This is a genomic window from Rahnella woolbedingensis (assembly GCF_003602095.1).
In the GTDB taxonomy this organism is placed as follows: domain Bacteria; phylum Pseudomonadota; class Gammaproteobacteria; order Enterobacterales; family Enterobacteriaceae; genus Rahnella; species Rahnella woolbedingensis.
Map to the genome: position 1 here is coordinate 57,672 of NZ_RAHH01000016.1, position 57,671 is coordinate 115,342.

General features: G+C 53.7%; 54 protein-coding genes and 2 tRNA genes (2 of these 56 cut by a window edge). 31 read left to right on the top strand and 25 right to left on the bottom strand.

Going from position 1 to position 57,671, the window contains the following annotated elements:
* A protein-coding gene (gene astB / locus D6C13_RS14640) for an N-succinylarginine dihydrolase (RefSeq protein WP_120133465.1) crosses the window boundary here: on the top strand, positions 1–1,183 show its 3' portion. 161 nt of this gene lie to the left of the window's left edge; only the last 1,183 of its 1,344 coding nucleotides appear in the window; its start codon lies off the left edge, out of view; its stop codon occupies positions 1,181–1,183.
* A gap of 18 nt (positions 1,184–1,201) precedes the next feature.
* On the top strand, positions 1,202–2,182 hold the full coding sequence (gene astE / locus D6C13_RS14645; RefSeq protein WP_120133466.1) for a succinylglutamate desuccinylase: 981 nt from the start codon (positions 1,202–1,204) through the stop codon (positions 2,180–2,182).
* Between the two features lie 126 nt (positions 2,183–2,308).
* Here astE and D6C13_RS14650 read toward each other — a convergent pair.
* Together D6C13_RS14650 and D6C13_RS14655 are read right to left on the bottom strand one after the other, a co-directional pair.
* A tRNA-Ser gene (locus tag D6C13_RS14650) sits at positions 2,309–2,398 on the bottom strand.
* A gap of 196 nt (positions 2,399–2,594) precedes the next feature.
* Positions 2,595–2,684 (bottom strand) — tRNA-Ser (locus D6C13_RS14655).
* 302 nt (positions 2,685–2,986) lie between these two features.
* On the opposite strand from D6C13_RS14655, the gene ghrA reads away from it, so the two are divergent.
* The 3 genes from ghrA (at position 2,987) to D6C13_RS14670 (ending at position 5,382) form a co-directional block, all read left to right on the top strand.
* Positions 2,987–3,928 (top strand): glyoxylate/hydroxypyruvate reductase GhrA, encoded by a 942-nt coding sequence (gene ghrA / locus D6C13_RS14660; protein ID WP_120133467.1) that lies wholly within the window; start codon positions 2,987–2,989, stop codon positions 3,926–3,928.
* Between the two features lie 67 nt (positions 3,929–3,995).
* The gene (locus D6C13_RS14665) at positions 3,996–4,736 is read left to right on the top strand and encodes a phosphatase (RefSeq protein WP_120133468.1); all 741 of its coding nucleotides are present in this window, start codon (positions 3,996–3,998) and stop codon (positions 4,734–4,736) included.
* A 61-nt stretch (positions 4,737–4,797) separates the two neighbouring features.
* A complete protein-coding gene (locus D6C13_RS14670; RefSeq protein ID WP_120133469.1) occupies positions 4,798–5,382 on the top strand; it encodes a TorD/DmsD family molecular chaperone in 585 nt (194 codons plus the stop codon).
* Positions 5,383–5,468: 86 nt separating this feature from the next.
* Here D6C13_RS14670 and D6C13_RS14675 read toward each other — a convergent pair whose 3' ends face one another.
* The 3 genes from D6C13_RS14675 to mdtH form a co-directional block, all read right to left on the bottom strand.
* Entirely contained in the window at positions 5,469–6,032 is a 564-nt protein-coding gene (locus tag D6C13_RS14675; RefSeq protein WP_120133470.1) for a lipoprotein, read from the bottom strand.
* 242 nt (positions 6,033–6,274) lie between these two features.
* The gene (gene grxB / locus D6C13_RS14680; RefSeq protein ID WP_120133471.1) at positions 6,275–6,922 is read right to left on the bottom strand and encodes a glutaredoxin 2; all 648 of its coding nucleotides are present in this window, start codon (positions 6,920–6,922) and stop codon (positions 6,275–6,277) included.
* 166 nt (positions 6,923–7,088) lie between these two features.
* Positions 7,089–8,294 (bottom strand): multidrug efflux MFS transporter MdtH, encoded by a 1,206-nt coding sequence (gene mdtH / locus D6C13_RS14685; protein WP_120133472.1) that lies wholly within the window; start codon positions 8,292–8,294, stop codon positions 7,089–7,091.
* 212 nt (positions 8,295–8,506) lie between these two features.
* On the opposite strand from mdtH, the gene rimJ reads away from it, so the two are divergent.
* The 4 genes from rimJ to murJ all read left to right on the top strand — a co-directional run bounded on the left by rimJ (position 8,507) and on the right by murJ (position 12,424).
* Positions 8,507–9,094, top strand: a complete 588-nt coding sequence (gene rimJ / locus D6C13_RS14690; RefSeq protein WP_013575017.1) for a ribosomal protein S5-alanine N-acetyltransferase — start codon at positions 8,507–8,509, stop codon at positions 9,092–9,094.
* 10 nt (positions 9,095–9,104) lie between these two features.
* Positions 9,105–9,758, top strand: coding sequence for a YceH family protein (locus D6C13_RS14695; protein WP_120133473.1), 654 nt, complete (start codon positions 9,105–9,107; stop codon positions 9,756–9,758).
* Between the two features lie 12 nt (positions 9,759–9,770).
* Positions 9,771–10,682 (top strand): Gfo/Idh/MocA family protein, encoded by a 912-nt coding sequence (locus D6C13_RS14700; protein ID WP_120133474.1) that lies wholly within the window; start codon positions 9,771–9,773, stop codon positions 10,680–10,682.
* Positions 10,683–10,888: 206 nt separating this feature from the next.
* Positions 10,889–12,424 (top strand): murein biosynthesis integral membrane protein MurJ, encoded by a 1,536-nt coding sequence (gene murJ / locus D6C13_RS14705; RefSeq protein WP_120133475.1) that lies wholly within the window; start codon positions 10,889–10,891, stop codon positions 12,422–12,424.
* A 66-nt stretch (positions 12,425–12,490) separates the two neighbouring features.
* Here murJ and argS read toward each other — a convergent pair whose 3' ends face one another.
* The gene (gene argS / locus D6C13_RS14710; RefSeq protein WP_120133476.1) at positions 12,491–14,224 is read right to left on the bottom strand and encodes an arginine--tRNA ligase; all 1,734 of its coding nucleotides are present in this window, start codon (positions 14,222–14,224) and stop codon (positions 12,491–12,493) included.
* A 218-nt stretch (positions 14,225–14,442) separates the two neighbouring features.
* On the opposite strand from argS, the gene D6C13_RS14715 reads away from it, so the two are divergent.
* Positions 14,443–15,012, top strand: a complete 570-nt coding sequence (locus tag D6C13_RS14715) for a VOC family protein (RefSeq protein ID WP_167458032.1) — start codon at positions 14,443–14,445, stop codon at positions 15,010–15,012.
* Here the strand turns inward: D6C13_RS14715 and D6C13_RS14720 are convergent.
* Positions 15,009–16,157 carry a MalY/PatB family protein gene (locus D6C13_RS14720; RefSeq protein ID WP_120133477.1) on the bottom strand — a complete coding sequence of 383 codons (1,149 nt, stop codon included), beginning with the start codon at positions 16,155–16,157 and terminating at the stop codon, positions 15,009–15,011. The two genes, D6C13_RS14715 and D6C13_RS14720, sit on opposite strands and share 4 nt — an antisense overlap.
* A gap of 113 nt (positions 16,158–16,270) precedes the next feature.
* Here D6C13_RS14720 and cutC point away from each other — a divergent pair, with 113 nt between their 5' ends.
* Entirely contained in the window at positions 16,271–17,029 is a 759-nt protein-coding gene (gene cutC, locus D6C13_RS14725) for a copper homeostasis protein CutC (protein ID WP_120133478.1), read from the top strand.
* Between the two features lie 166 nt (positions 17,030–17,195).
* On the top strand, positions 17,196–17,699 hold the full coding sequence (locus D6C13_RS14730; protein WP_120133479.1) for a lysozyme inhibitor LprI family protein: 504 nt from the start codon (positions 17,196–17,198) through the stop codon (positions 17,697–17,699).
* A gap of 310 nt (positions 17,700–18,009) precedes the next feature.
* Here D6C13_RS14730 and D6C13_RS14735 read toward each other — a convergent pair whose 3' ends face one another.
* The 6 genes from D6C13_RS14735 to D6C13_RS14760 form a co-directional block, all read right to left on the bottom strand.
* Positions 18,010–18,213 (bottom strand): hypothetical protein, encoded by a 204-nt coding sequence (locus tag D6C13_RS14735; RefSeq protein WP_120133480.1) that lies wholly within the window; start codon positions 18,211–18,213, stop codon positions 18,010–18,012.
* A 169-nt stretch (positions 18,214–18,382) separates the two neighbouring features.
* Positions 18,383–19,354 (bottom strand): tRNA 5-methoxyuridine(34)/uridine 5-oxyacetic acid(34) synthase CmoB, encoded by a 972-nt coding sequence (gene cmoB, locus D6C13_RS14740; protein ID WP_120133481.1) that lies wholly within the window; start codon positions 19,352–19,354, stop codon positions 18,383–18,385.
* Positions 19,351–20,094 (bottom strand): carboxy-S-adenosyl-L-methionine synthase CmoA, encoded by a 744-nt coding sequence (gene cmoA / locus D6C13_RS14745; protein ID WP_120133482.1) that lies wholly within the window; start codon positions 20,092–20,094, stop codon positions 19,351–19,353. Before cmoA ends, cmoB begins: the two co-directional genes overlap by 4 nt.
* Before the next feature lie 127 nt (positions 20,095–20,221).
* A complete protein-coding gene (locus tag D6C13_RS14750) occupies positions 20,222–20,617 on the bottom strand; it encodes an MAPEG family protein (RefSeq protein WP_120133483.1) in 396 nt (131 codons plus the stop codon).
* A gap of 108 nt (positions 20,618–20,725) precedes the next feature.
* Positions 20,726–21,544, bottom strand: a complete 819-nt coding sequence (locus D6C13_RS14755) for a DUF72 domain-containing protein (protein ID WP_120133484.1) — start codon at positions 21,542–21,544, stop codon at positions 20,726–20,728.
* A gap of 85 nt (positions 21,545–21,629) precedes the next feature.
* Entirely contained in the window at positions 21,630–22,205 is a 576-nt protein-coding gene (locus D6C13_RS14760; protein WP_120133485.1) for a hydrolase, read from the bottom strand.
* Positions 22,206–22,540: 335 nt separating this feature from the next.
* Between D6C13_RS14760 and aspS the strand changes: the two genes are divergently transcribed.
* The 6 genes from aspS to ruvB all read left to right on the top strand — a co-directional run bounded on the left by aspS (position 22,541) and on the right by ruvB (position 27,902).
* Entirely contained in the window at positions 22,541–24,337 is a 1,797-nt protein-coding gene (gene aspS / locus D6C13_RS14765; RefSeq protein WP_120133486.1) for an aspartate--tRNA ligase, read from the top strand.
* The gene (gene nudB, locus D6C13_RS14770; RefSeq protein WP_120133487.1) at positions 24,337–24,783 is read left to right on the top strand and encodes a dihydroneopterin triphosphate diphosphatase; all 447 of its coding nucleotides are present in this window, start codon (positions 24,337–24,339) and stop codon (positions 24,781–24,783) included. Before aspS ends, nudB begins: the two co-directional genes overlap by 1 nt.
* A 25-nt stretch (positions 24,784–24,808) precedes the next feature.
* Entirely contained in the window at positions 24,809–25,552 is a 744-nt protein-coding gene (locus D6C13_RS14775; protein ID WP_013575035.1) for a YebC/PmpR family DNA-binding transcriptional regulator, read from the top strand.
* Positions 25,553–25,662: 110 nt separating this feature from the next.
* On the top strand, positions 25,663–26,184 hold the full coding sequence (gene ruvC, locus D6C13_RS14780) for a crossover junction endodeoxyribonuclease RuvC (protein ID WP_120133488.1): 522 nt from the start codon (positions 25,663–25,665) through the stop codon (positions 26,182–26,184).
* An 87-nt stretch (positions 26,185–26,271) separates the two neighbouring features.
* Positions 26,272–26,886 (top strand): Holliday junction branch migration protein RuvA, encoded by a 615-nt coding sequence (ruvA, locus tag D6C13_RS14785; protein WP_120133519.1) that lies wholly within the window; start codon positions 26,272–26,274, stop codon positions 26,884–26,886.
* Between the two features lie 8 nt (positions 26,887–26,894).
* On the top strand, positions 26,895–27,902 hold the full coding sequence (gene ruvB, locus D6C13_RS14790) for a Holliday junction branch migration DNA helicase RuvB (RefSeq protein ID WP_120133489.1): 1,008 nt from the start codon (positions 26,895–26,897) through the stop codon (positions 27,900–27,902).
* Between the two features lie 64 nt (positions 27,903–27,966).
* Here the strand turns inward: ruvB and D6C13_RS14795 are convergent, their stop codons facing one another.
* Positions 27,967–30,345 carry a glycoside hydrolase family 3 N-terminal domain-containing protein gene (locus tag D6C13_RS14795; RefSeq protein ID WP_120133490.1) on the bottom strand — a complete coding sequence of 793 codons (2,379 nt, stop codon included), beginning with the start codon at positions 30,343–30,345 and terminating at the stop codon, positions 27,967–27,969.
* A gap of 261 nt (positions 30,346–30,606) precedes the next feature.
* On the opposite strand from D6C13_RS14795, the gene D6C13_RS14800 reads away from it, so the two are divergent.
* The 9 genes from D6C13_RS14800 to D6C13_RS14840 all read left to right on the top strand — a co-directional run bounded on the left by D6C13_RS14800 (position 30,607) and on the right by D6C13_RS14840 (position 40,966).
* On the top strand, positions 30,607–31,122 hold the full coding sequence (locus tag D6C13_RS14800; protein ID WP_120133491.1) for an RrF2 family transcriptional regulator: 516 nt from the start codon (positions 30,607–30,609) through the stop codon (positions 31,120–31,122).
* Between the two features lie 171 nt (positions 31,123–31,293).
* Positions 31,294–31,956, top strand: coding sequence for an FMN-dependent NADH-azoreductase (locus tag D6C13_RS14805; RefSeq protein WP_120133492.1), 663 nt, complete (start codon positions 31,294–31,296; stop codon positions 31,954–31,956).
* Positions 31,957–32,264: 308 nt separating this feature from the next.
* The gene (gene bglF, locus D6C13_RS14810) at positions 32,265–34,139 is read left to right on the top strand and encodes a PTS beta-glucoside transporter subunit IIABC (RefSeq protein WP_120133493.1); all 1,875 of its coding nucleotides are present in this window, start codon (positions 32,265–32,267) and stop codon (positions 34,137–34,139) included.
* Positions 34,140–34,161: 22 nt separating this feature from the next.
* Complete coding sequence (locus D6C13_RS14815) at positions 34,162–35,559, top strand: glycoside hydrolase family 1 protein (protein ID WP_120133494.1); 1,398 nt, start codon at positions 34,162–34,164, stop codon at positions 35,557–35,559.
* Positions 35,560–35,696: 137 nt separating this feature from the next.
* On the top strand, positions 35,697–37,103 hold the full coding sequence (locus tag D6C13_RS14820; RefSeq protein ID WP_167458033.1) for a carbohydrate porin: 1,407 nt from the start codon (positions 35,697–35,699) through the stop codon (positions 37,101–37,103).
* Positions 37,104–37,227: 124 nt separating this feature from the next.
* A complete protein-coding gene (gene licT / locus D6C13_RS14825; protein WP_120133495.1) occupies positions 37,228–38,076 on the top strand; it encodes a BglG family transcription antiterminator LicT in 849 nt (282 codons plus the stop codon).
* Between the two features lie 230 nt (positions 38,077–38,306).
* Positions 38,307–39,788, top strand: a complete 1,482-nt coding sequence (ansP, locus tag D6C13_RS14830; protein WP_120133496.1) for an L-asparagine permease — start codon at positions 38,307–38,309, stop codon at positions 39,786–39,788.
* A 159-nt stretch (positions 39,789–39,947) separates the two neighbouring features.
* A complete protein-coding gene (locus tag D6C13_RS14835; RefSeq protein ID WP_120133497.1) occupies positions 39,948–40,145 on the top strand; it encodes a hypothetical protein in 198 nt (65 codons plus the stop codon).
* The gene (locus D6C13_RS14840; protein ID WP_120133498.1) at positions 40,145–40,966 is read left to right on the top strand and encodes a hypothetical protein; all 822 of its coding nucleotides are present in this window, start codon (positions 40,145–40,147) and stop codon (positions 40,964–40,966) included. The genes D6C13_RS14835 and D6C13_RS14840 overlap by 1 nt, the downstream gene beginning before the upstream one ends.
* Before the next feature lie 5 nt (positions 40,967–40,971).
* Here D6C13_RS14840 and D6C13_RS14845 read toward each other — a convergent pair whose 3' ends face one another.
* Positions 40,972–41,661, bottom strand: a complete 690-nt coding sequence (locus D6C13_RS14845) for a fumarylacetoacetate hydrolase family protein (RefSeq protein ID WP_120133521.1) — start codon at positions 41,659–41,661, stop codon at positions 40,972–40,974.
* A gap of 92 nt (positions 41,662–41,753) precedes the next feature.
* Complete coding sequence (locus D6C13_RS14850) at positions 41,754–42,548, bottom strand: SDR family NAD(P)-dependent oxidoreductase (protein WP_120133499.1); 795 nt, start codon at positions 42,546–42,548, stop codon at positions 41,754–41,756.
* Between the two features lie 112 nt (positions 42,549–42,660).
* Here D6C13_RS14850 and D6C13_RS14855 point away from each other — a divergent pair, with 112 nt between their 5' ends.
* Positions 42,661–43,107 (top strand): winged helix-turn-helix transcriptional regulator, encoded by a 447-nt coding sequence (locus D6C13_RS14855; protein ID WP_120133500.1) that lies wholly within the window; start codon positions 42,661–42,663, stop codon positions 43,105–43,107.
* Positions 43,108–43,111: 4 nt separating this feature from the next.
* Here the strand turns inward: D6C13_RS14855 and D6C13_RS14860 are convergent, their stop codons facing one another.
* From D6C13_RS14860 to D6C13_RS14885, 6 genes are all read right to left on the bottom strand, one after another.
* The gene (locus D6C13_RS14860; RefSeq protein ID WP_120133501.1) at positions 43,112–44,044 is read right to left on the bottom strand and encodes a hypothetical protein; all 933 of its coding nucleotides are present in this window, start codon (positions 44,042–44,044) and stop codon (positions 43,112–43,114) included.
* 160 nt (positions 44,045–44,204) lie between these two features.
* Positions 44,205–46,232, bottom strand: a complete 2,028-nt coding sequence (locus D6C13_RS14865; RefSeq protein ID WP_120133502.1) for a CocE/NonD family hydrolase — start codon at positions 46,230–46,232, stop codon at positions 44,205–44,207.
* Complete coding sequence (locus tag D6C13_RS14870) at positions 46,229–47,872, bottom strand: ABC transporter ATP-binding protein (protein ID WP_120133503.1); 1,644 nt, start codon at positions 47,870–47,872, stop codon at positions 46,229–46,231. The genes D6C13_RS14865 and D6C13_RS14870 overlap by 4 nt, the downstream gene beginning before the upstream one ends.
* Complete coding sequence (locus D6C13_RS14875) at positions 47,869–48,696, bottom strand: ABC transporter permease (protein WP_120133504.1); 828 nt, start codon at positions 48,694–48,696, stop codon at positions 47,869–47,871. Before D6C13_RS14875 ends, D6C13_RS14870 begins: the two co-directional genes overlap by 4 nt.
* A gap of 12 nt (positions 48,697–48,708) precedes the next feature.
* Entirely contained in the window at positions 48,709–49,656 is a 948-nt protein-coding gene (locus D6C13_RS14880; RefSeq protein ID WP_120133505.1) for an ABC transporter permease, read from the bottom strand.
* The gene (locus tag D6C13_RS14885) at positions 49,656–51,239 is read right to left on the bottom strand and encodes an ABC transporter substrate-binding protein (protein ID WP_120133506.1); all 1,584 of its coding nucleotides are present in this window, start codon (positions 51,237–51,239) and stop codon (positions 49,656–49,658) included. Before D6C13_RS14885 ends, D6C13_RS14880 begins: the two co-directional genes overlap by 1 nt.
* A 218-nt stretch (positions 51,240–51,457) precedes the next feature.
* Here D6C13_RS14885 and D6C13_RS14890 point away from each other — a divergent pair, with 218 nt between their 5' ends.
* Positions 51,458–51,733 (top strand): CBU_0592 family membrane protein, encoded by a 276-nt coding sequence (locus D6C13_RS14890; protein ID WP_120133507.1) that lies wholly within the window; start codon positions 51,458–51,460, stop codon positions 51,731–51,733.
* A 165-nt stretch (positions 51,734–51,898) separates the two neighbouring features.
* On the opposite strand, the gene D6C13_RS14895 is transcribed toward D6C13_RS14890, so the two are convergent.
* Entirely contained in the window at positions 51,899–52,789 is an 891-nt protein-coding gene (locus tag D6C13_RS14895) for a LysR substrate-binding domain-containing protein (protein WP_120133508.1), read from the bottom strand.
* A 25-nt stretch (positions 52,790–52,814) separates the two neighbouring features.
* Positions 52,815–54,233: an aminotransferase-like domain-containing protein gene (locus tag D6C13_RS14900; RefSeq protein ID WP_120133509.1), complete on the bottom strand. Its 1,419-nt coding sequence runs from the start codon at positions 54,231–54,233 to the stop codon at positions 52,815–52,817.
* Positions 54,234–54,401: 168 nt separating this feature from the next.
* Here D6C13_RS14900 and D6C13_RS14905 point away from each other — a divergent pair, with 168 nt between their 5' ends.
* A complete protein-coding gene (locus D6C13_RS14905) occupies positions 54,402–54,674 on the top strand; it encodes a DUF1127 domain-containing protein (RefSeq protein ID WP_120133510.1) in 273 nt (90 codons plus the stop codon).
* A 204-nt stretch (positions 54,675–54,878) separates the two neighbouring features.
* Here D6C13_RS14905 and metG read toward each other — a convergent pair whose 3' ends face one another.
* Positions 54,879–56,951 carry a methionine--tRNA ligase gene (gene metG, locus D6C13_RS14910; RefSeq protein WP_279630068.1) on the bottom strand — a complete coding sequence of 691 codons (2,073 nt, stop codon included), beginning with the start codon at positions 56,949–56,951 and terminating at the stop codon, positions 54,879–54,881.
* Between the two features lie 110 nt (positions 56,952–57,061).
* Between metG and apbC the strand changes: the two genes are divergently transcribed.
* A protein-coding gene (gene apbC, locus D6C13_RS14915; RefSeq protein ID WP_120133512.1) for an iron-sulfur cluster carrier protein ApbC crosses the window boundary here: on the top strand, positions 57,062–57,671 show its 5' portion. Its footprint extends 503 nt past the window's final position; the window shows 610 of its 1,113 coding nt (coding positions 1–610); its start codon is at positions 57,062–57,064; its stop codon lies beyond the right edge, outside the window.

Below are 57,671 nucleotides of genomic sequence, written 5' to 3' on the forward strand. Positions count from 1 at the left end.
CCTGGGTTTTGCGCAGGGGATTTTGCCGCCGCATGAACGCCCGCATCTCAGCACTTTGCGCAAAATGGGTTTTGGTGGCAGTGATCGCGAAGTGCTGACCAAAGCGCAGGCGTATTCGCCGCGTTTGCTGTCGTCACTGAGTTCGGCGTCTTCCATGTGGGTGGCCAATGCCGCGACGGTTTCTCCCTCGGCGGACAGCGCGGACGGGCGCGTGCATTTCACCGTCGCCAACCTGAACAATAAATTTCACCGTGCGATTGAGGCGGAAACCACTTCTGCGATTTTGCGTGCGACATTCCATGCGGATAAATATTTTGCCCATCACGATGCGCTGCCGCAGGTGGCGGCGCTGGGTGACGAAGGAGCGGCCAATCACAACCGTCTGTGCGGTGCGTACGATAAACCCGGCGTGCAGGTGTTTGTTTATGGCCGTGACGGCCTGGTGACCGGAGATAACGAACCGGTACGTTACCCGGCGCGTCAGACCCGTTTAGCCAGTGACGCAATAGCCCGTTTGCACCAGCTTGATGAAAAGCGCACGGTGTTTATCCAGCAAAATCCGCACGCCATCGACAGCGGCGTTTTCCACAACGACGTGATTTCTGTCAGCAACGGTAACGTGCTTTTCCATCACGAACAGGCGTTTGTGAATTCCGCCAAAGCGCTGGATGAAATCCGCAGAAAAATGGCGGCGCTTGAGCTGGATTTTCAGCCAATTGAAGTGCCTCAGTCGAAAGTATCGCTCGATGATGCGGTCGCAACGTATCTGTTTAACAGCCAGTTACTGAGCAAAACGGATGGCAAAATGATGCTGGTGGTGCCGGAAGAATCACGTCAGCACATCGGGGTGTGGGCGTATTTATCGGCATTGAGAGACAGCGGCGGGCCGGTCGATCAGATTGAAGTATTTGATTTGCGCGAAAGTATGCGTAATGGCGGCGGCCCGGCGTGTCTGCGCCTGCGTGTGGCACTTAACCGTAACGAACTGAATGCGGTGAATGTGGCCTCGCTGATGAGTGACAGCCAGTTCACACGGCTTAATACCTGGGTGGATACGCATTATCGTGACCGGATGCAGGCGAAAGATCTGGCGGATCCGCAACTGCTGACCGAAGTGCGTACAGCACTCGATGAACTGACCAATATTCTCGGGCTGGGCGCGATTTATCCGTTCCAGCGCTGAACCTCAAAGGAGTGAGATATGTTTGATTTACTGGCGATGACACTTTCCGGCGAGGCCGTCACAGAACCCGCCGGACACACTGAAATGCTGGACTGGCAGTGGCGGGGTGAGGGTATTCTCGAACTGTCGCCGCGCCATCCCTGCGAAGCCGCGGTGGTGATTTCTGCCGGTATCCACGGCAATGAAACCGCGCCGATTGAGCTGCTGAATCAGCTGGTCAGCGAACTCCTTTCAGGGGAACGACAATTACGCGTCCGGCTGCTGGTATTGCTGGGTAATCCGCCCGCCATGCGCCTTAATAAGCGGTTTGCCGACGCGGATATGAACCGCATGTTTGGCGGGCGTCACGCGCGTTTTACGCCGAACGATGAAAGCCGCCGTGCACAGGAACTCGAACAGATGATGGCGCTGTTTTACCGCAGCGCGACAGCCGCAGGGACGACAGCGCGATACCACTATGATTTGCATACGGCGATCCGCGGATCAAAACATGTGCGCTTCGGGCTGTTGCCTTTGCAGGCACGCCCGAAAAGCGAGGCAATGCTCACCTGGCTCAATGCCGCCGGGCTGGATGCGCTGGTGCATCACCGTTCGCCGGGCGGGACTTTCACGCATTTCAGCAGCGACGTTTTTCAGGCCGACAGTTGCACGCTGGAACTGGGCAAGGCACTGCCGTTTGGCAGTAACGATCACACGCAGTTCACGGGTATCCGCCGCGCGCTGGAAACACTGGTCAGCGGTGAGCCATTGCCTGCCCGTGAAGCCGCCGCGCCGCTGCTGCATTACCGCGTGGTGCAGGATGTGATCCGGTCACAGGACGATTTCGAGCTGTTTGTCCCGGCGGATGCCCTGAATTTTACGGCGTTCAGCAAAGGTTTTGTTATCGCCCAGGAAAGCGGAAAAACCTACAAAGTGGAAGCAGACGAGGAAGTGGTGTTATTCCCGAATCCGAATGTCGCTTTGGGGTTGAGGGCAGGGCTGATGCTGGTGAAGATGTGATGAGTATTGGCGACAACATAAGCTGAGTTACTTTCAGGTAATGGTTTTATCGACAAAAACCACTCCTGCATGAACCGAACCAAAAGAAAAGGGTCCTGACTTTCATCAGGACCCTTTTCTTTAATATGGCGGTGAGGGAGGGGTTCGAACCCTCGATACGATTACTCGTATACACACTTTCCAGGCGTGCTCCTTCAGCCACTCAGACACCTCACCGTATTCGTTACAGCGCGAGCGTTGCAACGGGGCGCTACTATAGGGAGACAGCCGCGAAGGGTCAAGAAAATTATAGGCGTTTTGCCTCAGGCGCTCAGAGTCTGGTCAGCAGGGGGCATTACGCGGTTTTCCGGGTTTTTAAAGCGCCCAAAACAAAAAAGGTCCTGATTTTCATCAGAACCTTTTTTGTTTAATGTGGTGGAGAGAGAGGGGTTCGAACCCTCGATACGATTGCTCATATACACACTTTCCAGGCGTGCTCCTTCAGCCACTCAGACACCTCTCCAGTCGTCCGCTGCACCGCAGTGCTGCTGACCGGCGCTAATGTAGGGAAAAGTCGCCTCAGCGTCAACCCTCTTTTTGCAGGTTCTGTGCCGTTTAGACAAACTTAGAGCAATTTGATGATTTAAAGAGCAAATAATGCCGTAAGGATGAGCAGCCGGTATCGGGTTGCAGGACATGATGATTATTGCCGTCATAACGCGTCACTCAACACGCCCCGAACTCCGGGGCTTATTCTTTTTTGCGCCTCAGGCTTGCATCCCGATGATATTCAGGGAAATCTGTCTGTTCACAGGAGGTTTCCCGATGAACATTATTTTTTACCACCCTACATTTGATGCAAAGCCCTGGATTGACGGAATAACAAAAAGATTACCGCAGGCCAACGTACGTGTGTGGAATGCCAATGATCATGAACCGGCGGATTATGCGCTGGTCTGGCGTCCGCCGTACGCCATGCTCGCGCCGCGAACAATGCTCAAAGGCATTTTCGCGCTGGGGGCGGGCGTCGATGCGATCCTCACGCAGGAACAGCGTCAGCCGGGCACTTTGCCCGCCGGTGTGCCGTTGTTGCGCCTGGAAGATACCGGCATGGCTTTGCAGATGCAGGAATATGCGCTGGCCAGCGTGCTGCGTTATTTTCGCCGGATGGACGAATATCAGCTGTTCCAGCAACAGAAACAGTGGCGTCCGCTTGCGCCGCATTCACGCAGTGAATTCACCATCGGTATTCTGGGTGCCGGCGTGCTTGGCAGCAGCGTGGCGCAGGCGCTGGTGGATATGCAGTTTACCGTGCGCAGTTGGAGTCGCAGTGCCAAGTCGCAGGAAGGCGTGCAAAGTTTCTACGGCGACGACCAGCTGTCGGCGTTTGCCAGCGGCTGTAAGGTGCTGATCAACCTGTTACCGAATACGCCGCACACCGCCGGTATTCTCAATCATCAACTGTTCACAAATCTTTCGCATAATGCGTATCTGATTAACCTTGGCCGTGGCGGTCATCTGGTGGAAGGCGATTTGCTGCGTGCACTCGACAGCGGGCAGCTAGCGGCGGCCACGCTCGACGTCTTTGTTGAAGAGCCGTTGCCTGGCATGCACCCGTTCTGGTCGCATCCGCGCGTGAGCATTACGCCGCACGTCGCTGCGGATACGCTGCCGGAAGAAGCGATGGACAGCATTGTCAGCAATATTCTGGCAATAGAAGCGGGGCGGGAGCCAAAAGGGCGTGTCGATCTCGGTCGGGGTTACTGACGTTCATCTGCTAACATTATAAATGCTGCGGTTATTTCGCCGTGGCAGAATACTTCAAGGAGATACCATGCCGTACCCGGTTGATTTACATATGCATACCGTTGCCAGCACGCACGCCTACAGCACGTTACATGATTACATTGATGAAGCAGCAGAAAAGGGCATCAAGCTGTTCGCCATCACCGATCATGGCCCTGATATGGCCGATGCGCCGCATTACTGGCACTTTATGAATATGCGGGTCTGGCCGCGTCTGGTGAACGGAATTGGCATCCTGCGCGGCATTGAATCGAACATCAAAAACATTCATGGTGATATCGATTGTACCGGTCCGATGCTGAAAGAAATCGACGTAATTATTGCCGGTTTCCATGAGCCGGTCATGCCACCGGTTGATAAACAAACCCATACTGCCGCGGTAATTGCGGCGATGGCGGGCGGTGAAGTGCATATTATTTCTCACCCCGGCAACCCGAAATACCCGATTGATATTCCGGCCGTAGCGGCAGCTGCCGCCCAATATAACGTGGCGCTTGAGCTGAATAACTCCTCGTTTATTCATTCACGCGTGGGCAGCGAGGCCAATTGCCGCGCCATTGCGCTGGCAGTCAAAGAAGCCGGTGGCTGGCTGGCGCTGGGATCTGATTCGCATATCGCCTATTCGCTGGGTGGCTTTGAGCACTGCGAACGTATCCTGCGAGAAATTGATTTCCCGGAAGATCGTATTCTGAACGTCAGCCCGCGCCGTTTCCTCGATTTTCTCGAGGCACGTGGCCGCGCGCCCATTGCCGAATTAAGCGAACTGTGACATTGTCGCGACCAAATTGCGGGTGATTAACCCTTTTTAATTGTCTGATCAGGTTACTGTTATGAATGAATTTTCGATTGTCTGCCGCGTGCTGGGCACCTTGTTTTACCGCCAGCCGCAGGATCCGCTGCTGGTTCCGCTGTTTGGTCTGATTCAGGACGGCAAGCTGCGCGAACACTGGCCGCTGGAACAGGATGCATTGCTGGTTCGTTTGCAGGAAAGCGCGAATCCGGAAGCGCTGGCTGCCGAATTTAACCGTCTGTTTGTCGGCTCAGAATGCGCAGTTTCGCCATTGCGCAGTGATTATGTTGACGGCGCAAATGAGATGGATGTGCGCACATTCCTGCAACAGCGCGGTATGCCTTTGGGTGAAACCCCTGCTGACCATTTTGGCGGCATGTTGCTGGCGGCTTCCTGGCTGGAAGACCAGTCGCAGGAAGACGAAGTCGGCGCGCAAATCACGCTGTTTGATGAATTCCTGTTCCCGTGGTGTGGTAAATTCCTCGGTAAAGTCGAAGCTCACGCCACCAGCGGTTTCTACCGCACGCTGTCTGAAATCTGCCGTGAAGCCTTGCAGGCCATGCGCGACGAACTCGAAGAACAGCTGCCGCCAGAGTTGGATGACGCTGAAGAAGACGACCAGTAATCCTGATGACAGAACGTAAAAAAGCCCGGCGGTGAGCAATCACGCCGGGCTTTTTCATTACAGGTTTATATCGCAGACAGTTAACGTTAGTCGGTGAACGGAATAACCAGTTCGCCCGGTTTCACTTCTATGCCTTTCGCCAGTTTCTTAGCCATCGCCTCGCCTTTGCTGTGATCGCCATTGAGCACGTAAGCCGGACGCTGGTTGAAATAGGTGTTCAGCGAATTGTTCAGATAAGGCATCAGGCCTTTCATCACATTATCCATTTTTTCCGGCTTGATGGTGTAATCCACCACCTGCATATCACGCAGGAAAATGGCACCTTTCTCATGGTCATACGTCGGATGCGCTTTCAGTGTAAGGTGCATATCGGCTTTTTGCGGGCCGAACAATGAAGAGATATCAACATGCGCATCGCCGGTCAGGGTTACGACGCCCGGTTCTGCGCGGCCAATCTGGCTGCTGAGATTGGACAGAACCAGTTTTGCATCAACTAACCCCGGAACGCCGAGTTGCTTCTCGAAGTTGTTGTTTTTCTGCAGGTAATCGTTGACCTGTTGCTCGCTGATTGTGTATTGCGTCAGCTGATTACAACCGCTCAGTAAACTGGCGCACATCAGAATTGCGGCACCCAGAAATCGCTTTGTCATTCTTCCCTCATTACGTAAATGCTAGTTTGTCAGCATGACCGCTAAGCGGACAGGCTCCAATCAGACAACGCTGATTAGCCTAAGTGCCGGAGGAAGGGAAGAAAAGGGAAATAGAAAAATAAGCCCTAATAATTCCCGTTGCAGGAAGGCGGTAAACGAAGGAGTCCCGATGAGCCGACTAAAGTCAGTGATTCGGGTGACCGGGCGCCGCCAACGCATCTGCAACGGGAAGTATGACGGGCTTAGCTCGCGAGACGAGTAAAGAGGTTTACCTGCGTCTGCTTCGCCATATTGTCGCGATAAGCCTGTACACGCGAAGGCCAGTCAATGCCTTGTACAATCGACAGCGAACGCAGCAAAGGCCACAGATTAATATCATCTTCGGACAGCTCGCCGTTCACCGCGTTCGGCTCAACGATCAGCTTGTCGAGCGCGCGCAAATCCTGACTGATTTTCTTCACCAGACCTTCGGAATGCTGCAGGTGTTCCGCGAAACTGCCGCTGGCGGCCTGTTTTTTATCAGAGAAGTATTTACGCGCTTCCGGTGTGGAGAATTCTTCCAGCGGTGCGGCCGCAAAGCGCGGCAGCAGCAAACGTCCGGTGTATTCAGAAACATGACGCAGCCAGGTGGCAATCGACGCATTCAGCGGACCGGTCAGCAGCGGCTTACCGTCACTTTTATCAATGTAATGCACGATATCCATGCTTTCAGGCATGAAGCCGCCATCGGCTTTTTGCAGGATAGGGACCATCTTTTTGCCCACCATCGAAACCGGCGTTTTTTCGTCGTCATTGAGCAGTACTTTGATCTCAACCGGGATGTTCTTCAGACCGAAGATCATGCGTGCTTTCACACAGAAAGGGCAATGTTCGTAAACGTAAAGTCTCATAGTTCGTGGCTCCTGTTATCGCCGGCGGTGACCTGTAGGGTGCATGAAAACTGCCGGATGTAGGTTCGGATTTTATCTAACTATAAGATTCAGTATGGGTAATTTAGGGGTGGAGATCAAACCGCGTTCCTAAAAACGCGGTTTACATCAGAGGATTGAATGAAGATCAGCCGCCGCTGAGCATGGCCGGTTCGATGCGGCGCAGATTGAATTGCCAGTACAGGCCGGTAAGGGTGATAAAACCGACGACGGCGAGCAGAAACCACGGTAACTGAGGCAGTTGCAGCGCCCGGCCGGTGTCGTACATCCAGCCACCGCCGGTGTAACCAATCACGCCCCCCAGTGCCAGTCCGAGACGGCTGAAGCCCATGTAACTGCCGCGGGCACGGGCGTCCGCCAGTGATGCACTGAGCGTTTCACGCGCCGGTTCGGCAATAATTGAGCCGATATAGAAAAAGCCAATCAGCAGTAATAGCGGGTTGATCGAAGTGACCAGTCCGACCGGCAACAGGCTGAGCGTCATGACCAGCAATCCAAACATCAGACGCTGCTCGAGGCGGAACCGTTTTTCGCTCCAGCGGGCAATCGGATATAAAAACGTTAAAGACAGTACGGCTTCGATGGCATACATCCATTTCACTGCCGACGGACTACCTGCGACATCATTGACCGCGATAGGCAGCATCAGCATGACCTGTACGGTCAGCATGTAATAGCCGGTGAGCGTCAGGACATACGTCAGAAAACGACGGTCGCGGAGTACGCGCATCATGCCTTCGCGCATCGGTGTTCGCATAGTGGAAATACGGTAGGCGGGTAACAGCCAGGCATTACAGGCTGCGGCCAGACAAAAAATAGCGGCACCCGCCCAGCAGACATAGTGAAAATCGTATTGCAACAGCCAACTGCCAATCAGTGCGCCAATAACGGCACCGGCGCTGTCCTGCATCATCATCAGGGAGAAGAAGCGGCTGCGCTCATGCGGACGGGTCAGTTTGATGACCAGCGCAGTACGCGGTGGATCAAATAAGGTGCCGCCGAGGCCGGAGAGGATACACGAGCTGACTAAAATCCAGGCTTCATCGGCCATCGCCATGGTGGCAAAGCCGGCAGCACGTAATAACATGCCGGTGATAATCATCGGTTTTGCGCCAAACCGGTCAGCGATCGCTCCGCCAAAAATGCCTAATCCCTGTTGCGTAAGCTGGCGTACACCCAGCGCCAGACCCACAACCATCGCCGCCCAGCCAAGTTGATCAACAAATCGGATTGAGATCAACGGAAAAACGACGAAAAAGCCTAAAATAACCAGCGCGTTGTCTAATAACAGAAAATACTTACCCAAGCTCCGAGCTTGTGATACCAGAGACATGCTTCACCATGAGCGATTATTTGTATCCTGTCCGGCAGATACGTAAGGGAGAAAAGACGCTTCCAGTCTGAACCGGAAACTGGCATTTAGATAGGGCGCTATTGATAATATTTTTTTATCGTCAAGCCGCGTTCTGACTGGCAGAATTAGCGATGATCTGTCGTTTCCTATAAATTCTATTTATCGACCCATGCGGGATGTGGAGGGAAGGGATGTTTGGCTACAAATCTGCCGTGCCAAAGGTGCGGCTTACCACTGACCGGATGGTTCTGCGCCTGGTTCATGACCGTGATGCGCACCGGCTGGCTGAGTACTACGCCGAGAATCGTGCGTTTCTGAAACCCTGGGAACCGGTCAGGGATGAAAGCCATTGTTATCCCTCCGGATGGCAGGCGCGTCTCGGCCTGATTACCGAGATGCAAAAACAGGGCAGTGCGTATTACTTTATTCTGCTCGACCCCGATGAAAACCGGGTAATGGGCGTGGCGAATTTTAGCAACGTGCTGCGTGGCTCTTTCCACGCCTGCTTCCTTGGGTATTCGCTCGGTCAGGAATGGCAGGGCAAAGGCCTGATGCAGGAAGCGTTGCAAACCCTCATCCGCTATATGCAACGCCAGCAAAAGATGCACCGCATCATGGCGAATTACATGCCACACAATAAACGCAGTGGTCAGTTGCTTGAGCGTCTCGGGTTTGAACGTGAAGGCTACGCGAAAGACTATTTGCTGATCGACGGCAAATGGCAGGATCACGTACTGACGGCGTTAACCTGGCAAGAATGGACACCCCCGTCCCGATAAGGAGAGCAGTATGAAACACGAACTCAGCGCCCGGGAGGCCCGTGTCGTGGGCTGTATGCTTGAAAAACAGCTCACCACGCCAGAACAATATCCGATGACCCTCAACGGCCTGACCACGGCCTGCAATCAGAAAACCAACCGCGAGCCGGTGATGGAACTGAGCGAAAGCGAGGTGCAGCAAACGCTGGATTTACTGCTGCGCAAACACTTCATCCGCACCCTGAGCGGTTCGCGGACCATGAAATATGAGCACCGTTTCTGTAATTCCGAATTTGGTAATCTTAAATTTTCCCCGCAGGAAGTGGCGGTGGTCACCACGCTGTTGCTGCGTGGCGCACAGACGCCGGGTGAATTACGCACCCGCACTAACCGTCTGCATGATTTCTCTGACGTTGCCGAAGTGGAACAAACGCTGACTGAGCTGACGAACCGTGAAGACGGCCCGTTCTGCGTGCGTCTCGCCCGCGAGCCGGGCAAACGCGAAAGCCGCTATATGCATCTGTTCAGCGGTGAAGTCAGCAATGTGGCCAGTGCCGCTGAAGAACCGTTGTTCAGTGCCGCGCCGGAAAGTGCCGGTCTGGCGGCGCGCGTGGAAACGCTGGAAGCGGAAGTCGCTGAGCTGAAACAACGTCTGGAAAATCTTCTGCAACATCTGGCCGATTAAAAGGAGCGGATTGTGAGTAAATTACGTATTGGGGTTATCGGGCTGGGCGGAATTGCGCAAAAGGCCTACCTGCCCGTGCTGAGTCATGCGCAAAACTGGACGCTGGTGGGCGGGTTTTCCCCGAATCAGCAAAAAGCGCAGGCGGTTTGTGACTCTTACCGCATGGCCTGTTTTTCACGTATTGATGAACTGGCCAGTCAGTGTGATGCGGTTTTCGTTCACAGCAGCACCGCCAGCCATTTCGAGGTGGTCGGGCAATTGCTGGCGCAGGGCGTACACGTCTATGTGGATAAACCGCTGGCGGCAGAGCTTGATCAGGCAGAACAGCTGGTAGAACAGGCGCACAAGGCCGGCAAAGCGCTGATGGTCGGATTTAACCGCCGCTTCGCACCGTTATACCGGCAGCTGAAAGAGAATATGCAGGATGCGGCTTCGCTGCGCATGGATAAACACCGCACCAACAGCGTCGGGCCAAACAGTCTGCGTTTCACTTTGCTGGACGATTATCTGCACGTGGTCGATACCGCGCTGTGGCTGGCGGGCGGCAAAGCCACGCTGGAAAGCGGTCTGGTTCAGATTAACGAAGCAGACCAGATGCTCTATGGCGAACACCATTTCCTGTGTGGCGAAACACTGGTGACGACATCCATGCATCGCCGTGCAGGAACCTCGCGTGAAAGCGTTCAGGCAGTGACTGAAGGCGCGGTGTATCAGCTGGACAATATGCAAATCTGGCGTGAAGAGCAGCAGGATATTCTGACGCAACTGCCTGTACCAGGCTGGCAAAGCACGCTGGCGCAGCGCGGTTTTGTCGGGGCGATTGAACACTTTGTCGATTGCGTGAGTAACCAGACCGCGCCGGAAACCAGCGGTGAGCAGGCAATTTATGCGCAGGCGATGATCGAGAGAATTCTGAATTCTTAACATCAATCCGCAACAGACATGCCGCGCGGGATGGTGCGGTTAACAATCAATAACAACATAAAACAACTGCCGGTGGCTATTGCATGGCGGATGCGTAGACTAAGCGCATCTTTGAGCCATGCCGGTTCATCTTTCACGCCTGCTGATGCAGGCGTGGTTGTTTAACTGACTCATTTATCAGCTAACCGGTAAACAAGAAAAGTGACATGAATCTACTTAAATCTTTGGCAGCCGTCAGCTCCATGACGATGTTTTCACGTGTATTAGGTTTTGCCCGCGATGCGATTGTGGCACGCGTGTTTGGCGCCGGAATGGTCACCGACGCCTTTTTTGTGGCGTTTAAACTCCCCAATCTGTTGCGCCGCATTTTTGCCGAAGGCGCATTCTCTCAGGCTTTCGTGCCTATTCTGGCTGAGTACAAAGCGCAACAGGGTGAGGAAGCCACCCGCACCTTTATTGCTTACGTTTCCGGCTTACTGACGCTGGTTCTGGCGATTGTTACCGTGATCGGCATGATTGCCGCACCGTGGGTGATTTATATTACCGCGCCGGGTTTTGTCGATTCACCGGACAAATTTGCGCTCACCAGTTCTCTGCTGCGGATCACCTTCCCGTATATCTTGCTGATTTCACTGGCATCCCTGGTCGGGGCGATACTCAATACCTGGAACCGTTTCTCGATACCGGCGTTTGCGCCGACCTTCCTGAACGTCAGCATGATCGGTTTTGCGCTGTTTGCGGCCCCGTATTTCCATCCGCCGGTGCTGGCACTGGCCTGGGCGGTAGTCGCCGGTGGTGTGCTGCAACTCGGTTATCAGCTGCCGCATCTGAAGAAAATAGGCATGCTGGTGCTGCCACGCCTTAACCTGAAAGATGCCGGTGTATGGCGTGTGATGCGCCAGATGGGGCCGGCTATTTTGGGTGTCTCCGTCAGCCAGATTTCCCTGATCATCAACACGATTTTCGCCTCGTTTCTGGTGTCCGGTTCTGTTTCGTGGATGTATTACGCTGACCGCCTGATGGAGTTTCCTTCCGGTGTGCTGGGCGTGGCGCTGGGTACTATCCTGCTGCCGTCACTGGCACGCAGTTTCTCCAGCGGTAATCACGGCGAATATAACCGCCTGATGGACTGGGGACTGCGTCTGTGTTTCCTGCTGGCGCTGCCAAGTTCTGTCGCGCTGGGGATTCTGGCGAAACCGCTGACGGTCGCATTATTCCAGTACGGTAAATTCAGTGCGTTTGATGCCTCCATGACGCAACGTGCGCTGGTCGCCTATTCCGTCGGGCTGATGGGGTTAATCGTCGTGAAAGTGCTGGCTCCGGGCTTCTATTCCCGTCAGGACATCAAAACGCCGGTGAAAATCGCCATCATCACGTTACTGATGACGCAGGTGATGAACCTGGCCTTTATCGGGCCGCTAAAACACGCGGGGCTTTCCCTTTCGATTGGTCTGGCGGCTTGTCTGAATGCTTCGCTGCTGTACTGGCAACTGCGCAAGCAGGATATTTTCCAGCCGCAACCGGGCTGGAGAACGTTTCTGATCAAACTATTTGTGGCGGTGATTGCAATGGCCGCAGCACTGCTCGGCATGATGTATCTGATGCCAGCCTGGGACGTAGGCGGAATGGCTTATCGTCTGGCGCGTCTGGCTGCTGTCGTGGCCGTGGGCATAGTGGCGTACTTTGCAGTGCTCGGCCTGCTGGGATTCCGGGTAAAAGAATTTTCCCGCCGTTTGGATTGATGATGTGAATTTCAGAAACACAAAAGGGCGCCTCAGCACCCTTTTTTAATATCCTGAAACCGCGAATTACATACGTTCTACGGTTTCGATACCCAGGGTATCCAGACCGGTTTTCAGCGTGCGCTGGGTCAGCAGTGCCAGTTTCAGGCGGCTGTTGCGACTGGTTTCGTCTTCTGCATTCAGGATAGGGCAATGCTCGTAGAAGCTGGAGAACAGGCCAGCCACGTCGTACAGATACGCACACATGGTGTGTGGCGTGCCTTCGCGGGCGACGACGGTCAGCACTTCTTCGAATTGCAGCAGGCGGGTTGCCAGCGCGGCTTCGCGCTCTTCGCTCAGCACAACCGGCTGGGTCAGGCTGTTCACGTCGATTTCCGCACGTTTGAAGATAGAAGCCACACGGGTATAAGCATATTGCATGTACGGCGCGGTGTTGCCTTCGAACGCCAGCATGTTGTCCCAGTCGAAGACGTAATCGGTGGTGCGGCTTTTTGATAAGTCAGCGTATTTGATTGCGCCGATACCGACGGCATTCACCAGCTTTTCCAGTTCTGCAGCGTCTTTCATTTCCGGATTTTTTTCGGTGATGAGCTTACGCGCGCGATCGATCGCTTCATCCAGCAGGTCGGACAGTTTCACCGTGCCGCCTGAGCGGGTTTTGAACGGCTTGCCGTCTTTACCCAGCATCATGCCGAACATGTGGTGTTCCAGCGTCACGGAATCAGGCACATAACCGGCTTTACGCGCGATAGTCCATGCCTGCATCAGGTGCTGGTGCTGACGGGAATCGATGTAATACAACACGCGGTCGGCACCGAGTGTTTCGTAGCGATATTTCGCGCAGGCAATATCGGTGGTGGTATACAGGTAACCGCCATCTTTTTTACGGATGATCACACCCATCGGGTCGCCATCTTTATTTTTATATTCATCGAGATAAACGACAACTGCGCCTTCACTGTCGACTGCCAGACCTTTGGCCTGCAGGTCGGAAACGATGCCCGGCAGCATGCTGTTGTACAGGCTTTCACCCATCACATCATCTTCTGTCAGGGTCACGTTCAGGCGGTTATAGGTCAGCTGATTTTGCTTCATGGTCACGTCGACCAGTTTGCGCCACATTTGCAGGCAGTATTCGTCGCCGCCTTGCAGCTTCACTACGTAGCCACGTGCGCGTTCGGCGAAGGCTTCGTCTTCGTCGTAGTTTTTCTTGGCAGCACGGTAGAACTCTTCCAGATCCGCCAGATTCATTTCAGCTGCATTTTCGTTCTGCACTTTTTCCAGATACGCAATCAGCATCCCGAACTGGGTTCCCCAGTCGCCGACATGGTTGGCGCGGATGACTTTATGACCAAGGAATTCATTGGTACGTACGGCCGCGTCGCCGATGATGGTGGAACGGATATGGCCGACGTGCATTTCTTTTGCCACGTTTGGCGCGGAATAATCGATGACGATGGTTTGCGGTTCAACCGGTGCGATGCCCAGCTTTTCGTCGTTCAGCGCGCTGTCAACGTGCGCGCCAACAAACGCCGGATCGAGGAAAATGTTAATGAATCCCGGACCGGCGATTTCCACTTTATTCGCGATACCGTTCAGGTCTAACAGTTCAACCACTTTCTCTGCCAGTTGTCGCGGTGGCATACCGAGTTTTTTTGCCACGGACATAACGCCATTTGCCTGATAGTCGCCGAACTGTGCTTTGGCGGACTGACGGACTTGCGCTTCGCTGTCGGCGGATGCGCCTGCTGCGATCAGCGCCTGGCTGACTTTTTCTGAAAGAAGTGACTGAATATTCACCGAAGTACCTTTATTTAGGAATGTGGTTGTTTGCTGTTCATCCCAATGCGGACGAACCTAAAATGATGCGTGTTTATATCATATTAGCCCCGCGACGTCAGTATCGCCGCACGCCGGAGGGCGAGGAAAGCGTGATTCTGCGGCGCGTCTCTGGCAACCGGATGAAAGGCTGTGTAAATTACCCGACCCTGAAGATATGCAAACTGAAAAGAGATAGGATGCCTGCCATGAATCAAGTGCCTGAGTTACAGGATTTAGTCGAAGATTTGCCGCGTTTTGCCAGCGTATTGACGGCATTCGCCGCAAAATTACAGCTCAGTCTCGGTGAGTTTCATGCAGATCACATCTCAGTGCGCTGTCATCAGAATACGACAGCGGACCGGTGGCGCTCCGGGCTGGAAAAGTGCGGGCAACTGCTCAATGAAACGCTGATTAACGGCAGAACAATTTGCCTGTTTACTCTCAATGAGCCGCTGGTTGTCGGGCCGCTGAGCATCGATTTGGTTGAGCTGCCGTATCCGGGAGATAAGCGCTATCCGCATGAAGGCTGGGAGCACATTGAGATTGTTTTACCGGGCGCTGAAGACGAATTGTCGGCGCGGGCGCTGGCATTGATAGCCGACGAAGCGCTGCTGACGCCAGGTATTAAGCTTAAGCAAAGTGCACCCAAAGGCGAGAATGAGCGGCTGCCTAACCCGACGCTGGCGATTACCGACGGGTCAGTGACCATCAAATTCCATCCGCACAGCCTGCGCGATATCGTCGCCAGTGAAAAGGCTGAAGGTTAACGTTCGAGCGCGTGTAATGCGGTTTCCATACGGTCCATTGCCTTTTCAAGCAATGCCCGCTGGCATCCGAAATTGATGCGCACAAAACCGGGGGCACCAAATGCAGCGCCGCCGGAAAATCCGACGCCAGCTTCCACAAAGAACCGGTACGGATCCTGCACTGGCAATGCACTGGCATCAATCCAGCCGAGATACGTACCCTCAGGTGGCAGCATGCGTAAGCCTGGCATGGCGTTGATTCTGGCAGTGATCAGCTCGCGGTTGCCGCGTAAATAGTCGAGTTGTGCGCTCAGCCATTCTTCTCCATCACGGTAAGCGGCGGTGGCAGCGACATAGGCCAGAATATTAACGTGCGGAACAATGCCTTCGCTGGTCTCGAGAAACTTTTTACGCAACTGCGGATTAGGGATGATTGCCATTGAAGCGCCCAGACCGGCCAGATTGAAGGTTTTCGACGGCGCCAGCAGGGTAATGGAGCGCTGTTCTGCATCGGAATTGAGCGACGCAAACGGGATATGTTGCAGACCCGGTTCCAGAATCAGGTCGCAGTGAATTTCATCAGAGCACACCACTAAATTGTGGCGTCTGGCGAACGCCTGTTGTTCCAGCAATTCTTCGCGCTTATAGACCGTTCCACCCGGATTATACGGGTTGCACAGCATCAGCAATTTTTCGCTGCCATCAAGCTGGCTTTCGGCAGCGGCGAAATCAGCCACCCTGCGCTGTTGCTGCTCTTTCACGGGAATGGAGTTGAACTGACGCCCCTCAGACTGCGCCGCCTGCATAAACGGCGGGTAAATGGGCATCGGCATCAGGCTGGTTTCGTGCTGAGCCACGTTAGCGCGCACGGCGACGTTCAGGCCGCAAACCAGTCCTGGCAGCCAGACTATCCACTCAGGCTGAATTGCCCAGCTGTAACGATCCGCCATACGGCTGACCACTAATTCAGTCAGTTCCGGGGGGGTGGATCCGTAACCAAACACGCCTTCTGCAACGCGTTGCTGTAATTCTTTAATGACTTGCGGCGGGGAAGTGAAGTCGGTATCAGCGACCCAAAGCGGAATGACATCCTGATTATTGTATTTATTCCACTTAACGCTATCACTGTGACTGCGGTCTACCCATAAATCAAAATTGAGTGTCATAGTTAGCTTTCCTAAGCAAGCAGATTGGGAGGGGATGCTCATCTCAAAGCCTACGCGACATGGCCGGTTACAGACAAGTGTTGTAGCATAATGCCGTTATCAGGAGAGATCACATGACTAAATTAGAAGTGTGTTGTTACAGCGTGGACTGTGCGTTGACAGCAGAACAGGCCGGAGCGGATCGCGTCGAATTATGCGCGAGTCAGGCTGATGGCGGCATTACGCCGAGTTACGGTACCCTCAAACTGGCGAGGGAAAAAGTGACAATCCCGGTACATCCGATTGTACGCCCGAGGGGTGGTGACTTTTGCTATAGCCAGAGCGAATTTGATGTGCTGAAAAGTGATATCGCCTGCATTCGTGATCTCGGATTTCCGGGGCTGGTGGTCGGTATGCTGGATGCGGAAGGGCATATTGATATGCCAAGAATGTGGGAAGTCATGGCGCTGTGTGGCGATATGGCCGTGACGTTCCATCGCGCGTTCGATATGTGTCTGAACCCGAAGATTGCACTAGAGCAGTTGACTCAGTTAGGGGTGGCGCGCATTCTGACTTCCGGCCAGCAACAAAATGCGGAAGTGGGTTTACCGATGCTTCGGGAACTCAACCAGCTGACGCGTGGTCCAATCATTATGGCGGGCGCGGGTGTGCGTCTGACGAATCTGCAAAAGTTTGTGGATATCGGGCTGACCGAATTACACAGCTCCGCAGGACGTCAGGTGCCTTCTTCGATGCGTTACCGCAAAGCCGGTGTCACGATGAGTTCTGACACAGATTTTGATGAATTCAGTCGTTATTGCGTGGACGGCGATATTGTTGCCGCAATGAAAAGCACATTGCAGTTCGACGATGAAATATCCCGCACGGCGTAATAACCCAATGATTTAACCGGGTCTCACGACCCTTATTGCGTCGCCCTGCGCAAGTACCAGGCCCCGTCATTTTGGCGGGGCTTTTTTTGTGTTCTGAATCTGCTTTTTTTGTGTGAATGAGTCGGATAATCTGTCTCTTCATCAAATTGTCACCACCGGAAGGGACATGAAAAAGTTATTTATTACTCTCACGCTGCTGGGATTGTCGCATTCATCATTTGCTGCTGATAAACAACCCAGCAGCGTTCTGGATAATGGTGTTGAGACGTTTGCCATTGATTGTGCTGGCAACCCTCAGCAAACAACACTGGATATAAACGCCTGTTATGCGGAAAAAATCGACAAGCTGAATTGGGTAAAACAAACGTATCTTGATACGGCAAGGAAAAGCATCGAACCCACGGCTAAAGACCCGGATCCGGATCCTGATGCGGCGGAAATGCTGAAAGTGTTTGAGGAAGAAACTCAGGCGTGGGATGCGTTTGAAGATAAAGCGTCAACGGCGACTTACACCGCATATCAAGGTGGAACTATCAGAGGAGCCATGTCGATGTCGCGGAGAATGGAACTTATTGAGCTACGTATTAAAGATATCTGGAGCAACTGGCTGCAATATCAGGATTCCACGCCTGCGGTTTTACCAGAACCAAAATTTAAAGAAGGCGATTAATGAAGTTTTGTGGTCATGAAAAAGCGCCTGAGTGGCGCTTTTTCAGAAGGGTCCTCATTCAGCCCCAGGTCAGCAGCGCCACGCCAAGCATTCCCGCTTTTACGACCAGACACATAACAAAAAGACCCAAAACGATGACGGCGCGGTCCATGAGGAAACGAATTCTTCTGCGCATTGATTTCTCCGCGAAATAATCGCGTACTGATAAATTGGTTGGCCGAATTTATACACGAAATACTATCAATCAATCCAATGTTATAACGTCAAAACGCGAAGCTTTACAAAGGGCTGTGACAGGCGGGTAAAACTGCTACTTTTCGTAGAAGTTTTTTATTCTGATCGCGACGTCAATATTAGCCCAGTGTAATTCGTCTTCTTTGTGCAGACTGCTGCTGCCATCTTCCCAGGAGACGAAATAGGACACGGTGCCTGTTTGTGATTCGAAGGTATTCATGACGTTACCTTTGATATCTCCGGATCTGTGTTTAACGATGCTGCCCTTAGGGAATTTCATACTTCCTCCCAAAACGTTAACGACGATCTCTGTCAGAACAAACAGATAGCCTCAACAAAGATTAGACCTTTTTACGGCGCGATGTACAGGGCTGCGTGGCTGAAAGTGGGGATAAAGTGTGAGATTTAACGTCCGCCAGACGGGGAGATTGTCTGGCGGAAGGGGGATGTTATGGCTTGCGGGCAATAAGCAGGGCGCGACGCGGCGCCGGATAGCCTTCGATAGTTTTGGTCGGGTCATTGGGATCGAGGAATTCAGCCAGAGATTCGCTGGTCATCCAGTCGGTGCGACGTTGTTCTTCAAGCGTGGTAACGCTGACATCGGCAATGCGCACATCGACAAATCCACATTTGATCAGCCAGTTTTTCAGCGCCGCTGCGGAAGGGATGAAATAGATATTCCCCATCTGCGCGTAACGGTCACCCGGCACCAGCACCTGCTCGCTGTCGCCTTCAATCACTAAGGTTTCCAGCACCAGCTCGCCATCGCTGACCAGCTGATTTTTCAGTTGCAGAAGGTGATCCAGCGGCGAACGACGATGGTACAAAACGCCCATCGAGAAGACAGTATCAAATGCGTTCAGCTCCGGTAACTGCTCGATGCCCAGCGGCAAGAGATGCGCACGCTGATCGCCGCCCAGCAATTTACGCACGGCCTCGAACTGGCACAGAAACAGTTGCATTGGATCGATACCCACCGCCAAATGCGCACCTGCACCGATCATGCGCCACATGTGGTATCCGCTGCCGCAACCGACATCGAGAATGGTACGGCCAGCCAGGGAAGAGATGTGCGGCAGAACGCGATCCCATTTCCAGTCTGAACGCCATTCGGTATTAATTTCAACGTCGTACAGCGAGAATGGCCCTTTGCGCCACGGCATCATATTGCGCAGCAGGTTTTCAATACCTTCGCGCTGACCGGCAGGCAAAGGTATTTCCATACTGGCGCTGACGCTGTGCAGCAAATCCAGTCGTTCGGGCTGCAACAGCGGCAGACGATCGACGGAGTTAAACCACAGTTTGAATTTGCCGTGCAGGGATTCTTTCTGCCAGGCGGTCAGCTGCGATGGCAGGGTATTAAGCCACGGACTCAGCGGCCCTTTGGCGATAACGCGATAAAAATCACCGAAATCAATCATTCTGCTGCTCCGGCTTTCAGCGCAATCAGTGAGCCAAAGTTAAAGCACTGGAACCAGACTTCCGTATGCTGGAAACCGGCCTGATGCAGGCGGGCTTTATGCGTTTCAACGGAATCGGTCAGCATGACGTTTTCCAACATGCTGCGTTTCTGGCTGATTTCGAGTTCGCTGTAGCCGTTCGCACGTTTGAAATCGTGATGCATATTGAACAGCAACTCGCCGACATCTTTATCTTCAAAACTGAATTTCTCAGACAGCACCAGCGCCGCACCCGGACGCATGCCCTGACAGACTTGATTCAGCAAGCGCTGACGGTCATCCGGCTCAAGGAACTGTAACGTAAAGTTGAGCACCACCATCGAGGCATTTTTCAGCTCGATATCCAGAATATCGGATTCAATCACGGTGACCGGCGTTTCTGCGCGGAAAGCATCAATATGGCGGCGGCAGCGTTCCACCATGGCGGGGGAGTTATCGACAGCAATGATTTCGCAGCCCTGAACCTTGATGTTGCGACGCATGGAAAGCGTAGCAGCACCCAGCGAGCAGCCCAGATCATAAACGTTAGAGTCGGGCTGAACGAAGCGCTCGGCGAGCATGCCAATCATTGAAATAATGTTGGAATAGCCCGGAACAGAGCGTTGGATCATGTCAGGGAAAACTTCAGCAACGCGTTCGTCGAACGTCCAGTCGCCCAGCTTATCTATTGGTGCAGAAAACAGCGTATCGTGGTTTGCCATAGCGGTGAGTCAGGCCAAAAAGAGTGTGGGTAAAAAAGTTGAGGGCAGATTTTAGCAGATACTGGCGCAGGCAGATACCTGCGCGCTCGGGTGTTGATGCAAAACAGCGGCTAAAAAGCGGGGCAGGTCAGTCAAAGTTCAGAAATTGTGACCACGGCAAATAGATAATATTGACTACCACCATCAGCACCAGTGAGATATACGTCGCGGCCATGCCGTTACGGCGCCAGAGAAATTCACGGTTTTTCAGCCCGTAATAATGGAACAACCGGCCGAGGATCAGCAGGATACCGCAGGCGTGGACTGTCCAGATCGCGGCACCGTTCATTTCCATAAACAGCAGCAGTAAACAGCCGATCGGCAGATATTCTACGGCGTTGCCGTGTACGCGGATGGCAGTTTGTAATTCGTAGGATCCTCCGTCACCGGTGGCAATGCGGTATTGCATCCGCAGGCGGACAACATCGAAAGAGAGTTTGATCAAAAGTATGGCAGCAAGCACGACGTATAACGCGCTAATCATGATGACTTCCTTGGTTAATCCCTGTTTTCAGGCGGAAAAATTTCCTTCCGCTACGCGCCTATAATAACGGGCTGCCGTATCACTGTCGTCATGAAATCATGAAAATTCTCAGAACAGGGTGTCCTGTTCCGGCCAGTCAGGCGCGGGCTGGACAGACGGCATTCGCCGGTGCAAATCCTGCCACAGGCTGCGTGCCTGCTGCGGGGCGTCGGTGCAGTCAGGTGTGTGGATAAACAAATAGGGCGCTAATCCCTGAGTTTGCCAGTCGTCGAGTTTTGTAATCCACTGGCTGAACAGCGGGCGGTTGGCCTCCAGACTGTCGCCACCGATAAAACGCACAATCGGGCGCGATGACGTCACCACTGCGTGCAGCGGCAGCACCGGTTTTTTACGTTTAGCTTCGAGCACTGCTTCGGTGGTGGATTTTGAGCTGTGAACAGGACGGCTGTCGAGAATGGCGCGGTTTATCCCGCGCTGATGTAAGCCCTGATTCAGTGCGCGTTCTTCTTCACCTTTATTGAAAAAATCCTGATGGCGCACTTCGACGCCGTAATCGAAACCGGCGGGCAGGGCATCCAGAAATTGCCATAAGCGGTCGAGATGAGCGGGTGCGAACGTGGCTGGCAGTTGCAGCCAGAACTGGCCGATGCGTTCACCGAGCGGTTCGAGCGTACGGTAAAACAGGTCGACGTTTTCCTGACAGTTTGCCAGCGCGGCTTTATGGCTGATATCGGAAGGGAATTTGAAACAAAAGCGAAAAGATTCCGGCGTCATATCCCGCCAGCGCATCACCACTTCCTGTTTAGGCAGCGCGTAAAAGGTGGTATTGCCCTCGACACAATTGAAGTACCGCGCGTAATCGGCCAGATCACGCAAACCGATTTTTGCCCAGGCGTTGTGGTGCCATTGCGGTAAACCAATATACATAGCGCTGCTCCCTGTTTTCTGAGCCGGACTCCAAATAAAACGCCGCCTCGGCGGGCGGCGTTCAGGCAAGAAAATCAGGGTAACGTTACTCTGGCAGAGCGGCAAGCACTTCGGCAGTTGAACGTACGCGACTGATACGCGGGAAGATAAACTGCACGCTGGACTGGTGATGGTCATTGTTATGCGCGCTGCACGCATCTTCAGCGATCACCAGTTCATAGCCGTGTTCCCAGGCATTGCGTGCGGTGGATTCTACGCCGATGTTGGTGGAAATACCGGCCAGCACGATGCTTTTGATACCGCGGCGGCGCAGTTGCAGATCAAGATCTGTGCCGTAGAACGCGCCCCACTGGCGCTTAACGACCAGCAGATCGCTGTCTGTCACGCCCAGCTGTTCCGGGAATTCCCACCAGCTTGCTGGCAAACCGCCTTCCGGTGCAGCCGCAGGGATATCAACAGGTTGTTTCAGCGCTTCGTCGAAAGAATCAGACCAGCCCACGCGAACCATGACGACCGGCGCGCCCAGTTTACGGAAACGGGTTGTCAGTTCAGTGGCGTTATCCAGCACTTGCTGCGCGGTGTGCGGGCCGCCAGCGAACGGTAAAATCCCTTTCTGTAAGTCGATCAGCACCAGTGCGGTGGTTTTTGGGTCAAGTTTCATGTGTAGCTCCCGGTTTTCAATATGGATAATGAGAGAAAGGAATCATTTACGTCGTGTACAAAGGGGATTGCGCGAGTCTATTCTAACGGGAAGACCGTAATGAGATAATTTTGTTAAATTATGTGTAGCTTGCAACACGAAAGAATTTCCGCCTCAGTGTTGATCTGTTCGCACTTATCCTTCGCCGGAAATTCCTTTATAATAGCCGCCTTTTTTCGATCTGAATAAAACCCATTCGACACGCTGCTGAGTTTTGCGGCGAGCGACCAGAGTCAATAACCGTTTCTGTGCCTGTGCGCCATGAGGCCGGGTAGTGGGATCAAAAGGATACCGTTATGCGTACTGTATATTGTGGAAAACTAAATGCGTCCAATGTGGGCCAGGAAGTAACATTGTGTGGCTGGGTTAACCGTCGCCGCGATTTGGGTGGTTTGATTTTCATCGATATGCGTGACCGCGAAGGCATCGTTCAGGTTTTCTTCGACCCGGATCAGGCAGAAGCCTACAAACTGGCGTCTGAATTGCGTAACGAGTTCTGCATCCAGCTGACCGGTACCGTGCGTGCGCGTCCTGAAAGCCAGTTCAACAAAGACATGGCGACCGGGGAAGTGGAAGTGTTCGCCAGCAATCTGAACATCATCAACCGTTCAGAATCATTGCCGCTGGACTCCAACCACGTCAACACCGAAGAAGCGCGTCTGAAATACCGCTATCTGGATTTGCGTCGCCCTGAAATGGCTAACCGACTGAAAGCGCGTGCAAAAATCACCAGCCTCGTGCGTCGTTTCATGGACAGCCATGACTTCCTCGACATCGAAACCCCGATGCTCACCAAAGCCACGCCGGAAGGTGCGCGTGACTATCTGGTGCCAAGCCGTGTGCACAAAGGCAAATTCTACGCCTTGCCGCAGTCTCCTCAGCTGTTCAAACAGCTGCTGATGATGTCCGGTTTTGATCGTTACTATCAGATTGTTAAATGCTTCCGTGACGAAGATTTACGTGCTGACCGTCAGCCAGAATTCACCCAGATCGACGTGGAAACCTCCTTCATGAGCGCTGAACAAGTGCGTGAAGTGATGGAAAAACTGGCCCGCGAACTGTGGCAGGAAATCAAAGGTGTGGACTTGGGCGATTTCCCGATCATGACCTTTGCAGAAGCGATGCGTCGTTTCGGTTCCGATAAACCAGACCTGCGTAACCCGATGGAAATGGTCGACGTAGCGGACCTGATGAAAAACATCGAGTTCAAAGTGTTTGCTGATCCGGCCAACGATCCGAAAGGCCGCGTGGCTGCGCTGCGCGTGCCGGGCGGTGCTTCCCTGAGCCGTAAACAAATCGACGAATACGCGAAATTCATCGAAATCTACGGCGCGAAAGGCCTGGCTTACATCAAAGTGAATGAAGTGGCGAAAGGTCTGGAAGGTATCCAGAGCCCGGTCGCGAAATTCCTGAACGAAGAACTGTTGTCTGCGTTGATCGAACGTACCGGCGCACAAGATGGCGACATGATCTTCTTCGGCGCAGCCAGCGCGAAGATTGTCACTGACGCGATTGGTGCACTTCGCCTGAAAGTTGGCCGTGACCTGAAAATCACCAAAGAAGACATGTGGGCTCCGCTGTGGGTTATTGACTTCCCGATGTTTGAAGACACCGACGAAGGCGGTCTGAGCGCCATGCACCACCCGTTTACTGCGCCAAAACAAATGAGCGCACAAGAGCTGGCGGCAAATCCGGTTTCTGCTATCGCCAACGCGTACGACATGGTCATCAACGGCTACGAAGTCGGCGGCGGTTCGGTGCGTATTCACCGCAGCGAAATGCAGCAGACCGTGTTCAATATTCTGGGGATTAACGAACACGAACAGCGCGAGAAATTCGGCTTCCTGCTCGACGCCCTGAAATACGGTACACCTCCGCACGCGGGTCTGGCATTTGGTCTGGATCGTCTGGTGATGTTGCTGACCGGTACGGACAACATCCGTGACGTCATCGCGTTCCCGAAAACCACGGCCGCTGCGTGTCTGATGACCGAAGCGCCAAGCTTTGCAAATCCGGCTTCACTGCTGGAGCTGGGCATTGCGGTGGTGGCGAAAAAAGAAGTGACGCCAGACACAAATACAGAGAATAACTAATGAGCTATAAGCGTCCTGAGTCGATACTGTGCGTCATCTACGCCAGAAATACCGGCCGGGTGCTGATGCTTCAACGAAAGGATGACCCGAATTTTTGGCAGTCGGTAACCGGCAGTCTGGAAGGCGGGGAATCCCCGAATCAAACCACGCAGCGGGAAGTCATGGAAGAGGTCGGTATCGACATTGCAGGTGAAAACCTGACTCTTCAGGACTGCCACCGCTGCGAGGATTTTGAAATATTTGCGCATTTGCGCCATCGCTATGCTCCCGGCGTGACGCGTAACAAAGAACACTGGTTCTGTCTGGCGTTACCCGATGAGCGTGATGTGGAACTCACCGAACATCATGCATACCGGTGGCTCGATAAACCCGCAGCGGCAGCGCTGACGGTGTCTCCGAGTAACCAGCAGGCGATTGAAGAATTTGTAAACTATTCGGTCTGTTAAGACTTAAGACTTTTTGGAGATATTTATGGCAGGTCACAGTAAGTGGGCCAACACTAAGCACCGCAAAGCGGCGCAAGATTCTAAACGCGGCAAAATTTTCACTAAAATCATTCGCGAGCTGGTCACAGCGGCACGTCTGGGTGGCGGCGATGCGGGTTCTAACCCACGTCTGCGCGCAGCAATTGATAAAGCGCTGTCAAACAACATGACCCGCGATACCCTCAACCGTGCCATCGCACGTGGTGTGGGCGGTGACGAAGACACCAACATGGAAACCATCATTTATGAAGGTTACGGCCCGGGTGGCTCCGCCATCATGGTTGAATGCCTGAGTGATAACCGCAACCGTACCGTGGCAGAAGTGCGTCATGCCTTCACCAAAACCGGTGGCAACCTGGGTACCGACGGTTCCGTGGCTTATCTGTTCTCCAAAAAAGGCGTGATTACTTTCGCTCCTGGTCTGGATGAGGATGTGCTGATGGAAGCCGCGCTGGAAGCGGGCGCAGAAGACATCATTTCTTACGATGACGGCGCTATCGATGTATTCACAGCCTGGGAAAATCTGGGTGAAGTGAAAGATGCGCTGGAAGCGGCCGGTTACAAAGCCGATTCCGCAGAAGTCACCATGATCCCATCGACCAAAGCCGACATGGATGCAGAAACTGCACCTAAACTGTTGCGCCTGATCGATATGCTGGAAGATTGTGACGATGTGCAGGAGGTTTACCACAACGGTGAAATCTCCGACGAGATCGCAGAAACTCTGTAATCTCAGTGCCGCCGGTGGTCACCACCGGCCGGCTATCCTGTTGTCCCACAGCAGTTTATACTCTCCCCAACTTTCCAAAAAAAAACGACAACACAAGGCGTTGACTGGCTATGGCTATTATTCTGGGGATCGACCCCGGTTCGCGTATTACCGGCTATGGCATTATCCGCCAGACAGGGCGTCAGCTCAGCTATCTCGGCAGCGGCTGTATCCGCACCGTTGTGGATGATATGCCGGGGCGTCTGAAACTGATTTATGCCGGTGTGTCGGAAATCATTACCCAATTTCAGCCCGATTTTTTTGCCATCGAATCAGTGTTTATGGCGAAGAATGCTGACTCGGCTTTAAAGCTCGGACAGGCACGCGGCGCGGCGATTGTCGCTGCTGTAAATCAGGATTTGCCGGTGTTCGAATATGCGGCGAGACAGGTCAAACAGACCGTTGTAGGCACCGGCGCGGCTGAAAAAACGCAGGTTCAGCATATGGTGCGCTCTATACTGAAATTACCTGCCAATCCGCAGGCCGATGCCGCCGATGCGCTGGCGATTGCGATCACGCATTGCCACATGAGCCAGAACGCAATTCGACTCAGCTCAGACAAGTTACAGATGGCGCGCGGACGTATGCGATAGACGCCGCAACTCTATTAAGCTGGATATTCATCCAGCCTTTTTTATGATATAAACATCGCTGCTTTTGACCTGATAAGGAAAATGAACGTGATAGGCAGATTACGAGGCATTATTCTGGAAAAACAGCCCCCTTTGGTGCTGCTTGAAACCAACGGCGTGGGCTATGAAGTGCATATGCCGATGACCTGTTTTTACGAATTGCCGGAGCTGGGTCAGGAAGCTGTCATCTTCACGCAATTTATCGTCCGTGAAGATGCCCAGTTGCTCTACGGATTCAACGATAAACAAGAGCGCGCGCTGTTCCGGGAACTGATTAAAGTCAACGGCGTGGGGCCAAAGCTGGCACTGGCAATTCTGTCAGGCATGTCGGCACAGCAGTTTGTCAGTGCGGTAGAAAAGGAAGAAATCACCGCATTAATTAAGTTACCTGGCGTCGGTAAGAAAACCGCAGAACGCCTGGTCGTCGAAATGAAAGACCGCTTTAAAGGATTAAACGGTGATCTATTTAACAATCATACTGATATCACGCTACCTGCATCGGCGTCGAAAGCTAAAGAATCTGACGCTGAAGGCGAAGCCGTCGCAGCGCTGATATCCCTCGGATATAAACCGCCGGAAGCCAGCCGCATGATCAGCAAAGTGGCGAAGCCGGGTGCAGAATCTGAAACGTTGATTAGAGAAGCGCTGCGCGCAGCGCTGTGAGGTAAACGATGATTGAAGCTGACCGCCTGATTTCTTCCGAAGTCTTTAGTGAAGAAGAAGTCATTGACCGTGCGATCCGCCCGAAACTGCTCAGCGAATACGTTGGGCAGCCACACGTGCGCTCGCAGATGGAAATCTTTATTCAGGCGGCTAAGCAACGTAAAGATGCGCTCGATCACCTGTTGATTTTCGGACCTCCGGGGCTGGGTAAAACCACGCTGGCTAACATTGTGGCGAACGAAATGGGCGTGAATCTGCGCACCACTTCAGGACCCGTGCTGGAAAAGGCCGGTGATCTGGCTGCAATGCTGACCAATCTTGAGCCGCACGACGTGCTGTTCATCGATGAAATCCACCGTCTGTCGCCGGTGGTTGAAGAAATTCTGTATCCGGCGATGGAAGATTATCAGCTGGATATCATGATTGGCGAAGGTCCTGCCGCGCGATCTATCAAACTTGATTTGCCTCCGTTTACCCTGATTGGCGCCACCACCCGCGCCGGTTCCTTAACGTCGCCGCTGCGTGACCGTTTCGGTATCGTGCAGCGTCTGGAGTTCTATCAGGTCGCAGATTTGCAGCACATCGTCGGGCGCAGTGCGACCTGTCTCGGGCTGGAATTGTCGGAAGAGGGCGCACATCAGATTGCCCGCCGTTCACGTGGTACACCGCGTATTGCCAACCGCTTATTACGGCGCGTGCGTGACTTTGCGGAAGTGAAAGGTGACGGCACTATTAATGGCGATGTGGCAAACGGCGCGCTGGATATGCTGGATGTCGATGCCGAAGGTTTCGATTATATGGACCGCAAACTGCTGCTGGCGATTATCGACAAGTTCACAGGCGGGCCGGTGGGGCTGGATAACTTAGCCGCGGCGATTGGTGAAGAGCGCGAGACGATTGAAGACGTCATCGAACCGTTCCTGATCCAGCAGGGCTTTATTCAGCGCACACCGCGCGGTCGCATGGCGACTAATCATGCGTACAAGCACTTCGGGATAACCAGAGAATCTGAATAACCGGTTTGCAGTGCATAAAAGAACGGACGCCCTGTGCGTCCGTTTTGCATTTCGTTATCCGAAATTACTGGCTCACTTCACAACGGCTGAGCATCCGCCAGTCACGCGGTAACTCACGCACTTCACCCGCCAGAATCACTTTGCCGGTGGCATGAATATCCGCGCTTGATGATCCCACCTGCACCTCGGCAAAACCGGGCTCGACGATGCGCTTACCCGCGTGACCGGTGAAATTGAGCATATCAGTCGGAATGCTGAAGCTGAGCGTCGCGGTTTGTCCGGCTTCCAGTTCAACGCGCTCAAAAGCTTTCAGCTCCTGCACCGGACGCACCACCGTTGCCACGCAGTCACGCAGATAAACCTGCACCACTTCGCTGCCTGCCTGAGAACCGGTATTGGTGATTTTAATTTGTACCGAAATATCCCCGTTGTCGATGGCGACCGGGTGCTGATTCAGTTGCAAATCGTGATAGCGGAACGTGGTGCCGCTCAGTCCGTAGCCAAACGGGTATCTGGCACCAAAGTGGAACGCAATCGGCGTGCCGCCACTTTTCAGTTTGTGGTTGTAATAATACGGCATAGCACCGGCGCTTTTCGGCACGGAAACCACCAGCCTTCCGGACGGTGCCTCTTTGCCGCTGATAATGTCGACAATTGCCCGCCCGCCTTCCTGACCGGGCGCAAACGCCATCAGGAACCCGGCGATTTTTTCCTCCAGTCCGCCAAGAGAATACGGGCGGCCGCCGGTCATCACCACAATGGTCGGCTTACCGGTCGCGACAATCTCCTCCAGCATCTGCTGCTGAACCCCCGGCAGTTGCAGGCTGTCCGTATCAGAGCCTTCGCCGACGGTGCCGCTCTGGAATAATCCCGCCAGATCGCCGACAAACACCAGCGCGACATCACTTTCCTGTGCCAGTTTTACGGCCTGCGGGATAAGCGCAGTGTTCAGTGACACGGGTGAACTTTGCATCGGTGTCGCGGCATCACCCGGAAAGACCGGTGCGCCCGCCGTGCGCTTTTCGAGAATATGACAGCCTTTGGCATAACGAATATTTTGTTCGCCGTAAGCTGCACGCAAGGCCTGTAACGGCGTGGTGACCTGTTCCGTCTGGGCTTCCATTTCGCTGATGATCAGATGCACCGGAAAACTGTAACCGCTGAGCAAGGCCAGCGGATCGTCTGCCGTCGGGCCGATGACTGCAATTTTCTGACCGGATTTCGGCTTCAGCGGCAGGATGCCGCTATTTTCCAGCAGGGTGATGGAACGCACAGCGGCTTTCCAGGCCAGTTCACGCGTGGCGGGTTGTTGCAATTGTGGCTGCGGCTCAATGGCGTAAGGCTGTTCAAACAGGCCAAGGCGAAATTTCTCTGTCAGCACGCGCGTAACAATCTCATCAATTTTCGCCATGCCGATAAGACCCCGCGAAACTGCATCGGCCAGATGTTGCGCGCAATCGCCTTTCGGTAATTCGATATCCAGTCCGGCATTGAACGACAGCGCTGCGGATTCGGCGTCATCATGGCTGACACCATGATGCTGATGCAGCAGGCTGACACCGCCGTAATCGGCAACAATCAGGCCATCGAATCCCCACTGCTCGCGCAATATTTCGGTCAGCAGGAAGTGGTCACTGTGACACGGCTGGCCGTCAATATCGTGATAAGCCGGCATCACTGAACCGGCATTCGCCAGTTTTACCGCCATCTCAAACGGCAGCAGGAAAGTGTCATTCAGCTCGCGAAAACCCAGATGTACCGGCGCATGATTGCGGGCTCCTTCGCTGAATGAATGTCCGACATAATGTTTCAGCGTGGCCAGCAGATCCCGTTTTTCGCCCTGCAAACCGCGCACATACGCGCTCGCCATGACACCGACCAGATACGGGTCTTCACCAAACGTTTCTTCGGTACGTCCCCAACGGACATCACGGGAAACGTCCAGCACCGGCGCCAGGCCCTGATGGCAACCGACGCTTTGTGCTTCCTCGCGGATAGCGCCAGCAATCTGCTCCATCAGTTGCGGATCCCACGTCGAGGCATAGCTCAGGGAAGAGGGGAACAGCGTCGCATCTTTGCATAATAAACCCACCAGACATTCTTCATGGAACATCGCAGGAATACCCAGGCGCGTTTCTTCCACCAGCATTTTTTGCAGCCGGTTCAGCGCGCGCACGCCTTCTGCCGGGCTGACCACGTGCGTTCCCAGAGGTCGTGTGATTTGTCCTGCACCCAGCGCCAGTTGCTCCTCCAGCGCCAAAGTTTGTTTATGTCCGGCAAAATCATCGCTCAGATCGGACCGTTCTCTGTGTTTACCGTTACTGTCGAGGATCAGCCAGAACGCGTGCATCTGCGCGTATTTTTCGGCGGGCGTCATACGGGCAAGCAAGTCGGCGACGCGGGTCGCGACGGGCTGTGAGGCATCCTGATACAGGTGAGTCATCTTACATCTCCTTGTTTTATCAGACGGGAACGCAGGAATAACGCGCGGGAAAACGAAATATAAACAGAAGTATTGAGAATGGACTGCAGGTAAACAATTGAGGAAACGAATATGCATTTTACGTTTTTTAATTTTGTTTCCGGTTTGTGAGCAGGATCAGATTGAGGCATATCCGGCCTGAAACCTGCTTTTAGTGTTATTTGGCAGGTATCTGGTGTTTAATTAGGTGTCATCTGGTCTTAGTTAGGAGCACAACTTCGTATGTCTCATATCAGCGCCGGCGTCGAATACGCCCTGCATTGCCTGCTGTTTATCGCCGATCCGCAGGGAAAGGTAACGGATGCCAGCGTGCGCGATTTGTCAGAACTTCAGGGTGTTCCGTTCGATTATGTCGCTAAGTTGTTCACCAAACTGCATAAAGCAAAGCTTATCATCGCGACAGAAGGTGCGAAGGGTGGCATCCGTCTGGCGAGGCCACCGCAGGAAATCAGCGTGCTGGAAGTGGTAGATGCCATCGACGGGCGCAAAAAGCTTTTCGACTGCAAGGAAATCCGTAACCGTTGCGCGGTGTTCGAAGAAAATCCGCCGTCATGGGCGAGTTCTGGCCTTTGTGCCATACATGCGCTGATGATTGAAGCTGATGACAAAATGCGTGAAGTGCTCGCAGCACAAACGCTGGCCGGGCTGGCCTCACAGTTTGGCCGTAAAGCGCCGTCTGAGTTCGGTCAGCAAGTCATCCGCTGGCTGGGAGACAAAGGTTCCCGTCGTATCCTCTGATTAATTTCTTCTGATTTTTTCTCACTGGCACTTGCCAGCGGGGTATCTGTGGGCGTATTTTTAACTACGACAAAAATTATCCTAGTTATCCGGTGCTGGTCATAACAGCTTTAGTTAAAAGACAGCTTTAGTTAAAAGCACCGGAGATTATCCACGGCAAAAGGAAAAAACATGAAAATTCTACACGTTGATGCAAGTTCTAAATTTCACCAGTGGTCTAATTCCCGTGCGCTGGGGCGCTATTTCATTGAGCAGCTGCAACACAAAGGCGTTGAACTCGAGATTGATTATCTGGATGTCACTGAAGATGTGCAGCCGCACATTTCAGCAGAATTTGTACAGGCTACGTATACCCCGCAAGCCCAGCGTACTGACCGTATGCGCGAAGTGCTGGCAGAGTCTGATGCGCTGTGTCAGCGCGTGATGGCAGCGGATGCGCTGGTTTGCGCCATGCCGATGTATAACTGGACAATTCCTTCTACGTTCAAAACATTCATCGACAACATTATCCGTACCAATGTCACTTACAGTCTTCATGAAGACGGCAGTATTACTGGGAATCTGGGCGATAAGAAAGTGCTGTTTGTGACCACGCGCGGCGCAGATCTCGGGGAAGGCAGTCCGTTCGCTAACATGGATGCGATGACGCCGGTGCTGAGAAACACTTTTGGATTTATCGGCGTGGAAAATCCGTGGTTTGTGGACGCACAGCCTCTGCAATTCTCTGACGAAGCGGCGCGCGAAGCCGGGCTGAAAAAAGCACGCGAAGAGCTGGATGCAGTCTCCGAAGAGTGGGCAATGAGTCTGGTTTCTGCGGATGTCATCGTTGCCTGATATACGGTAAACCGCTTAACTGACGCTCAGGTACGGGCGTCGGTGAGCGCAAAATCTGAAGCCGATCACAATTTCATCATCCGGCGGATATTACGACTTGTTTCTGGCCGCGATTCGCCAGAGAATTCATTTCGAAAAGCAGGATTGTTACTGTCTGACAGGCAAAACCTAAACTTCTCGTTTTTTCGCATATCGCGAAGAAGCCGGAAGTTTAGGTTTTTTTTTGGCCTGAATTCAGGGGCCGGCCGCCCCTTTGAAATACAACGGCAATGTCGTGCACGACGCCATTACTCTGATGAGATAACACCATGGAATACAGTACATTAGCCGATGAAATTCTCCGCGGTGTGGGCGGAAAGGAAAACGTAGTCAGCGTGGTTCACTGCGCGACCCGTTTGCGTTTCAAACTGAGAAATACCAGTAAAGCGGATGCCGTCGGACTGAAAGAAAATCCCGGCGTAATCATGGTCGTGGAAAGCGGCGGCCAGTTTCAGGTGGTGATCGGCAACCACGTTGGTGCGGTGTATGAAGCGCTGGTCAAAGGCAGTGCGCTTTCTGACAGCGGCGACGATGACACCGGTGAAAAGGGCAGTTTGTTTGCCCGTGCGATTGACGTTATTTCAGGTATTTTTACGCCTTTCATCGGCATCATGGCCGCATCGGGGATCCTGAAAGGTTTTCTGGCGCTGGCACTGGCTCTTGGCTGGTTAAACCCCGAAAGCGGCACCTATAAAGTCTGGTTCGCGGCCAGCGATGCGATGTTCTACTTCTTCCCGCTGGTGATCGGTTTTACCGCCGGTAAAAAATTCGGCGGTAATCCGTTCGTCACCATGATGATTGGTGGCGCAATGGTGCATCCGCTGATGATTGCCGCTTTCGAGGCACAGCAACCGGGCGCGCAGGGCGAGCATTTCTTCGGTATTCCGCTGGTGTTTATCAATTATGCATCATCGGTTATTCCGGTAATTCTGGCCGCATGGGTTTCCTGCTGGCTGGAAAAACGGGCGATGAAAATATTGCCTTCTGCACTGCGTAATTTCATCACGCCGCTTATCTGCCTGATGGTGGTGGTGCCGCTGACCTTCCTGATTATCGGGCCTGTTGCAACCTGGGCCAGTCAGCAACTGGCTAATGGCTACCAGTTTGTGTATCACATCAGTCCGACGATTGCCGGTGCCTTCATGGGCGCACTGTGGCAGGTGTGTGTGATTTTCGGTCTGCACTGGGGACTGGTGCCGCTGATGATCAACAACTTCAGTATTCTCGGTCACGACACCATGATGCCGCTGTTATTACCGGCGGTGATGGGGCAGGTCGGGGCGGTCATTGGCGTGATGCTGCGTGCCAAAGATGCCCGCACTAAAGCGCTGGCGGGTTCAGCCATCAGTGCGGGGATTTTCGGCATCACAGAACCGGCAGTTTACGGCATCAACCTGCCGCGCCGCCGTCCGTTTATCTTCGGTTGCGCCGGTGGTGCAATGGGGGCCGCGATCCTCGGGCATTTCCAGACCACGGCGTATTCCTTCGGTTTCGCCAATATCTTTACCTTCACGCAGATTATTCCGCCGACAGGCTTTGATAAAACCGTCACGGCTGCGATTGCCGGGACGCTGATTGCGCTGGTATTTGCTGCGCTGGCTACTTATTTCTTCGGCATGAAAGAAGAAACCGCAGCGCCGGAAGTCACCGAAAAGGCCAAAGAGGATGCTGCACAGGCGCCCCGCGGGAAGACACTGATTGCCAGCCCGATGACCGGTGCTTGTATCGCACTCGACCAGGTTAAAGATCCGACTTTCGCCAGTGGTTTACTGGGCAAAGGCGTGGCGATTTTTCCGACCACCGGCCGCGTGGTTTCGCCGGTCAACGGCACCATCGCCTCGCTGTTTAAAACCCATCACGCCATCGGAATTGAATCTGACGACGGTGCAGAAATTCTGATCCACGTCGGCATCGATACGGTGAAGCTGGACGGCAAATTCTTTACGCCACACGTCGCGGTCGACGCGGTGGTGAAACAGGGCGATTTGTTGCTGGAATTCGATATGCAGGCCATTTCCGATGCCGGTTACGACCTGACGACGCCGGTGCTGGTTACCAACAGTGATGACTACCTTGATGTCATCCCGGCAGCCGTCGGTCAGGACGCCAGCGAACAAACGCCATTACTCACTTTATTACGATAACGACCCGAGCCAGGAGGTTCACATGAACAAGCAATTCCCAGACGGTTTCTTATGGGGCGGCGCAGTCGCAGCCAATCAGGTCGAAGGCGCATACCTGACGGATGGTAAAGGATTATCGACGTCTGACCTGCAACCGCAAGGCGTGTTTGGTCCGGTGCAGGAACGTGTTGAAGGCGATTTCGGCGTGAAAGATGTGGCGATCGATTTCTATCATCGCTATCCGGAAGATATGAAATTATTCGCCGAGATGGGCTTTACCGTACTGCGCACTTCAATTGCCTGGACGCGTATTTTTCCGCAGGGCGATGAATTACAGCCCAACGAAGCCGGTCTGGCATTTTACGACCGCCTGTTTGATGAAATGGCAAAATACGGTATCACACCGCTGGTGACGCTTTCTCACTACGAAATGCCGTACGGTATCGTGAAAAAACACGGTGGCTGGGGCAGCCGTGACACCATCGGTTTCTTTGAAAATTATGCCCGTACAGTGTTCACCCGCTACAAAGATAAGGTGAAACACTGGCTGACGTTCAACGAAATTAACATGTCGCTGCACGCGCCGTTTACCGGTGTCGGGTTGCCGGAAGACAGCAGCAGGCAGGAAATTTATCAGGCGATCCATCATCAGCTGGTGGCCAGCGCCAAAGCGGTCAAAGCCTGCCATGAAATTATTCCGGATGGCAAAATCGGTAATATGCTGCTCGGCGGAATGCTGTATCCGCTGACCTGTAAACCGGCCGATATGATGGAAACATTGCAACAAAACCGCGACTGGTTATTCTTTGGCGATGTGCAGGTTCGCGGTGCTTATCCGCCTTATATGAAGCGTTTCTTTAAAGATCGCGGCATGGAAATTAATATTACCGCAGAAGATAAAGCGGCACTGAAAGAAACCGTCGATTTTATTTCATTCAGTTATTATATGACCGGTTGTGTGACTACTGATGAAGAGCAAAATATTAAAGCGCGTGCCAATATATTAAATATGGTGCCGAACCCGCATCTGCAAAGTTCCGAATGGGGCTGGCAGATTGACCCTGTCGGTTTGCGTTTCTTAATGAATGAACTTTATGACCGTTACCAGAAACCATTATTTATTGTGGAAAATGGATTAGGTGCTCGCGATAAAGTCGAAGCCGACGGCAGCATCAACGACGATTATCGTATTGAGTACATCAACGACCATCTGGTGCAGGTACGCGAAGCCATTGAAGATGGCGTGGAAGTCCTGGGCTACACCAGCTGGGGGCCTATCGATCTGGTCAGCGCTTCAAAAGCCGAATTCTCCAAACGCTACGGATATATCTATGTTGACCGTGATGACCAGGGAAATGGCACGCTGGAGCGCCGTCGTAAGAAAAGTTTCTTCTGGTATAAAGACGTCATTGGTTCCAACGGTGCAGCATTAAATTCCTGATTGGTTATTTTATTTTTATAACAAACACGTTCTAAATAAAAAATAACCTCTGCGGCTTATTATTTTATAAGCCGCAGTCTCGCCATGTATTCCCAGATAATAATGATGATCTAAAATAATAAAGCGGAAATATAAAGATGAAACATTATCAGGATTCTGTTACACCTACCTGTAACGTAATAAATAATAACCGACTGCTAAAAGGCAGTGTTCTGGCTTTGTGTTTTTTAATCGTGGGCATTCATTCAGCGCATGCAGCGGACAACTGGAATGGTACTGTTTTAGGCTTTGAAGCGCCCGGCGAAGGCATGCTCGGCGATATGATGGGTATCCGGCAGATTATCGAAGATCACGGATTTCATTATCAGCTCGGCTATCTGAGTGAATCCTCTTATAACGCGGGTGGCGGTTATAACCATGATAAACATCTGGCGTATATCGATCAGTTCTCGCTGACGTTTACCCAGGATCTGGAGATGTACACCGGCATTCCAGACGCCGCCATCGAAGGAAATATTGTTAACCGTAACCATAACGACAACCTGACGTCAGAACGTACGCAGGATCCACGCGTTGGCTTTAATGATGTCGCGCAGGAAAGCTGGGGCGGGCAGTCGATTACCCGTCTGGGCTGGCTGACGTTTGGCCGCAGTTTCGATGACCGCAAACTGCACTGGCGCATCGGTATGATGAACAAGAATCAGGATTTTGATCAGATTATCCCGTGCGATTTTCAGATGCTCAGCCAGTGCGGCGGCAAATCGGCTAACTCGATGACCTGGTATAACTGGAATAAACATTACTGGGGCACCACGTTTCAGTACAAGCTGACGCCGGAACTGACGCTGAAAACCGGCATTATGGAACAAAACCCGGATGCGTCTGACAGGAAATACGCGTGGAGCGGTTCGCTTAAAGGCGCGCGTGGCATTCTGCTGCCGATGGAAGCGGAACTGAAAACCAAAGTGAACGGCTTACCGGGAATTTATAACTTCGGTTTGCTATACACCAACTCGCCGCAAACTGATTTATCGGAAGGGAAAACCCAGAGCATCGGCGCTACGGATCCGCAAGGTTACCAAAAACACAGCAGCACCTGGCTTATGTATACCGGTTTCAATCAGCAGGTAACCCAGCGCGGGGACGATCCGAACCGTGGGATGAGCGTGTCCTACAGCCTCGGGCTTGGCGATCAGCGCAGCAATGCCATTCATTACACGCAGGCGGCGACCATGCGCTATCGCGGGCTGTTTGATGCGCGCCCCGACGACTGGCTGGGTTTTGGTATGACGTACATTAAAATGAGTAACCATTACCGCCAGAATCAGGAAAACCTGAACACGATTTATCAGGTGGATGATTATGGCAATCCGCTGTATACGCCGCTGTCCGGGCATTCGGTGAACGCTGATCTTTATTATCAGGTTAAAGTCCGCTCCTGGCTGATTCTGCAACCGGATTTGCAATACTGGTACCGGCCGGGTGGGGTGAAGGAAACGCAGGACGCCTGGGTGACCGGACTTAAGGCCATCGTCACGTTCTGAGTGCAAAATTTACGTCTGACTGAGGATCGGATCTGGTAAAATTATCCGGCACAACCGCAGACTGCGGCAGACAAAACCTGATCATCCCTGCGGACGATCGGGTTTTTCTTTTCAGGGAATAACAATGAAAATCGCCAAAATACTTAATAATAACGTGGTGGTTGTCGTCAACAGTCAGCAGCGGGAACAGGTCGTCATGGGCCGCGGGCTGGCGTTTATGAAGAAAACCGGAGACGAACTCGATGAAAGTAAAATCGAGAAAATCTTCGAATTACAGAGTGACGAACTGGTCGCGCATCTGACCGAACTGCTTTCGCATATTCCGATGGAAGTGATGACAACCTGCGACCAGATCATCACGCTGGCGCGCGGGCGGCTTGGGAAATTGCAGGAAAACTTATACATCGCGCTCACTGACCACTGTAATTTCGCCATCGAACGGCAGAAGAAGGGCGTGCCGATCAGCAATGCTTTGCTTTGGGAAACCCGTCGTCTGTACCCGAAAGAATATGCACTCGGGCTGGAAGCGCTGGAAATTATTCATTCGCGCCTCGGCGTGCGGTTACCGGTGGACGAAGCCGGTTTTATCGCCCTGCATCTGGTGAATGCTCAGCTCAATGGCGAGATGCCGGAGGTGCAGCGAATCACCCGCGTGATGCAGGAAATCCTCAATCTGGTGAAATATCAGCTGCGCATTGAATATGACGAAGAATCGCTGAGCTATCAGCGCTTTGTCACCCATCTGAAATTTTTCGCCCAGCGCATGCTCAGCCGCACCGTGGTGGCTGATGACGACATGACGTTGCATGTGGCCGTGAAAGACAACTATCCGCAAGCCTGGCAATGCTCGGAAAAAATCGGTGATTACCTGTCTGCCCAATATCAGCGGGAACTGACGACAGAAGAGATCATGTATCTGTCGATCAATATCGAGCGGGTCAGAAAAGAGTGCCTGCCGAAAGACTCCCCGTAGCGCACGCAAACGCAAAATTCGTTGTGCGAAATATGACTGCTCACAATTTTTTATGACGGTTTTTTTTGCCACCGTTAATGAGAACAGGTAGCATTCTTCGCCGTTATTGCACCAAAACAGTTCCGGCTAAAAAAACTACAGTGGGTAAACCCCATAAACGTTGAGGCTTGCAATCGTTTGCTTGCAGCACCCGACGTCAGGTGAAGGTTATTTTTGGAGAACAAGATCGAATGAAGTCTCATAAGAAATCGGCAGAGGCGAAGCACGCGGCGAAAAGACGCTGGCTGGACTCACACGAACACGGGTATCACAAAAGTATGGGCAATCGTCAGGTACAGATGATTGCCATTGGTGGTTCTATCGGCACCGGTCTGTTTCTCGGCGCGGGCGCGCGTTTACAGATGGCTGGCCCGGCGCTGGCAATCGTGTATGCGGTGTGCGGTATTTTCTCATTCTTTATTTTACGTGCGTTGGGCGAACTGGTTTTACACCGTCCGACCAGCGGCAGTTTCGTATCCTATGCCCGTGAGTTCCTGGGCGAAAAAGCCTCTTACGTTGCAGGCTGGATGTATTTCCTTAACTGGGCGATGACCGGCATTGTCGATATCACCGCAGTGGCTCTTTACATGCACTACTGGGGAACCTTCGGTGATGTTCCGCAATGGATGTTTGCGCTGGGCGCGCTGGCGATTGTTGCCACGATGAACATGATCGGCGTGAAGTGGTTCGCTGAAATGGAATTCTGGTTTGCGCTGATCAAAGTCGCCGCAATTGCCTTGTTCCTGATTGTGGGTGTGGTGTTCCTCGGCACCGGCAAACAGCTGGACGGCAATACCACCGGTTTACATCTGATAACCGACAACGGCGGTATCTTCCCGCACGGGCTGTTACCGGCGCTGGTGCTGGTGCAGGGCGTGGTCTTTGCGTTCGCGGCCATTGAACTGGTTGGTACCGCGGCAGGCGAAACCAAAAATCCTGAAAAAGTGCTGCCGAAAGCCATCAACAGCGTTATCTGGCGTATCGCATTATTCTACGTCGGTTCTGTGGTGCTGCTGGTTCTGTTATTACCGTGGAACGCGTATCAGGCGGGGCAGAGCCCGTTTGTCACCTTCTTCAGCAAGTTAGGCGTGCCTTATATCGGCACGATCATGAATATCGTGGTACTGACTGCGGCGCTGTCGAGTCTGAACTCCGGGCTGTATTCCACCGGTCGTATTTTGCGTTCCCTGTCGATGGGCGGTTCTGCGCCGAAATTCATGTCGAAGATGAGCGCGCAGCAGGTGCCTTACGCGGGCATTCTGGTGACCGTGGGCATTTATGTCATCGGCGTGGTGCTCAACTACTACGTGCCATCGCAGGTGTTTGAAATTGTCCTGAACGTCGCGTCACTCGGCATCCTCAGTTCATGGGCTTTCATCATCGTTTGCCAGATGAAACTGCGTACGGCTATCAAAGAAGGTCGCGCGAAAGACGTCTCCTTCAAAATGCCTTGGGCACCGGTCACTTCGTGGCTGACACTGGCCTTCCTGGCGAGCGTACTGATCCTGATGGCGTTTGACTATCCAAACGGTACGTACACCGTGGCGACGATTCCGGTGCTGATCATCCTGCTGGTTCTGGGCTGGATTGGTCTGCGCAAACGTGCCGCTGAAGTGCATGCCGAACAGGCCGCGCACGAAGAAGCACACCACGAAAGTCTGGATGCGAAGTAATTAATTAGCGTCTGAGATTTTCAGCAAAGGGCTGCCGTTAAGGTGGCCCTTTTTCGTTATCTGTCAGGGTAAAAATATACGGCATGTAAAAAATCCGAAAGCGCTACAGCACCTCTCTCCTTTGACTAGGCTTACTCTTTGGTTTTGAGAGGCAAAGCTATGCTTAAGATTATGTTGCAGATTTTCTCCAGCCCGGAAAAATTTCTCGGGTTATTCAGTGCCGCAGAGATGGAAAACACGCTCGAAGAGGGCGAGCGTATTCTGATTGATGAAAACGGAACGGCGTCCGTCAATCCGGCCAATCAGGATATGCAGGAAGATTTCGCCCGCCACGTCAAACGCATGAGCGTGCTGTAATGGCGACAGCCGTTTTCATGGTGTTAATGGTCTGCGGGTACTGGTATACCACCCGCGACATCTCATCGCGCTTCAAACTCAAACGCACTTTCGGCTGGGACGTTTATTTTCTGGTGGCGCTGTACGGCTGCATTTTTGTCCTGCAGGGCGTGCTGGTGATTGCACTGGTGTATCTGGCGCTGTGGGGGATTTCAGAAGTCGTTAACTGGCTGCCCGAAATCCCGCATCTGCATCAGGACGTGCATTACCATCGCGATTTCATCAACTGGAGTTTCTTAGGTATCCAGGCACCGGTGGTCATTATGCTGGGTGTTTCCGTGATGCTGTGTCTGGTGCGCACCACCTGGTCGCCGGGCCTGCGGCTCAATACCGCCGGACGCAAGCAACTGTATAAACAACTCACCCGCGCTAACGGCGTGGAAGGATTGCTGTATCAGTGCATGGAAGAGGGCGATATGGTGTTTATCACGCTTCAGTCACGACGCGTCTATATCGGCATGGTGCACACCGCGCGCTGTGAAACGAGTTCGTCGGACAACGTGGTGGTGATCCCGATGGTCAGCGGTTATCGCGATAAAGACACGCTGGAACTGCGCGTCGAACATAACTATGCCCGTTATTATCAGGAACACGGAATTACGCCGGTATCGGATCCGGTCAATGCGTTGAAATTCCGCAAAGTGATTTTACTGAGCCAGATTGAAACGCTTTCGCTTTTCGACCCGTCCAGCGCCTGCGCATTCGAGAAGTTAATCCCGATGATTGAAGAAGAGAATCAGAGGAAAATTGGAGAGAAGGACGCCAGAGGCCAGACGTCCTGAATGTATTACACGATTGTGAAGCTGAAATCGCTCAGACCTTCGATGCCGCCGGTAATCACATCACCGCGCACCACCGCGCCAACGCCCGCTGGTGTGCCGGTGTAAATCAGGTCACCCGGCTGGAGTTCCACGGCCTGCGACAGATAGCTGATCACATCCGCCACCTGCCAGATCTGGTCGCTCAGATCGCCGCGCTGACGTTTTTCACCGTTCACATCCAGCCAGATTTTACCGCTGGCAGGATGACCTGTCTGGCTGATCGGCAACAGCGGATTGGCCGGTGCGGAATCATCGAAACCTTTCGCAAAATCCCACGGACGCCCCTGTTTCTTGGCCTGTGCCTGGATATCGCGACGGGTTAAATCCACGCCCACGGTATAACCCCAGACGTGTGAAAGCGCCTCTTCAGTGGCGATTTTTTTGCCACCTTTGGCGATCGCCACGACCAGTTCCACTTCGTAATGCAGATCTTCAGTCAGCGTCGGATACGGCACGTTTCCGCTGGCAGGAACAACCGCATCAGCCGGTTTACCGAAGAAAAATGGCGGTTCGCGATCCGGATCATGCCCCATTTCGCGGGCGTGTTCGGAATAGTTACGGCCGACGCAATACACGCGGCGCAGGGGAAAACGGGCGCTCTGGCCATCGACGGCGAGAGAGGGAGTCTGTGGAGCAGCAATCACATATTCAGTCATCATATTCACTTCACAAAGTTGGCGAATTAACATATTTGCAAAGCAAATCAACATTGACCAGTAAATTTATGTTACTGGTCAATGGCTCACTGTCAGGCTTTGTAACGCGGTGCGGCGTGGGATTGCAGGAAGTTCGGCACCATCGCCGAACGCAGTGCTTCAAAATCGTCCCACTGTTTTTCGTCCTGCAATGGCGGAATGGTGACTTTTTCTTTGCGGTCAAAGCCCAGCAGCGCGGCATCCACCAGTTCACCGACTTCCATCACCCCCGGAATTTCATCGATATTTTTACCTGAACGCGCCCAGATTTCGGTGCGTGTCGCGGCAGGTAATACGGCCTGAACGTACAAACCGCGTGCAGCCATTTCAAATTGCAGCGTCTGGCTGAAAGTCAGCACAAACGCTTTTGTGGCGGAATACACCGCCGATTGCAGCTCCGGCGTCAGTGCCATCACCGAGGCGATATTGATAATCGCGCCGTCTTTATGTCTGATCAGACCCTCGAACGCCACGCGTGAAAGGCGCGCCACTGAGGTGACATTCAGCGCAATCAGATTCTCAATAGCATCGGCATCGCTGTTCTCAAAACCGGCTTTCAGCGAAGCACCGGCGTTATTCACCAGCAGGGAAATCTGCGGATTAGCGCGGATAAAATCTTCTACGCGGGCGAGGTCATCACGACGGGTCAGATCGGCAGGCAGCACGGTGATATTCACGCCGTGTTCCTGTTGCAGCCGGTCTGACAGCGCATTCAGGCGGTCAACGTCACGGGCAATGAGGATTAAATCGTAACCACGTTTCGCCAGACGATCGGCGTAAGTCGCGCCAATACCGGTGGATGCGCCAGTGATTAAAGCGACGGATGTGGAGCGGATGGAATCTGACATGGGAGAACCTCGGTGTTGAGTAAGTGGTTTAATAATGAAACCAGATGATTTTTAGCATCAGTGGTTTTATAATGCAACCAGATTCTGTGAACCGTATTGAGCAGGAAGTGCAATGAAACGAACACGTCTGGAAAACACGCCTTGTCCGGCAGGCCGCGCGCTGGATTTAATCGGCGACTGGTGGACGCTGCTGATTGTCCGCGATGCTATGCGCGGAATTTCCCGCTTTAGCGAATTTCAGCGCAGTCTTGGCGCGGCAAAAAACATCCTCAGTACCCGTCTCAAAGCGCTGGTAGCGGAAGGCATTCTGAAGATTGAACCGGCTGCCGATGGTTCGGCATATCAGGATTACCTGCTGACAGAGAAAGGGCTGGCGCTGCAACCGGTGCTGGTCGCGCTGGGGCAGTGGGGAAGTGAATACCTGTTTGAGGAAGGCGAAGCCTGCACGTTGCTGGTCGATATCGAAAACCGCCAGCCGCTGCGTAAACTGGAAATCCGTGCGCAGGACGGGCGGGTGCTGGAGGCAAAAGACATCACCGCAGTGATCCCCTTTGCTTAATCCGTTATTTCGATAACACCGAATATTCCTGCTCCAGCACGTCCAGACAGGCCTCGCCGCGACGGCGGATTTTCTTCAGGGCTGATTGTGTTTTCTGATAATACAGCTTCAATGCGGCGTTATCCGCATTAGGGAAAGGCATCCCACACAGGATCCCAATGTCGAAATCGGCAGGCGATACTTTCAGTACATCACAGGGATTTTGCGTCAGCGCCGAGGCCAGTGACACTGTCAGCATCGAATGCATTTGTGGATTTTTTGTCTGTGCCAAAGTGTCAGCCACAAACAGCCATTCCCGGCTACCCGAGGAGATCCCGTCACCAATATTTTGCCGCTGCTGGTCAGAAATGGCATCGGCGAGCTTATCGACCCCGTCTTTATTGATGGCCTTCCAGACTAGGTCTGGCGTCAGTTTACGACGATTAAGCGTATAGTTTTGTTCAGCCTGCGCACCCAATTGCAGTACGCCCATCGCCAGTTTCAGTTTATCCCGACAAGGGGTTGCCTTTTTCCCTATCTTTTTCAGCGCGGGTTCGGTTTTACGGTAATAGCGTGCCAGCGCAGGGTCGTCCATATCCCGGAAGGGCATAGAACACACCTTATCTATTCCTTTCAATCCGGCGGCTCCCGGCGCGTTAATCGCGGACAGCACGGCAGGCGGGTTTTCCGGTAATGCAGTGGCCAGCGCGATAACCACGTTTTCAGCATTGCCTGCGTCCAGACCGGGCGCCATTTCTGGCAAAAGAGTCAGCCATTCGGCTGTTGCACCGGCGATTCCGTTACTCACCGTTTTCATCCCTTTCTCGTCCAGTTCCTGTATTGCTTTAACCGCACCTGATGCCTGTATGCTGGCATGTAAGGATTGCGGAGTGACTGCCCCGGGGGCAGCCAGAACGACAAAAGGCAGGAGGGCGCATAAAGCGCAGATTATTTTCATATCCAGTTCCTTTGGAAATTCGCGGGTGGTGTTTGGATAAACAGTGCAAAGAATACGGGAAAAACCGTCAGAGTGAGCGGTGCATTTATGATGTAAATCAAACGGGAGAGAGATAAAAAAGAGCCTGCAGGAACAGGCTCCTGAAAATTATATAACGAGGCTACCGCGCAATTCTCTCGTGCCAGTACTTGGTGAATTCCTCCTCACCGTTCAGACTCACCACCATATCGCCGCTGACGATAAAATGCGTCAGGTCGCTGCGCAGTTCGAGGGTGATCTCAGCTTCCATCCACCAGCCTTCACGTCCCATTCTCATAGTCTGCGTCAGCAGATAACGCGCAGAAAGCGGATCGCTGTTGCTCACCGTCAGTTCGCGCCGCAGATTGTGATCGACCGTCGTGTCGATATCATCAAAGCGGTAAACGCCTTCGCCGAATACGCCGCCCACGCCGCTGGTGACGCTGGTCCAGCTGTCGGTAAGAAAATCGTAGGTGATGTTGCGGTCTACGCGTCCCGGTGACAGCACGGTTTGCGGAGTGAGCGGCGCGCTTTGCGGCTCTTTGACCGGGCCGTCGATAGATACGGGTTGCTCGCATACCGGCAGACTGAGCTGCGCACTGTGCAAATCTAAGGTCAGCGTTGCCGCCTCTGCCATCGGCCAGGTCATCGGCCAGAAGGTGGTCGCCAGCGAAATGCGCATCCGGTGTCCGGTGGCAAAGCGATGCGCGATACCGTCCAGCTGTACCGGTACTTTGACTTTCTGGCCGGGGATCAGCGGTACAGATTTATCATGGCCCTGCAGGTGCGAAAGATTCAGCCAGCCGTGCGTGACGCGATTCACTGAACCGTCCGGCGCGACATCTGAAAGCCGGACGTACAGCATTGCAGCCGGTTTATCGCTGCTCAGTTCGACGGTAAATTCCGGGAAGCCAAAAATAGTCAGCGGTTCGGCCAGCGGTTCGCCGTCGAAGATTTCCGCCATACCGTCATCAACACGCTGATCCGGCGGCATTTCGCCGGGCACGCCTGCACCCATCCATTCACCGGCCATCAGACCGTGGTTCTGCGGCGAACAGATATTGATAACACCGGCGTCAGCGTCTGGCTGGGTATTAAGCTGTCCACGCGTCAGCCAGCGCGGGCTGTGATTAATATTACTGGCGGTGCCGCGGTCAAACCCGACCCATTCGCCGGAACTTACCGGACGCATCGCCGACGGCGGCTGGCTGTCCTGCAACCAGGTCTGGATCATCGGGCCTTCCATCGCGCCGTTTTCTTCGCCTTTCAGCCAGTGATCCCACCAGCGCACGGCTTCCTGTAAGAAACCAATCGCCGGTTCCGGCGTGCCGTCCTGCGGATAGATATGCGCCCACGGGCCGAGAATGGCGCGGCGCGGGACTTTCAGATTATCCATCAGGCGAAATACAGCATTGCTGTAAGCGTCTGCCCAGCCGCCAATCGCCATCACCGGACACTGGATCGCCGACCAGTCTTCGCACACCGAACCGTGCTGCCAGTATTCATCGCGAAGCGGATGTTCCATCCACAAAGCCGGGAAGAACGGCATGTTTTCCAGACGGTTCAGCCAGTCCTGGTACCAGCTTTCACCGACCAGCGCGGGGTCGGAAGGACGGCTCTGGTACGCCAGCATAATCCCGCCCCACCAGAGATTGTCGTTAAGCAGGCAGCCACCTTTGTAGTGGATATCGTCGCGGTAACGGTCGTCGGTGGAGCAGACGGTGATGATGGCTTTAAGTGCCGCAGGGCGACGGGCGGCAACCTGTAAACCGTTGAAGCCGCCCCAGGATTTGCCCATCATGCCGACGTTGCCGCTGCACCAGTGCTGTTCGGTGATCCACTGAATGACTTCCAGCGCGTCGTCCTGTTCCTGCAACAGATATTCATCAGCCAGCAAGCCGTCAGATTCGCCGCTGCCCCGCATGTCCACACGCACTACAGCGTAGCCGTTACCGGCGAAAAAGCCGTGCATCGGTTCGTCGCGGGTACGGGTTCCGTCGCGTTTGCGGTAAGGGATGTATTCGAGAATGGCGGGAACCGGCTGCTGCGCGGCGTCATCCGGCAGCCACAGGCGGGCGGCGAGGCGCGTGCCGTCGCTCAGCGGGATCCACAAATGTTCGGTCACGGTGACGGCGTGAGGGAATTCGGTCACGATGCGTTTAGTGCTCATAAGACTCCTGGCGAAGAAATGGCTGCTGCAGGAAGCGCCGTACCGCGCAGGGCGAGAACTTCGTCCAGCCAGCGGGTACGCATTTCCGGAACTGAGGTCAGCAGTTTTTCGGTATAGCTGTGCATTGGCGCGCTGAAGACCACGTCGGTATCGCCGCTGGCGACCACCTGACCCTGATACATTACCGCCACCTGATGGGCGATACGTTTTACCGTGCCGAGATCATGGGTGATGAACAGATACGACAGCCCGAGCTGTTCCTGTAAGCGGCGCAGCAGATTCAGGACTTCTTCTGCTACCAGCGGGTCGAGTGCTGACGTGGCTTCGTCACAGATTATCAGTTCCGGTTGTGCGGCCAGTGCGCGGGCAATACAGACACGCTGTTTCTGCCCGCCTGAAAGCTCACCGGGACGACGGTCAATCAGTTTGACCGGCAGTTCGGTCAGGCGCAGTAATTCTTCCACGCGCTCGCGTACCTGCTTTTTGTTCATGCCAAAATAAAAGGTCAGCGGGCGGCCGATGATATCCAGCAACGTCTGGCGCGGGTTCAGCGCCACGTCAGGCAACTGATAAATCATCTGCATGCGGCGCAGCGTTTCTTTATTGCGCTTATGGAAATTGTGCGAAAGCTGAATGCCATCGAAATCCACCGTACCCTCGGTATCCGGTAACAGCCCGACCAGCGCGCGTGCCAGCGTACTTTTACCGCTGCCAGATTCACCGATAATCGCCAGCGTTTTGCCGCGCGGCAATTGCAGGCTGACATCGTGCACTACCCGTTTCCCGTTGTAGCCGGTGCTCAGTTTACGCATCGTCAGCAACGGCTGCCCGGCAGATTCGTGACTTCCCGACAGCGGCGTCAGTGCCTGTTCACGCTCAGCCACCAGCCTGCGGGTGTATTCCTGCTGTGGATTTTCCAGAATAGTTTGTGTATCGCCGGTTTCCACTTCTTTGCCGTGACGCAGCACCATAATGCGGTCGGCAAGTTGCGCGACAACGGCCAGGTCGTGGGTGATATACAGCGCTGCCGTGTTGAATTCGCGCACCAGTTTGCGCAGCATTACCAGCACTTCAATCTGCGTGGTGACGTCGAGCGCAGTGGTCGGCTCATCCATGATCAGCAAATCGGGTTTGCAGGACATCGCCATCGCCGCCATTGCGCGCTGAAGTTGCCCGCCGGAAAGCTGATGCGGATAGCGTTTGCCGATGTTTTCCGGATCCGGTAAATCCAGCGAGCGGAACAGCGAAATCGCCCACTGACGGCTTTCTTCTTTGCTCATCAGACCGTGGCGAACCGGACCTTCGCAGACCTGTTTTTCAATGGTCAGCGCCGGATTAAACGAGGCCGCCGCGCTTTGCGCCACATACGCCACCCGCTTGCCGCGCCATTCACGCTTGACGCTGGAAGGCTGAGAAACGATATCGGTGCCATCGAGAAAGACTTCACCACCGGCCATCCGGCAGCCCTGACGGGCATAACCCAGTGCCGCCAGCCCGATGGTGGATTTCCCTGCACCGGATTCGCCAATCAGACCGAGCACTTCGCCCGCTGCCAGTTTGAGTGAAATATCCTGCACCAGCGGCGAGCCATCGAGGGTTTCGATGCGCAGGCCGCGCATTTCTAAAATCGTGCGTGTCATGCTTCATCTCCATGCGGCAGGCTGTTACGCGCCAGCAACCAGTCAACCACCAGATTGACGCCAATCGTCAGCAAGGCAATCGCCGCCGCCGGATACAGCGGCGCGAACTGACCAAAGTTAATCGCCTGCGCGTTGTCACGCACCATGCTGCCCCAGTCGGCATACGGCGGCTGAATGCCCAGACCCAGGAAGCTCAGGCCCGCGATAAACAGGAAGGTAAAGCAGAAACGCATACCAAACTCCGCCAGCAGCGGCGGCAGGGCGTTAGGCAGGATTTCTTTAAACAGTACCCAGCGCAGCCCTTCGCCACGCAAACGCGCGGCTTCCACATATTCCTGACAGACAATGGCCTGTGCGACCAGACGTGCCAGCCGGAATACGCGGGTGGCATCGAGCAGGGCGATGGTCAGCACCAGCACCGGAATGGACGTGCCCATCACGGATAACACGATCAGTGCGAAAATCAGCACCGGAATCGACATCACGGTATCAACAATGCGCGATAGCACCACATCGACCCATTTGCCGTAAATCGCCGCCGTAAAGCCGGTGACAATGCCGATGATAAATGAGCTGAAGGTGATGGTCAGCGCGATAGCAATGGTGGTGCGCGCGCCAAACAGAATGCGTGAAAGCATATCTCGTCCGAGGCTGTCGGTGCCGAACGGTGTGGCGGCGGAGGGCAGCAACCAGATGTCGCCGACCTGTTCGGTTTCACTGTGCGGCGCGAGCCACGGCGCAAAAAGAGCCGCCAGCAGATTCACCGCAATAATCACAATACCAATCCAGGCCGACAGCGGGATGTTAATGAAATATCGGTTCATGAGTTCCCTCTTTTAGCGCGCATGGCGCAGACGTGGATTACACCAAATCGCCAGCAAATCGGCGGTGGTGTTGAGGAAAATATAGGTGCCGCCAAACAGCAGACCACAGGCCTGAACCACCGGCAGGTCGCGCTTGGTCACCGCATCCACCATGTACTGCCCGATGCCCGGATACACAAACACCACTTCCACCAGAATCACGCCGACCACCAGATACGCGAGGTTAAACGCCACCACGTTGATGATAGGCGCAAGGGCATTCGGCAGCGCGTGTGAGACCACAATGCGCCAGCGCGGAATGCCTTTGAGCACCGCACTTTCGATGTACGGACTGGCCATCACCGCTGTGACCGACGCGCGCGTCATGCGCAGCATGTGCGCCAGCACCACCAGCGTCAGGGTGAGCATCGGCAGGGTACAGACGTAAAGGCGGTCGGCAATTGAGGAGCTGCTGTCGACCATCGCCAGACTCGGAAACCAGGTCAGGCGGATGGCGAAGGCGATCACCAGAATGTAGCCGACGAAGAACTCCGGCACCGAAATGCTGATAAGCGTCAGGGTATTTGCCAGCCGGTCAAAGACCGAACCACGCCAGATAGCCGACGCGATGCCTAAACCCACCGCCAGCGGAATGGCGATGACCGCCGCATACCCGGCAAGGAACAGTGTATTCGCCAGACGCGGCAGCAGTTCGTCGCTGATGGCGCGACCATTGGCCAGTGAATGACCTAAATCGCCGTGCATAATGCCTGCCAGCCAGTGCAGATAACGCAACACCGACGGTTCATCCAGCCCGAGTTGCAGACGCAACGCGGCAACGGTTTCAGGCGTGGCGCTCTGGCCTAAAATGGCCGTCGCGACGTCACCGGGCAGCATTTCCGTGCCGATAAAAATCAGTACAGAAACCAGCCACAGCGTGATAATGCCCAACAGGACCCGCTGTAAAATCCGTTTTTTCATCATGCCTCCAGCCAGACGCGCTCGGCCAGACGACCACCCATGAAGTTAAACATCGGATGTGGCCTGATACCGCCGACTTTTTTGGTGGCCGCATCAAGATAATCGCCGAACAGCGGGATCATCGCACCCCCGGTGTCGCGCACGATGCTTTGCAGTTCGCCATAGATTTCAGCACGTTTGCCCTCATCGAGCAGTGAACGGGCCTGCAACAGCAATGCGTCAAATTTCTCATCCTTCCAGTGCGTATCGTTCCACTTGGCGGTGGACTGATAAGCCGTGGAGAACATCTGGTCGGCTGTCGGACGTCCGCCCCAGTAACCCATGCTGAACGGCGCTTTCATCCACACGTCGTCCCAGTAGCTGTCGGCTGGCTGGCGTTTGATGTTGACCTGAATGCCGCCTTTCTGCGCCTGTCCCTGGAACAGGGCGGCGGCGTCGAGCGCACCGGCAAAGGCGGCGTCAGAAGAAGACAGTTCAATTTTAAGATCTGTCAGACCGGCTTTTTTCAGGTAGAACTTCGATTTGTCCGGATCGTAAGCGCGTTGCTCCAGGCTGTGGTTGAAGAAACGGTCTGTTTTCGGGATGGGGTGGTCGTTACCCAGCGAGCCGTAACCGCGCAGCACGGTATCGAGGATTTTCTGACGGTCGATGCCGTGTTTAATCGCCATGCGCACATCGTTGTTGTTGTACGGTGCGACGCTGCAATCCATCAGGAATGTAAAGTGCTGACCGCCGGAGGAACGCACAATATTGAGTGCCGGGCTGCGTTTGAGGAAATCGACCGTTTTGAAATCGACGCGGTTAATCGCATGAACCTGACCGGAGATCAGGGCGTTGGTGCGCGCGGTCGGGTCGTTGATGACCAGCACTTCCACCGCGTCCACGAAGGCGCGATCTGGCTTCCAGTAATTGGGGTTGCGTTTGAACAGCGAACGCACGCCGGGTTCGTACTGATCGAAGATAAACCCGCCGGTGCCGACCGGGTGTGACCAGTCAGTGAAGCCGTCCGGAACCACCACCAGATGGTAATCCGCCAGCAGATACGGCAGGTCGGCGTTGCCGCTGTCGAGGGTAATGAGGATCTGATTATCGCCCTGTTTGGTCAGGCCGGTGATCGGTGCCAGCTGGGTTTTGATGGCACTTTTGGATTTGTCGCCGCGATGCAGGTTGATGGAGTAGAGAATGTCATCGGCGTCGAGCTTCTTGCCGTTATGGAAAGTGACGCCATCGCGAACGGTAAACACCCATTCGACTGCACCCGGTTTAGCTTCCCATGCAGAGAACAGCTCCGGCGTAGCTTTGTTATTTTCATCAATTTCTACCAGGCCGTTCATCAGCATATATGCCTGATTTAAGGGCACCCAGTCGCTGAATAATGTCGGGTCCAGCGTATCACTGGTATTTCCCCCTGACATACCCAGTTTTAATATGCCGCCTTTTTTCGGTTCTGCGGCAAACGCAGAGAACGGTGAAAAACCTAAGGCACTGGTAATACCCACAGCGGAAGCGCTGGTAATAAAGCCGCGACGGCTAAGTTGTGCATCCTGCATTAATTTCGTCAAAGGGGAATTATTATCTTTCATTAATTATCTCCATAGTACGTGCTGGAATTTTATAGGTGCAGGCGAAATACCCCGGGTGTGTCTAATTGGCGCAATGGATTGCCTTGATGATTTATATCAAAACCCCCTGTTGAACTTGCATGAGAATTTATCATGAGGGTATGCGAAAAATGCGCAGCAGAACACCCTGAAAAGCTATATTTTTCTGAGCTATCAATGTCTGGAAAGGGAAGTGGCCGGTGGAAATGCATACGGTTGTCGGCTTAATTGGCGTGTTTTGCTATCTTCTGGCTTATGCGCTGGTTCAAATGCGCAGGCTAGCGGTTGATGCTAACAGTTACGCCTATCTTAATATAATCGGCGGTGTGTTTGGCCTGTATTCGTTAAGCCATGATTTTAACCTTGCATCCTGTATTTCACAGTCATGCTGGCTGTTGTTTACACTAATTGGTATGAATTCTGCGAGAAAACGCAGATATCTGGAGAAAAATAAAATCCCGCCGGCTGATATATAATTAACATATTAGATTATTATTATTTTTAAACACCTCCCCTTGTGAAAGGGGAGGGAGGAAGGGAGTTTTACATACTGAATATTTGTCAAAGGAAACTTCAACACATTTATTTGACCTTAATACCCCACCCCAACCCTCCCCTTCGCAGGGGAGGGAGCAAAAAAATTATGGCTGTTTCAGCCAGTTAATCACTTTGTGTACTACGGGTTTCAGGAACCGGTCCTGCGGCGTCAGCATGTAGCATTTTCCGGCGGCGGCCAGTTTGCCGGGATGTGCCGCCACCAGTTGGCCGCTGTTGACGTAATCTTGCACCAGTCCTTCCCAGCCCAGCAAAATTCCGTCCCCCAGCACCGCAGACTGCACCAGAAACGGATAGTTATTGGCGCGCCATGTTCTGCGCGGCGTCACAAAACTGACATCCTGTGAGGCAAACCAGTCACGCCAGCCGGTCCATTCACGCTGCGGGTCATCCTGGATCAGCAACCTTTGTTCGAGCAAATCAGCAGCACTGGGATCGGCCGGCAGGCGGCTGAGGAACTCCGGCGAGCACATCGGATAGCAAACTTCATCGAACAGTGCCTGAACGTGATAACCGGGCGGTGGCTCGCGCAGATAGAAAATAGCCAGATCAAATTCTGATGACTTGAGATCCGAAAAACTGTCGGAAATTTTCATACGAATTTGCAGATCTGGCAGCAGCTGACGCAAAGAGGAGAGGCGTGACGAAAGCCACAGGCCGCTCATGGCGCTGGTGCAGGCCAGGGTGACCTGCGGCAAACCGTTCCAGCCCATGACTTCTGCCGTGGATTGCGAAATATCCCCCAGTAATTTGCGTACCTGCTGCGCATAGGTCTCGCCGCGCGGTGTCAGCGTGGTTTTACGCTGGGCGCGTTGAAAAAGCTTACAACCGAGCATTTCCTCCAGCTGGATAATCTGGCGGCTGATGGCGCTTTGCGTGAGATTCAGCTCGTCGGCTGCCCGCGAAAAACTGCAATAACGCGCCACGCATTCAAAAGCCACCAGCGTGTTCAGTGGCGGTAACGGTTCTATCTGCACGGTAAAAGTCTCTCCGGATGGGCGTTTAGCAATTTTCCAGCATCTGTGAAATAGTCACGCCAACCTGCTGGACGGCACGTTCGGTTTTCGCCGTCAGCGTCTGGGCATAGTTGATGCGCAGACAGTTGCGGTATTTGCCTGAAGCCGAGAATATCGAACCGATGGCAATTTGCACTAAATGTTCTTCCAGTAGCCGGTTCAGACGCTGAGTATCCACGCGTTCGTCGAGTTCAATCCACAGCAGAAAACCTCCCTGCGGGCGGCTGACGCGCGTACCGCACGGGAAATATTTCATTACCCAGTCAGTCATGGTGCACAGGTTTCGCTGGTACTGATTACGCATCCGGCGCATGTGCTGCAGGTAGTGGCCCTGTTTGATGAAATCCGCGATGGCGATTTGCGGCAGCGTGGCGGAAGCGCCGGTGGTGATGTATTTCATGTGCAGGGCGCGATCATGATAACGGCCCGGTGCAATCCATCCCACGCGCAAACCGGGTGCCAGCGTTTTGGAAAACGAACTGCACAACAGCACGCGGCCATCTTCATCGAACGAGGTAATAGTGGCAGGGCGCGGATACTGATACGCCAGCTCGCCATAAACATCGTCTTCGATAATCGCCAGATCGTAACGTTGAGCCAGACGCAGCAGGCTTTTTTTACGGTCGTCCGGCATGTTGTAACCGAGCGGGTTATTGCAGTTAGGCGTCAGCTGTATAGCTTTAACCGGCCACTGTTCCAGCGCCATCTCCAGCGCTTCCAGGCTGATGCCGGTAACCGGATCGGTCGGAATTTCCAGCGCTTTCATGCCAAAACCTTTCAGCGTTTGCATCGCGCCGTGAAAACTGGGGGAATCCATCGCCACAATATCCCCGTGTTCGCATACGGAACGGATAGCGATAGACAGCGCCTCATGACAGCCGGTAGTGATCAGAATATTGCTGGCATCCATGTGGCTGCCGCTGTCGATCATTAAGCGGGCGATTTGCTCGCGTAAATCCTCTGAACCGTAAATGCTGTCGTAATGAAACGCGTTGAGATTCTGGTGCTGTCCTGCGCGCCCCATCAGACGGCTGAGCGGGCGGAGCGTGGCGGCAGTCACATCCGGCGAACCGCGTCCGAGCTGAATCACGCCGGGACGGTGCGGGGAAGTGATGAGCTCCAGCACCTGATCCCACTGGGAGATATCCACCGGACGTTGTGTCGGGCGGCATACCGCCGGAAGCGCCGCCTGAACACGGGCATCTTTCACGAAGTAGCCGGATTTCGGGCGGGCTTCGACAAGTTGCTTTTCTTCCAGTACGCGGTACGCCTGCTGTACCGTGCTGACGCTGACGCCGTGTTCGCTGCTCAACACCCGCACCGAGGGCAGACGAATACCTGCCGGATACAGCCCCTGTTCAATACGGTCACTCAGCACATTTGCCAGATTTTCGTAACGATTCATTATCTTTTCCTCAACGCCTGCGCAAAGAAAGCAGTACAGATGAACACAATCTAACGCTTAATCTGTCATCAGATCCAGATCTGTATGGTTGAAATACAAAAAGACTGAATCTGTAATGTTTTTACCGTTTGTAAGATCCTGATGTCAGGTCGTCAACGGGAGCGGAATATGAAAAATATCATTGAAGAACGGCAGTTTGCCGGATGTGAGACAGTGGTTTGCACAGAAGTCGTGATGCCTGAGCGGGCAGTACAGATGCCGCAGAAAAAAGCCGGATGGGTGAAACAGTTATTCGCCGTGATGCATGGCTGGAATGAGCGCCGCGTCAGTCGCAAAATTTTGCATTCGCTCAGTGCTGATCAGCTCAAAGATATCGGGCTGGCGAAATCGGATATCGACAGAGAGTATCCACGCACTGTATGGCCGAACTGGCCTAAATAAAATACCCGTCATCTTTCGTGCGCCAGATGCGTTGGCTGCACTCATACGCCCCGGTCACTTACTGATGTAAGCTCCCGGGGACTTACTCACTTGCCGCCTTCCTGACACCCGAAATCTGTAGGGTATTTGCGGCGATAGAGTTTTAAAAAATCATAAAAAAAAGCCCGATGAATTCATCGGGCTTTTTCGTCATTTAAAATACTTTTATTTCACCTGCATTCCAGGCTGTGCGCCGGAATCCGGGCTGAGCAGGAAGATGTCTTTTCCGCCAGGGCCCGCTGCCATCACCATGCCTTCAGAGATGCCGAAACGCATTTTACGTGGCGCGAGGTTGGCGACCATGATGGTCAGACGGCCTTCGAGCGCTTTCGGATCCGGATACGCAGAACGGATGCCGGAGAAAATCTGACGGATTTCACCGCCCAGATCCAGTTGCAGGCGCAACAGTTTGTCCGAACCTTCCACGAAATCAGCGCTTTTGATAAGCGCGATACGCATATCCACTTTGGCAAAATCATCAAAGGTGATGGTTTCCTGAATCGGGGAGTCAGCCAGAGGACCGGTAGCCGGTGCTTTCGCAGCGGCAATGTCTTCTTTCGAGGCATCAACCATCGCAGTCACTTTATCCAGTTCGATACGGTTAAACAGCGCTTTGAACGGATTCACCTGATGCGACAGCAGCGGTTGGGCAATGGTGTCCCAGTCCAGAGTGGTATTCAGGAACGCTTCAGTGCGCTCGGTCAGCGAAGGCAGAACCGGCTTCAGATAGGTCATCAGTACGCGGAACAGGTTGATGCCCATCGAGCAGATGGCCTGCAGGTCAGCATCGCGGCCTTCCTGTTTCGCCACAACCCACGGCGCCTGTTCGTCAACATAACGGTTGGCCAGGTCAGCCAGCGCCATGATTTCGCGGATCGCGCGGCCTGATTCACGGCTGTCATACGCCTGAGCGATGCTTTCAGCGGCATCGGTGAAGGTTTTATACAGCGCTTCATCGGCCAGTTTGTCAGCCAGTTGGCCGTCAAAACGCTTGGCAATGAAACCGGCGTTACGGGAAGCCAGGTTTACCACTTTATTCACGATGTCGGCGTTAACGCGCTGCACGAAATCTTCCAGGTTCAGGTCGATATCGTCGATGCGTGAAGACAGTTTCGCGGTGTAGTAGTAACGCAGGCAATCCGCATCCAGATGGTTCAGATAGGTGCTGGCCTTGATGAACGTGCCGCGCGATTTGGACATCTTCGCGCCATTGACGGTGACATAACCGTGCACGAACAGGTTGGTTGGCTTGCGGAAACCGCTGCCTTCCAGCATGGCTGGCCAGAACAGGCTGTGGAAATAAACGATGTCTTTACCGATAAAGTGATACAGCTCGGTAGTGGAATCTTTTTTCCAGAACTCGTCGAAGTTCAGATCGCTGCGGCGGTCACACAGGTTTTTGAATGAACCCATGTAGCCGATTGGCGCGTCCAGCCAGACGTAGAAATATTTGCCCGGTGCATCAGGAATTTCAAAGCCGAAATACGGCGCATCACGGGAGATATCCCACTGTTGCAGACCGTGCTCGAACCATTCCTGCATTTTGTTCGCCACCTGCTCCTGCAGTGCGCCGGAACGGGTCCACGCCTGCAACATCGCGCTGAACTCAGGCAGATCAAAGAAGTAGTGCTCGGAATCACGCAGCACCGGCGTCGCGCCGGAAACCACCGATTTCGGGTCGATCAGTTCGGTCGGGCTGTAGGTGGCGCCACAGACTTCACAGTTATCGCCGTACTGATCCGGTGATTTACATTTCGGGCAGGTGCCTTTAACGAAACGGTCAGGCAGGAACATGCCTTTCTCCGGATCGTACAGCTGAGAAATGGTACGGTTCTTGATGAAACCGTTTTCTTTCAGACGACCATAAATCAGCTCGGACAGCTCACGGTTTTCGTCGCTGTGCGTGGAGTGATAGTTGTCGTAGCTGATACCGAAGCCGGCGAAATCTTTCTGATGCTCCTGGCTCATTTCGGCAATCATCTCTTCCGGCTTAATACCGAGCTGCTGCGCTTTGAGCATGATCGGGGTGCCGTGCGCATCGTCCGCACAGATGAAATGCACTTCATTGCCGCGCATTCGCTGGTAACGGACCCAGACGTCAGCCTGGATGTGCTCGAGCATGTGACCGAGATGGATGGATCCGTTGGCGTACGGAAGTGCACAGGTTACCAAAATTTTTTTCGCGACTTGAGCCATAGTAAGAGCTTGCTTTCTGTAGTTGAAATCAGGGGCATTGATGTTAACCGAAAGCGCCGCCCCGCGTAAACAAACGGGGGGATCTCCTTACGTGTGTTCTGTTATGCTTACGTATAGATAATTAGTCTGATAACCCTTTTCAAGGAGCCGGGATGACATCTCAATCCCCACAGCAGACCACACCCGCAGGGCTGCGCGCACTGGTGACCGGCGTACTGGCCACCTTCCGCCATTCCACATTACAAAAAGATTTACCCGCCATAAAAGCATTGCATCACTGCGTGCTGATGGACGGTGTTTTACATATTGACCTGACGCTGCCATTTGCCTGGAACAGTGGCTTCGATGTGCTTAAAGATGAAACCAGCGGAGAATTGCTGCGGATCACCGGCGCTTCAGCCGTTCAGTGGAACCTGCGTCACGATATCGCCACCATGAAACGCGCTAACGATCAGCCGGGTATCAAAGGTGTGCGCAATATTCTGGCCGTCAGCTCCGGTAAAGGCGGGGTCGGAAAATCGACTACCGCGGTGAATCTGGCGCTGGCGCTGGCCGCAGAGGGCGGAAAAGTCGGTATTCTGGATGCCGATATTTACGGCCCGTCAGTCCCCAATATGCTGGGTACCGAAGAAGAGCGACCGACATCGCCGGATGGCGTTCATATGTCACCGATTATGGCGCACGGGCTGGCGACCAATTCTATTGGTTATCTGGTCACCGACGAAAACGCGATGGTGTGGCGCGGCCCGATGGCCAGCAAAG

Excerpts from the sequence above, each read along its gene's own strand:
- D6C13_RS14905 (WP_120133510.1), top strand. The coding sequence starts at position 54,402 with ATGAAAAATATCATTGAAGAACGGCAGTTTGCCGGATGTGAGACAGTG.
- D6C13_RS14715 (WP_167458032.1), top strand. The coding sequence starts at position 14,443 with ATGCCTGCCATGAATCAAGTGCCTGAGTTACAGGATTTAGTCGAAGAT.
- grxB (WP_120133471.1), bottom strand. The coding sequence starts at position 6,922 with ATGAGACTTTACGTTTACGAACATTGCCCTTTCTGTGTGAAAGCACGC.
- astE (WP_120133466.1), top strand. The coding sequence starts at position 1,202 with ATGTTTGATTTACTGGCGATGACACTTTCCGGCGAGGCCGTCACAGAA.
- D6C13_RS14760 (WP_120133485.1), bottom strand. The coding sequence starts at position 22,205 with ATGAAACTTGACCCAAAAACCACCGCACTGGTGCTGATCGACTTACAG.
- mdtH (WP_120133472.1), bottom strand. The coding sequence starts at position 8,294 with ATGTCTCTGGTATCACAAGCTCGGAGCTTGGGTAAGTATTTTCTGTTA.
- D6C13_RS14750 (WP_120133483.1), bottom strand. The coding sequence starts at position 20,617 with ATGATTAGCGCGTTATACGTCGTGCTTGCTGCCATACTTTTGATCAAA.
- D6C13_RS14800 (WP_120133491.1), top strand. The coding sequence starts at position 30,607 with ATGTCTCATATCAGCGCCGGCGTCGAATACGCCCTGCATTGCCTGCTG.
- cmoB (WP_120133481.1), bottom strand. The coding sequence starts at position 19,354 with ATGATTGATTTCGGTGATTTTTATCGCGTTATCGCCAAAGGGCCGCTG.
- D6C13_RS14820 (WP_167458033.1), top strand. The coding sequence starts at position 35,697 with ATGAAACATTATCAGGATTCTGTTACACCTACCTGTAACGTAATAAAT.
- D6C13_RS14775 (WP_013575035.1), top strand. The coding sequence starts at position 24,809 with ATGGCAGGTCACAGTAAGTGGGCCAACACTAAGCACCGCAAAGCGGCG.
- D6C13_RS14755 (WP_120133484.1), bottom strand. The coding sequence starts at position 21,544 with ATGTATATTGGTTTACCGCAATGGCACCACAACGCCTGGGCAAAAATC.
- D6C13_RS14840 (WP_120133498.1), top strand. The coding sequence starts at position 40,145 with ATGGCGACAGCCGTTTTCATGGTGTTAATGGTCTGCGGGTACTGGTAT.
- D6C13_RS14735 (WP_120133480.1), bottom strand. The coding sequence starts at position 18,213 with ATGAAATTCCCTAAGGGCAGCATCGTTAAACACAGATCCGGAGATATC.
- D6C13_RS14865 (WP_120133502.1), bottom strand. The coding sequence starts at position 46,232 with ATGAGCACTAAACGCATCGTGACCGAATTCCCTCACGCCGTCACCGTG.
- D6C13_RS14675 (WP_120133470.1), bottom strand. The coding sequence starts at position 6,032 with ATGACAAAGCGATTTCTGGGTGCCGCAATTCTGATGTGCGCCAGTTTA.
- D6C13_RS14855 (WP_120133500.1), top strand. The coding sequence starts at position 42,661 with ATGAAACGAACACGTCTGGAAAACACGCCTTGTCCGGCAGGCCGCGCG.
- D6C13_RS14795 (WP_120133490.1), bottom strand. The coding sequence starts at position 30,345 with ATGACTCACCTGTATCAGGATGCCTCACAGCCCGTCGCGACCCGCGTC.
- cutC (WP_120133478.1), top strand. The coding sequence starts at position 16,271 with ATGACTAAATTAGAAGTGTGTTGTTACAGCGTGGACTGTGCGTTGACA.
- D6C13_RS14695 (WP_120133473.1), top strand. The coding sequence starts at position 9,105 with ATGAAACACGAACTCAGCGCCCGGGAGGCCCGTGTCGTGGGCTGTATG.
- cmoA (WP_120133482.1), bottom strand. The coding sequence starts at position 20,094 with ATGGCAAACCACGATACGCTGTTTTCTGCACCAATAGATAAGCTGGGC.
- D6C13_RS14720 (WP_120133477.1), bottom strand. The coding sequence starts at position 16,157 with ATGACACTCAATTTTGATTTATGGGTAGACCGCAGTCACAGTGATAGC.
- D6C13_RS14730 (WP_120133479.1), top strand. The coding sequence starts at position 17,196 with ATGAAAAAGTTATTTATTACTCTCACGCTGCTGGGATTGTCGCATTCA.
- aspS (WP_120133486.1), top strand. The coding sequence starts at position 22,541 with ATGCGTACTGTATATTGTGGAAAACTAAATGCGTCCAATGTGGGCCAG.
- ruvC (WP_120133488.1), top strand. The coding sequence starts at position 25,663 with ATGGCTATTATTCTGGGGATCGACCCCGGTTCGCGTATTACCGGCTAT.
- D6C13_RS14900 (WP_120133509.1), bottom strand. The coding sequence starts at position 54,233 with ATGAATCGTTACGAAAATCTGGCAAATGTGCTGAGTGACCGTATTGAA.
- D6C13_RS14860 (WP_120133501.1), bottom strand. The coding sequence starts at position 44,044 with ATGAAAATAATCTGCGCTTTATGCGCCCTCCTGCCTTTTGTCGTTCTG.
- D6C13_RS14875 (WP_120133504.1), bottom strand. The coding sequence starts at position 48,696 with ATGAACCGATATTTCATTAACATCCCGCTGTCGGCCTGGATTGGTATT.
- bglF (WP_120133493.1), top strand. The coding sequence starts at position 32,265 with ATGGAATACAGTACATTAGCCGATGAAATTCTCCGCGGTGTGGGCGGA.
- nudB (WP_120133487.1), top strand. The coding sequence starts at position 24,337 with ATGAGCTATAAGCGTCCTGAGTCGATACTGTGCGTCATCTACGCCAGA.
- ruvB (WP_120133489.1), top strand. The coding sequence starts at position 26,895 with ATGATTGAAGCTGACCGCCTGATTTCTTCCGAAGTCTTTAGTGAAGAA.
- D6C13_RS14845 (WP_120133521.1), bottom strand. The coding sequence starts at position 41,661 with ATGACTGAATATGTGATTGCTGCTCCACAGACTCCCTCTCTCGCCGTC.
- ansP (WP_120133496.1), top strand. The coding sequence starts at position 38,307 with ATGAAGTCTCATAAGAAATCGGCAGAGGCGAAGCACGCGGCGAAAAGA.
- D6C13_RS14870 (WP_120133503.1), bottom strand. The coding sequence starts at position 47,872 with ATGACACGCACGATTTTAGAAATGCGCGGCCTGCGCATCGAAACCCTC.
- D6C13_RS14805 (WP_120133492.1), top strand. The coding sequence starts at position 31,294 with ATGAAAATTCTACACGTTGATGCAAGTTCTAAATTTCACCAGTGGTCT.
- D6C13_RS14880 (WP_120133505.1), bottom strand. The coding sequence starts at position 49,656 with ATGAAAAAACGGATTTTACAGCGGGTCCTGTTGGGCATTATCACGCTG.
- D6C13_RS14885 (WP_120133506.1), bottom strand. The coding sequence starts at position 51,239 with ATGAAAGATAATAATTCCCCTTTGACGAAATTAATGCAGGATGCACAA.
- D6C13_RS14835 (WP_120133497.1), top strand. The coding sequence starts at position 39,948 with ATGCTTAAGATTATGTTGCAGATTTTCTCCAGCCCGGAAAAATTTCTC.
- murJ (WP_120133475.1), top strand. The coding sequence starts at position 10,889 with ATGAATCTACTTAAATCTTTGGCAGCCGTCAGCTCCATGACGATGTTT.
- D6C13_RS14850 (WP_120133499.1), bottom strand. The coding sequence starts at position 42,548 with ATGTCAGATTCCATCCGCTCCACATCCGTCGCTTTAATCACTGGCGCA.
- rimJ (WP_013575017.1), top strand. The coding sequence starts at position 8,507 with ATGTTTGGCTACAAATCTGCCGTGCCAAAGGTGCGGCTTACCACTGAC.
- D6C13_RS14815 (WP_120133494.1), top strand. The coding sequence starts at position 34,162 with ATGAACAAGCAATTCCCAGACGGTTTCTTATGGGGCGGCGCAGTCGCA.
- D6C13_RS14670 (WP_120133469.1), top strand. The coding sequence starts at position 4,798 with ATGAATGAATTTTCGATTGTCTGCCGCGTGCTGGGCACCTTGTTTTAC.
- licT (WP_120133495.1), top strand. The coding sequence starts at position 37,228 with ATGAAAATCGCCAAAATACTTAATAATAACGTGGTGGTTGTCGTCAAC.
- D6C13_RS14665 (WP_120133468.1), top strand. The coding sequence starts at position 3,996 with ATGCCGTACCCGGTTGATTTACATATGCATACCGTTGCCAGCACGCAC.
- ghrA (WP_120133467.1), top strand. The coding sequence starts at position 2,987 with ATGAACATTATTTTTTACCACCCTACATTTGATGCAAAGCCCTGGATT.